Annotated in this window: 58 protein-coding genes (2 of these 58 cut by a window edge); 22 read left to right on the top strand and 36 right to left on the bottom strand. The window is 60.1% G+C overall.

All coding sequences use genetic code 11. The features are described 5' to 3' along the window. The 6 genes from ACIOWL_RS04355 to glsA all read right to left on the bottom strand — a co-directional run. A protein-coding gene (locus ACIOWL_RS04355) for a hypothetical protein (RefSeq protein ID WP_400382051.1) crosses the window boundary here: on the bottom strand, positions 1-542 show its 5' portion. Its footprint begins 34 nt before the window's first position; the window shows 542 of its 576 coding nt (coding positions 1-542); its start codon is at positions 540-542; its stop codon lies off the left edge, out of view. Continuing rightward, the gene (locus ACIOWL_RS04350) at positions 539-1,183 is read right to left on the bottom strand and encodes a hypothetical protein (RefSeq protein WP_400382050.1); all 645 of its coding nucleotides are present in this window, start codon (positions 1,181-1,183) and stop codon (positions 539-541) included. Before ACIOWL_RS04350 ends, ACIOWL_RS04355 begins: the two co-directional genes overlap by 4 nt. After that, the gene (locus ACIOWL_RS04345) at positions 1,180-1,749 is read right to left on the bottom strand and encodes a signal peptidase I (protein WP_400382048.1); all 570 of its coding nucleotides are present in this window, start codon (positions 1,747-1,749) and stop codon (positions 1,180-1,182) included. Before ACIOWL_RS04345 ends, ACIOWL_RS04350 begins: the two co-directional genes overlap by 4 nt. Then, a complete protein-coding gene (locus ACIOWL_RS04340; protein WP_400382046.1) occupies positions 1,746-2,336 on the bottom strand; it encodes a hypothetical protein in 591 nt (196 codons plus the stop codon). Before ACIOWL_RS04340 ends, ACIOWL_RS04345 begins: the two co-directional genes overlap by 4 nt. 28 nt (positions 2,337-2,364) lie before the next feature. After that, positions 2,365-2,913: an alternate-type signal peptide domain-containing protein gene (locus ACIOWL_RS04335; protein WP_400382044.1), complete on the bottom strand. Its 549-nt coding sequence runs from the start codon at positions 2,911-2,913 to the stop codon at positions 2,365-2,367. Between the two features lie 327 nt (positions 2,914-3,240). Further along, positions 3,241-4,266, bottom strand: a complete 1,026-nt coding sequence (gene glsA, locus ACIOWL_RS04330) for a glutaminase A (protein ID WP_400382043.1) — start codon at positions 4,264-4,266, stop codon at positions 3,241-3,243. A 244-nt stretch (positions 4,267-4,510) separates the two neighbouring features. Here glsA and ACIOWL_RS04325 point away from each other — a divergent pair, with 244 nt between their 5' ends. Then, positions 4,511-4,933, top strand: a complete 423-nt coding sequence (locus tag ACIOWL_RS04325; RefSeq protein WP_400382041.1) for an acyl-CoA thioesterase — start codon at positions 4,511-4,513, stop codon at positions 4,931-4,933. Between the two features lie 209 nt (positions 4,934-5,142). Here the strand turns inward: ACIOWL_RS04325 and ACIOWL_RS04320 are convergent, their stop codons facing one another. Next, positions 5,143-5,430: a hypothetical protein gene (locus ACIOWL_RS04320; RefSeq protein WP_400382039.1), complete on the bottom strand. Its 288-nt coding sequence runs from the start codon at positions 5,428-5,430 to the stop codon at positions 5,143-5,145. Positions 5,431-5,713: 283 nt separating this feature from the next. On the opposite strand from ACIOWL_RS04320, the gene ACIOWL_RS04315 reads away from it, so the two are divergent. After that, positions 5,714-6,139, top strand: coding sequence for a VOC family protein (locus ACIOWL_RS04315; protein ID WP_400382037.1), 426 nt, complete (start codon positions 5,714-5,716; stop codon positions 6,137-6,139). A gap of 21 nt (positions 6,140-6,160) precedes the next feature. On the opposite strand, the gene ACIOWL_RS04310 is transcribed toward ACIOWL_RS04315, so the two are convergent. After that, positions 6,161-6,982 carry an SGNH/GDSL hydrolase family protein gene (locus ACIOWL_RS04310; RefSeq protein WP_400382035.1) on the bottom strand — a complete coding sequence of 274 codons (822 nt, stop codon included), beginning with the start codon at positions 6,980-6,982 and terminating at the stop codon, positions 6,161-6,163. An 83-nt stretch (positions 6,983-7,065) separates the two neighbouring features. Next, the gene (locus tag ACIOWL_RS04305) at positions 7,066-8,604 is read right to left on the bottom strand and encodes a hypothetical protein (protein ID WP_400382033.1); all 1,539 of its coding nucleotides are present in this window, start codon (positions 8,602-8,604) and stop codon (positions 7,066-7,068) included. 224 nt (positions 8,605-8,828) lie between these two features. Here ACIOWL_RS04305 and ACIOWL_RS04300 point away from each other — a divergent pair, with 224 nt between their 5' ends. From ACIOWL_RS04300 to ACIOWL_RS04290, 3 genes are read left to right on the top strand one after another with little or no spacing between them, the layout of a single operon-like run. Continuing rightward, positions 8,829-10,106: a sensor histidine kinase gene (locus tag ACIOWL_RS04300; protein ID WP_400382031.1), complete on the top strand. Its 1,278-nt coding sequence runs from the start codon at positions 8,829-8,831 to the stop codon at positions 10,104-10,106. Then, a complete protein-coding gene (locus ACIOWL_RS04295; protein ID WP_400382030.1) occupies positions 10,094-10,783 on the top strand; it encodes a LuxR C-terminal-related transcriptional regulator in 690 nt (229 codons plus the stop codon). Before ACIOWL_RS04300 ends, ACIOWL_RS04295 begins: the two co-directional genes overlap by 13 nt. After that, positions 10,780-11,637, top strand: a complete 858-nt coding sequence (locus tag ACIOWL_RS04290; RefSeq protein ID WP_400382029.1) for a hypothetical protein — start codon at positions 10,780-10,782, stop codon at positions 11,635-11,637. Before ACIOWL_RS04295 ends, ACIOWL_RS04290 begins: the two co-directional genes overlap by 4 nt. A gap of 88 nt (positions 11,638-11,725) precedes the next feature. Here ACIOWL_RS04290 and ACIOWL_RS04285 read toward each other — a convergent pair whose 3' ends face one another. The 4 genes from ACIOWL_RS04285 to ACIOWL_RS04270 all read right to left on the bottom strand — a co-directional run bounded on the left by ACIOWL_RS04285 (position 11,726) and on the right by ACIOWL_RS04270 (position 16,328). After that, complete coding sequence (locus ACIOWL_RS04285) at positions 11,726-12,556, bottom strand: PspA/IM30 family protein (protein ID WP_400382028.1); 831 nt, start codon at positions 12,554-12,556, stop codon at positions 11,726-11,728. Between the two features lie 205 nt (positions 12,557-12,761). Then, entirely contained in the window at positions 12,762-14,249 is a 1,488-nt protein-coding gene (locus ACIOWL_RS04280; protein WP_400382026.1) for an MFS transporter, read from the bottom strand. A 193-nt stretch (positions 14,250-14,442) separates the two neighbouring features. Next, positions 14,443-15,267 (bottom strand): IclR family transcriptional regulator, encoded by an 825-nt coding sequence (locus ACIOWL_RS04275; RefSeq protein WP_400382024.1) that lies wholly within the window; start codon positions 15,265-15,267, stop codon positions 14,443-14,445. After that, the gene (locus ACIOWL_RS04270) at positions 15,267-16,328 is read right to left on the bottom strand and encodes a D-2-hydroxyacid dehydrogenase (RefSeq protein ID WP_400382022.1); all 1,062 of its coding nucleotides are present in this window, start codon (positions 16,326-16,328) and stop codon (positions 15,267-15,269) included. The genes ACIOWL_RS04275 and ACIOWL_RS04270 overlap by 1 nt, the downstream gene beginning before the upstream one ends. 125 nt (positions 16,329-16,453) lie before the next feature. Here ACIOWL_RS04270 and ACIOWL_RS04265 point away from each other — a divergent pair, with 125 nt between their 5' ends. From ACIOWL_RS04265 to ACIOWL_RS04255, 3 genes are all read left to right on the top strand, one after another. Beyond that, complete coding sequence (locus ACIOWL_RS04265) at positions 16,454-17,176, top strand: NAD(P)-dependent oxidoreductase (RefSeq protein ID WP_400382020.1); 723 nt, start codon at positions 16,454-16,456, stop codon at positions 17,174-17,176. Beyond that, on the top strand, positions 17,131-17,394 hold the full coding sequence (locus tag ACIOWL_RS04260) for a hypothetical protein (protein ID WP_400382018.1): 264 nt from the start codon (positions 17,131-17,133) through the stop codon (positions 17,392-17,394). Before ACIOWL_RS04265 ends, ACIOWL_RS04260 begins: the two co-directional genes overlap by 46 nt. A 119-nt stretch (positions 17,395-17,513) precedes the next feature. Then, the gene (locus ACIOWL_RS04255) at positions 17,514-18,131 is read left to right on the top strand and encodes a GNAT family N-acetyltransferase (RefSeq protein ID WP_400382016.1); all 618 of its coding nucleotides are present in this window, start codon (positions 17,514-17,516) and stop codon (positions 18,129-18,131) included. Here ACIOWL_RS04255 and ACIOWL_RS04250 read toward each other — a convergent pair. After that, positions 18,128-18,847 carry an AAA family ATPase gene (locus ACIOWL_RS04250; protein ID WP_400382014.1) on the bottom strand — a complete coding sequence of 240 codons (720 nt, stop codon included), beginning with the start codon at positions 18,845-18,847 and terminating at the stop codon, positions 18,128-18,130. The genes ACIOWL_RS04255 and ACIOWL_RS04250 overlap by 4 nt on opposite strands. A 121-nt stretch (positions 18,848-18,968) precedes the next feature. Continuing rightward, positions 18,969-20,864 (bottom strand): FAD-dependent monooxygenase, encoded by a 1,896-nt coding sequence (locus tag ACIOWL_RS04245; protein WP_400382012.1) that lies wholly within the window; start codon positions 20,862-20,864, stop codon positions 18,969-18,971. A 188-nt stretch (positions 20,865-21,052) separates the two neighbouring features. On the opposite strand from ACIOWL_RS04245, the gene ACIOWL_RS04240 reads away from it, so the two are divergent. Further along, positions 21,053-21,730, top strand: coding sequence for an IclR family transcriptional regulator (locus ACIOWL_RS04240; RefSeq protein WP_400382010.1), 678 nt, complete (start codon positions 21,053-21,055; stop codon positions 21,728-21,730). 79 nt (positions 21,731-21,809) lie between these two features. On the opposite strand, the gene ACIOWL_RS04235 is transcribed toward ACIOWL_RS04240, so the two are convergent. Next, positions 21,810-21,974 carry a hypothetical protein gene (locus tag ACIOWL_RS04235; RefSeq protein ID WP_400382009.1) on the bottom strand — a complete coding sequence of 55 codons (165 nt, stop codon included), beginning with the start codon at positions 21,972-21,974 and terminating at the stop codon, positions 21,810-21,812. A 236-nt stretch (positions 21,975-22,210) separates the two neighbouring features. On the opposite strand from ACIOWL_RS04235, the gene ACIOWL_RS04230 reads away from it, so the two are divergent. Beyond that, a complete protein-coding gene (locus ACIOWL_RS04230; protein WP_400382007.1) occupies positions 22,211-22,981 on the top strand; it encodes a DUF2786 domain-containing protein in 771 nt (256 codons plus the stop codon). Here the strand turns inward: ACIOWL_RS04230 and ACIOWL_RS04225 are convergent. Both ACIOWL_RS04225 and ACIOWL_RS04220 read right to left on the bottom strand, forming a co-directional pair. Next, entirely contained in the window at positions 22,978-24,225 is a 1,248-nt protein-coding gene (locus ACIOWL_RS04225; RefSeq protein WP_400382006.1) for a CynX/NimT family MFS transporter, read from the bottom strand. The two genes, ACIOWL_RS04230 and ACIOWL_RS04225, sit on opposite strands and share 4 nt — an antisense overlap. Before the next feature lie 85 nt (positions 24,226-24,310). Further along, positions 24,311-24,769: a GatB/YqeY domain-containing protein gene (locus ACIOWL_RS04220; protein WP_400382004.1), complete on the bottom strand. Its 459-nt coding sequence runs from the start codon at positions 24,767-24,769 to the stop codon at positions 24,311-24,313. A 103-nt stretch (positions 24,770-24,872) separates the two neighbouring features. Between ACIOWL_RS04220 and ACIOWL_RS04215 the strand changes: the two genes are divergently transcribed. After that, on the top strand, positions 24,873-26,228 hold the full coding sequence (locus tag ACIOWL_RS04215; protein ID WP_400382002.1) for a DUF4232 domain-containing protein: 1,356 nt from the start codon (positions 24,873-24,875) through the stop codon (positions 26,226-26,228). Between the two features lie 34 nt (positions 26,229-26,262). Here ACIOWL_RS04215 and ACIOWL_RS04210 read toward each other — a convergent pair whose 3' ends face one another. Further along, positions 26,263-27,537, bottom strand: a complete 1,275-nt coding sequence (locus ACIOWL_RS04210; protein WP_400382000.1) for a carbamoyl-phosphate synthase — start codon at positions 27,535-27,537, stop codon at positions 26,263-26,265. A 16-nt stretch (positions 27,538-27,553) separates the two neighbouring features. Further along, positions 27,554-28,696 carry a lipid II:glycine glycyltransferase FemX gene (locus tag ACIOWL_RS04205; protein WP_400381998.1) on the bottom strand — a complete coding sequence of 381 codons (1,143 nt, stop codon included), beginning with the start codon at positions 28,694-28,696 and terminating at the stop codon, positions 27,554-27,556. Between the two features lie 96 nt (positions 28,697-28,792). Here ACIOWL_RS04205 and ACIOWL_RS04200 point away from each other — a divergent pair, with 96 nt between their 5' ends. The 3 genes from ACIOWL_RS04200 to ACIOWL_RS04190 are packed head-to-tail and all read left to right on the top strand — an operon-like array spanning position 28,793 to position 31,839. After that, positions 28,793-29,122 carry a metal-sensitive transcriptional regulator gene (locus ACIOWL_RS04200; protein ID WP_400381996.1) on the top strand — a complete coding sequence of 110 codons (330 nt, stop codon included), beginning with the start codon at positions 28,793-28,795 and terminating at the stop codon, positions 29,120-29,122. Positions 29,123-29,182: 60 nt separating this feature from the next. Next, positions 29,183-29,503: a heavy-metal-associated domain-containing protein gene (locus ACIOWL_RS04195; protein ID WP_400381994.1), complete on the top strand. Its 321-nt coding sequence runs from the start codon at positions 29,183-29,185 to the stop codon at positions 29,501-29,503. A gap of 38 nt (positions 29,504-29,541) precedes the next feature. Further along, complete coding sequence (locus ACIOWL_RS04190; protein ID WP_400381992.1) at positions 29,542-31,839, top strand: heavy metal translocating P-type ATPase; 2,298 nt, start codon at positions 29,542-29,544, stop codon at positions 31,837-31,839. Positions 31,840-31,974: 135 nt separating this feature from the next. On the opposite strand, the gene ACIOWL_RS04185 is transcribed toward ACIOWL_RS04190, so the two are convergent. After that, the gene (locus ACIOWL_RS04185) at positions 31,975-32,163 is read right to left on the bottom strand and encodes a hypothetical protein (protein WP_400381990.1); all 189 of its coding nucleotides are present in this window, start codon (positions 32,161-32,163) and stop codon (positions 31,975-31,977) included. 61 nt (positions 32,164-32,224) lie between these two features. Between ACIOWL_RS04185 and ACIOWL_RS04180 the strand changes: the two genes are divergently transcribed. The 3 genes from ACIOWL_RS04180 (at position 32,225) to ACIOWL_RS04170 (ending at position 35,787) form a co-directional block, all read left to right on the top strand. Further along, positions 32,225-33,181, top strand: a complete 957-nt coding sequence (locus tag ACIOWL_RS04180; protein WP_400381988.1) for an AAA family ATPase — start codon at positions 32,225-32,227, stop codon at positions 33,179-33,181. Continuing rightward, entirely contained in the window at positions 33,178-34,617 is a 1,440-nt protein-coding gene (locus tag ACIOWL_RS04175) for a hypothetical protein (RefSeq protein ID WP_400381987.1), read from the top strand. Before ACIOWL_RS04180 ends, ACIOWL_RS04175 begins: the two co-directional genes overlap by 4 nt. A gap of 72 nt (positions 34,618-34,689) precedes the next feature. Next, the gene (locus ACIOWL_RS04170; RefSeq protein WP_400382396.1) at positions 34,690-35,787 is read left to right on the top strand and encodes a S8 family serine peptidase; all 1,098 of its coding nucleotides are present in this window, start codon (positions 34,690-34,692) and stop codon (positions 35,785-35,787) included. Between the two features lie 274 nt (positions 35,788-36,061). Here the strand turns inward: ACIOWL_RS04170 and ACIOWL_RS04165 are convergent, their stop codons facing one another. The 3 genes from ACIOWL_RS04165 to ACIOWL_RS04155 form a co-directional block, all read right to left on the bottom strand. Then, complete coding sequence (locus tag ACIOWL_RS04165; protein WP_400381985.1) at positions 36,062-37,165, bottom strand: NAD(P)-dependent alcohol dehydrogenase; 1,104 nt, start codon at positions 37,163-37,165, stop codon at positions 36,062-36,064. 491 nt (positions 37,166-37,656) lie between these two features. After that, positions 37,657-39,183, bottom strand: coding sequence for a GMC family oxidoreductase (locus ACIOWL_RS04160; RefSeq protein ID WP_400381983.1), 1,527 nt, complete (start codon positions 39,181-39,183; stop codon positions 37,657-37,659). Between the two features lie 185 nt (positions 39,184-39,368). Continuing rightward, complete coding sequence (locus tag ACIOWL_RS04155; RefSeq protein ID WP_400381981.1) at positions 39,369-40,340, bottom strand: EamA family transporter; 972 nt, start codon at positions 40,338-40,340, stop codon at positions 39,369-39,371. Positions 40,341-40,468: 128 nt separating this feature from the next. On the opposite strand from ACIOWL_RS04155, the gene ACIOWL_RS04150 reads away from it, so the two are divergent. Beyond that, a complete protein-coding gene (locus ACIOWL_RS04150; protein ID WP_400381979.1) occupies positions 40,469-41,014 on the top strand; it encodes a CGNR zinc finger domain-containing protein in 546 nt (181 codons plus the stop codon). A gap of 102 nt (positions 41,015-41,116) precedes the next feature. After that, entirely contained in the window at positions 41,117-41,425 is a 309-nt protein-coding gene (locus tag ACIOWL_RS04145; RefSeq protein WP_400381977.1) for a hypothetical protein, read from the top strand. 16 nt (positions 41,426-41,441) lie between these two features. Here ACIOWL_RS04145 and rraA read toward each other — a convergent pair whose 3' ends face one another. The 8 genes from rraA to ACIOWL_RS04105 all read right to left on the bottom strand — a co-directional run bounded on the left by rraA (position 41,442) and on the right by ACIOWL_RS04105 (position 47,578). Further along, the gene (gene rraA / locus ACIOWL_RS04140; RefSeq protein ID WP_400381975.1) at positions 41,442-41,918 is read right to left on the bottom strand and encodes a ribonuclease E activity regulator RraA; all 477 of its coding nucleotides are present in this window, start codon (positions 41,916-41,918) and stop codon (positions 41,442-41,444) included. Positions 41,919-42,078: 160 nt separating this feature from the next. Continuing rightward, positions 42,079-42,624 carry a hypothetical protein gene (locus ACIOWL_RS04135; RefSeq protein WP_400381973.1) on the bottom strand — a complete coding sequence of 182 codons (546 nt, stop codon included), beginning with the start codon at positions 42,622-42,624 and terminating at the stop codon, positions 42,079-42,081. A 383-nt stretch (positions 42,625-43,007) separates the two neighbouring features. Next, the gene (locus ACIOWL_RS04130; protein WP_400381972.1) at positions 43,008-43,274 is read right to left on the bottom strand and encodes a Txe/YoeB family addiction module toxin; all 267 of its coding nucleotides are present in this window, start codon (positions 43,272-43,274) and stop codon (positions 43,008-43,010) included. Then, positions 43,271-43,519 (bottom strand): type II toxin-antitoxin system Phd/YefM family antitoxin, encoded by a 249-nt coding sequence (locus tag ACIOWL_RS04125; RefSeq protein ID WP_400381970.1) that lies wholly within the window; start codon positions 43,517-43,519, stop codon positions 43,271-43,273. The genes ACIOWL_RS04130 and ACIOWL_RS04125 overlap by 4 nt, the downstream gene beginning before the upstream one ends. A 386-nt stretch (positions 43,520-43,905) precedes the next feature. Beyond that, a complete protein-coding gene (locus ACIOWL_RS04120) occupies positions 43,906-44,202 on the bottom strand; it encodes a hypothetical protein (RefSeq protein ID WP_400381968.1) in 297 nt (98 codons plus the stop codon). Positions 44,203-44,240: 38 nt separating this feature from the next. Further along, entirely contained in the window at positions 44,241-44,855 is a 615-nt protein-coding gene (locus ACIOWL_RS04115) for a DUF308 domain-containing protein (protein ID WP_400381966.1), read from the bottom strand. 127 nt (positions 44,856-44,982) lie between these two features. Further along, entirely contained in the window at positions 44,983-46,212 is a 1,230-nt protein-coding gene (locus tag ACIOWL_RS04110) for an alpha-hydroxy acid oxidase (RefSeq protein WP_400381964.1), read from the bottom strand. 52 nt (positions 46,213-46,264) lie between these two features. Then, positions 46,265-47,578 (bottom strand): MFS transporter, encoded by a 1,314-nt coding sequence (locus ACIOWL_RS04105; RefSeq protein ID WP_400381962.1) that lies wholly within the window; start codon positions 47,576-47,578, stop codon positions 46,265-46,267. A 147-nt stretch (positions 47,579-47,725) separates the two neighbouring features. On the opposite strand from ACIOWL_RS04105, the gene ACIOWL_RS04100 reads away from it, so the two are divergent. After that, positions 47,726-48,367 carry a GntR family transcriptional regulator gene (locus ACIOWL_RS04100; protein WP_400381960.1) on the top strand — a complete coding sequence of 214 codons (642 nt, stop codon included), beginning with the start codon at positions 47,726-47,728 and terminating at the stop codon, positions 48,365-48,367. Between the two features lie 7 nt (positions 48,368-48,374). Here the strand turns inward: ACIOWL_RS04100 and ACIOWL_RS04095 are convergent, their stop codons facing one another. From ACIOWL_RS04095 to ACIOWL_RS04085, 3 genes are all read right to left on the bottom strand, one after another. Beyond that, positions 48,375-49,715: an MATE family efflux transporter gene (locus ACIOWL_RS04095; protein ID WP_400381958.1), complete on the bottom strand. Its 1,341-nt coding sequence runs from the start codon at positions 49,713-49,715 to the stop codon at positions 48,375-48,377. A gap of 182 nt (positions 49,716-49,897) precedes the next feature. Further along, the gene (locus ACIOWL_RS04090; RefSeq protein WP_400381957.1) at positions 49,898-51,043 is read right to left on the bottom strand and encodes an MFS transporter; all 1,146 of its coding nucleotides are present in this window, start codon (positions 51,041-51,043) and stop codon (positions 49,898-49,900) included. Positions 51,044-51,091: 48 nt separating this feature from the next. Next, positions 51,092-51,862 (bottom strand): lysostaphin resistance A-like protein, encoded by a 771-nt coding sequence (locus ACIOWL_RS04085; RefSeq protein ID WP_400381955.1) that lies wholly within the window; start codon positions 51,860-51,862, stop codon positions 51,092-51,094. 329 nt (positions 51,863-52,191) lie between these two features. On the opposite strand from ACIOWL_RS04085, the gene ACIOWL_RS04080 reads away from it, so the two are divergent. Both ACIOWL_RS04080 and ACIOWL_RS04075 read left to right on the top strand, forming a co-directional pair. Continuing rightward, positions 52,192-52,431 carry a hypothetical protein gene (locus ACIOWL_RS04080; RefSeq protein ID WP_400381953.1) on the top strand — a complete coding sequence of 80 codons (240 nt, stop codon included), beginning with the start codon at positions 52,192-52,194 and terminating at the stop codon, positions 52,429-52,431. Positions 52,432-53,100: 669 nt separating this feature from the next. Then, complete coding sequence (locus ACIOWL_RS04075) at positions 53,101-54,786, top strand: alpha/beta fold hydrolase (RefSeq protein ID WP_400381951.1); 1,686 nt, start codon at positions 53,101-53,103, stop codon at positions 54,784-54,786. 112 nt (positions 54,787-54,898) lie between these two features. On the opposite strand, the gene aqpZ is transcribed toward ACIOWL_RS04075, so the two are convergent. Beyond that, on the bottom strand, positions 54,899-55,130 hold the end of the coding sequence (aqpZ, locus tag ACIOWL_RS04070; protein WP_400381949.1) for an aquaporin Z. 533 nt of this gene lie beyond the right edge of the window; 232 of the gene's 765 nt are visible here — the last part of the coding sequence; the start codon falls outside the window, past its right edge — the gene reads right to left on this strand; its stop codon occupies positions 54,899-54,901.

Here is a 55,130-nt window from a genome sequence, read left to right as displayed (position 1 = left end):
AGTTTGGTGGTGGTTCCCTGAAGGTTGTTCGCCGCGGCAGCCGGCAACGAGTACTGCACACACAATGATTCCGAGGCATCAGCCACGAGTGTCGGGCGGGTGACCTCGGCACCGAAAGCCGCCCCAGCCGCCTTGGTCACCAGCGTCGTTCCACCAGCGCAGGTGACATTCGGAGCCGTACCGCTGAGCGTGGCACCGGTTTTCACCACGACGTTCATGGCCTTGCCCAATTCGGCACCCCCGCTTTCGGTGATGGTGCCCTTGATCGAAAACGGCATGGGCACCGTACTGGTGTTTTTGACAACCACCACCGCGGCCGCGCTGACCCCCGGGTACCAACGTACGGACGACACCGGCACGGTATAGCTTGGCGTCGTTGCGGAGGACGCCGCCGCGCCAACTCCCAAGGAGATCTGCGCCGCGGTGATATTCGAGGTCGCGGTGGCAGTTCCGCTCCAGGCAGCCAGCGTAGAAACCGCTCCCAAGCCCACCACGATCCCCAGCGACAAGATGGCTTTAACCTGTATTGATCTCCGACTCATGAGGGTTCTCCTTGCTGTGTCTGGGAGGCAGGACGTGATTTTTTGGAGCGCAGAAAGAGTATGGTTCCAACACCGAGCACTCCCCCGGCCAAGGCAAAGATCCAGCCGTCGAATCCGGTGTTTCCCAGTTCGTGGGGTGGCGCAGAGGGGTCGGCATCCGGGTCCTGCGGTGGCGCCGGCGGCGTCCCTGGCGGTGTCACGTCGCCCGTCTGAACCGCCCGGACTTCTACCGCGAGATCCCGTGTCTGGTTCTGCGAAGAGTTGCCCGCTGATTCCGGGAGCCGTACACGCAGTTGGAATGTTGATGCTTGATGCGGCTCCAACTGAGCTGACGCCTGCCCCATAACCTCGAACTGAAGCTCGGTGGACGTGTCGGAAAGCCGTGGTGTGACGCTCACCGTGATGTCATGGTCACGGTCATTTCGGATGGACAGCTCATCGGTCAGCTGGTCCCCGGGAACCAACTGGAGATGTGACTCGAATAGCGGTTGGGGTTCTGCCGAGAACTCTTCGCCGCCCACACTGAAGCTGATTCCGGATGGCTGCTCCTGGGCGGCAAAGGCACCGGGCATTCCCCACGTCAAAAATCCCATGGCAAACATGCCAAGGAACAGCACTCGCGCCGGCACCCGGGCACTCATTGGGCACCCTTGCGCCGTCGATCACGCCAAGCTCCGGCAAACATCGCCAGGGAATAAGCCAACAGGCCACCCACCGCCAGCCACGTCAACCAGGTCCTCTGGGTGGAGCTGACGGCTGAATTCAGGTATCCGAGCCAAGGCATTGAATACCAGAGTTTGCCGCGGATCTGCTCGGCAACAATTGGCTCATCGTTGGAGTTGTTGGCATCCCCGCGCAGGATGAACTCTTGCCCACCGGACAAGGACGAGCTGATTGAGACAACACGATGGGTCACGACCCCGGGCTTGCCGGATTCATACTGATAGGTCAGCACGTCACCCACCGAGATCTGCTCGGGGTGCACGGGTTTCGTGACAATCAATTCACCCGGTGGATAATTCGGACGCATGGAACCGGTCAGCACAGTATACGCGGTGCCACCACCCAGCCGCGGAATCAGTACCATCACGGCCAACAGGCAGAGCACTACAAACAGAGCCAACCAGGAAACAATCTGGCTCACCCACCACCAGGGAGTAGTTTTTTGGCTTTCACGGCGAAGCTGCGCCCGGGTTAATGTTGTCATTTCTGCTGCCCCGTAAAACTCAAGGTCACAGCCATGCTTCCGCCGGCGGCATTTTGTGTGGCCCCGGCCGGCAAACCGAGCCTGACACATAAGACGTCAGTGGACGTTGCGGACCCGGTGGAGGCAAGTTCGCGTGGGCTGGGAAACGTTGCATTTGAGTTCAAGGCCCCCGAGTACAACAACTGACCGTTGAGCGCCTGGGTGCCTTGACAGTTGACGGCAGGAATTCCAGCGTAAATGCTCACGGTCACCGCCGCAGCGAGGGCTTTGTCCTTGGCTTGAGAGGACTCGGTGCCGGTGGCGATTCCTGCCAGGCCGTAGGCCAACGGAGCGGTTCCTGCATTGGAGATGGTCAGCGGAGCCTGGATAAAGGTTCCGGGGAGCAGGGTCTGCGTCTGCAGCTCCTGAAAAACATAGTCGGAATGTGCGCTGAGCCCGTTCCCCACCTTGAGACTCAGTGTTCCGGTTTTCAGCGAACCGGCGTTGACTTCCCCTTCGGCGCGCCAAGCAGCGACCGTAGCCTGGGCACTGAGTCCCAACACAAGCACTACGGCCGCTGCCAGAGCGAACTTTAGGGGTTTTGACATACCTGCTCGTGATTCAGCCAACCGCCAGTTAACGTACCTGGTCCAGGGTCAATGTCAGCGCGTTGAGATTAATCGCCTGATCCATGGTGTCCACCGGGGTCGAGTTCGTGGTCCCCTCAGGGAAGGTCACGGTGATGGTCACCGGCACCTGGTAGGTTCCTTCGTCCGCAAAAGAAATGACGTTATCGGCCTTGGTGAGTCCCGCGGCATCGGCGTCGATGTCCAGACCCAGCTCAATCTCGTCCTGCAATAACGGTGGCAGTGCGTTGAGGGAGCCCACGGTCAGTGCACCCTGAATGTTCTTGCCCTCGGCATCGATCTGTACGGTTTGGGTGTAGGCCACAACGTCACCCGGGACAATCTGCTCGGCAGCCGGGTCAAACGGCACCCCGGCTCCACCGTCGCTGATATCGGTCCAGACTCCGTCATCGGACACGGTGAGGTTCAGGTGCCCGGTGTCGACAGTTCCTGCATCGACGGTTCTTGTCTGCTGCCACAGGGCGACGGTTCCAGCGCCGGTGACCAGCAAGATACCTGCCGCGGCTGCAGCGATGGTTGCCTTGGTTGTCTTCTTCATGGTTCAAATCCTTACGAGTTCCGAGCGCTTCCGGCGCACTTAACTTCGAGTCAATCCGGATTTCCAGGCAGGCACAACACCTACACAAGCTGCCCACAACGAACGCAGGAAAACTACCATTTCAGCTTCGCCATTCGGCCAAAATCACAAACTCGACCAAGCCATAAAATCAGCACCTGACTAGCTATTACACTTTTGCTTGAAACCAGGAGCTGAAATCGACGAGCCCCCTTAGCCAGCTGTCGAATACAAGGCAGGCAACCGGCCATGAAGATTTAGCTGATCAGCTAAGTGAATTAGCTGAATTCCACGATGTTTCCCAGCTGGCTAGCGGCCGGAGCCAGGGGCCGAGGCGAACAGGTTCAGTCCCAACGCACGCGACAAATGGCCTATTGCCAATTGGCCGCGTACCGAGTTTCCGGCCATATCCAGTCTTGGAGAAAACGCGCCGATGGCCCCCTTGCCCGGCGCCACCGCAACGATCCCTCCTGAGACTCCCGACTTTGCCGGAATCCCAATCTCAAATAGCCAATCACCTGATCGTTCATACAGTCCATTGGTCGCCAGCGTTGCCAGGGTGTCGCGGCAGACGTCCGCGCTGACTACCTGCGTGCCGGTGACCGGATTGATGCCGCCGTCTGCCAAGGTGGCTCCCATCACCGCAAGATCGTGAGCGGTCACGTTCAGCGAACACTGTTTGGTATAAACATCCACCGCCTCGTTAGGGTCCCCGTTCAGACGCCCATAACTCTTCAGCAGCCGGCCCAGAGCCTTGTTGCGTTCGTTGGCCGCTGATTCCGACTCGTACACTTCATCATCCAAAGCCAACGATCGGCCGGCAAAAGCGGACAGTCCCTCGCGGACGTTTTCCCACTTTTTGGCCGAGCTTTTTCCGGCAATCATTTCGGTGGTGGCGATGGCCCCGGCGTTGACCATCGGATTCATCGGATGCCCGTTGTTCAGTTCAACTGCCATGACGGAGTTGAAAGGCATACCGGTGTTGTTGACACCGATCTTTTCATGGACGGCTTCATGGCCATGTTCCTGCAGCACCAAGGCATAAACAAACATTTTGGAGATGGACTGGATGGAAAACTGGTGCTGGCAGTCGCCCACGGCGTGCACGGTACCGCCGACATGGGACATGGCAATGGCGAAGGTGTCCGGGTCTGCTTGGCCGAGGACCGGAATGTAGTGCGCGAGCAATCCTTCATCAACGTCGAGGTAGCGTTCATGGGCCTCCGACAGGAGTTCGTCGATACGTTGATGAGCTAGGGTGCCGGTGGACACCTGCTGGATGACGTCATCAAAATCGGTCGGAATGTTTTCATTCCGCTCCGCCGTGTATGTCATGGTCTCCTTGCAATCACGTTGATAAACACTGGACTGTGGTTTTGATCTGAGACTACCAACAGCCCAGCAGGTTGGCACTAGCCTGGCAGGGCCTGCATTGCGGTATCGGGCGTGTCGCCGGTGCTCTCCTACCGGAGCCGGGACGCTGGTCGCAATTGCTCACCGGAAGCACCCACATGTGTTTTCACCTACATTGTGCAGCAACTTACAGCGCATGGCCCCGATCTGACCTAGCATTTTGAGTATGGCTAAGGGTATTACTTTTCATACACGCAAATGGGTTCGCCCCGAAGATTTGAACGCAAACGGCACGCTGTTCGGCGGAAGCCTACTGCGCTGGATCGATGAAGAAGCGGCGATCTACTCGATCATCCAGCTCGGCAACAAGCATGTGGTCACCAAGTTCATGTCTGAAATCAACTTCATCGCTTCCGCCCGCGAAGGCGATCTGATTGAGATGGGCCTGACCGCGATCGATTTTGGACGTACGTCGATCTCCTTGCGGGCAGAGGTGCGCAACATCTTCACCCAGGAATCGATCCTGACCATCGAAAAGCTGGTGTTCGTCAACATGGGTGAAGACGGCAAACCCGCGCCCCATGGCTACGATCAGATCACTTACACCCGAGATCGTATCCCGCTGGAGATCACCAAGGCTCTCATCTAAGTTTCTAAAAAATACCCACAGCCACCGCGAGGTTGCTGTTTAACGAATCCGCCGTAGCACTAGCGCTGAAATTGCGCAGGTGCTGCGGCGTTTTCGTTTCGGTAGCCACCTGCGGGTCCTGGATCAATCCCCGGATTCTCCGGCGTCCGGTGCGTGAGATTTGCCAGCTGGAGCGCAGTGCGGTTCATCCAGATCTCGTGGCAGCTGCCTTAGAACCAAGTCGCTACGTCAATGGTGTAGTCATTTCCAATGGCATCGGTAAGCCTATCTTTTAGGACGAACGCTGCCGCTTGCTGCCGCTCAGCTTGATCTTTCGACGTCCAGCCAGCTACCGGATCGAAATTTTCAAGAAACACCCGATTCCAACCACGAAGTTCTTCCACGAGGTCGTTAGAAATCATTGGAAGGTCATCTCCTTCAATAAAGCTGTCCGAACCTGGAATTGAGATAGGTATGATGTCAGAGTACTGAGGCGTTATAACTAGTCTTTGCTTCATATCAGCTCTCCATGATGGGCAGTTAATTCGATAAGTACACCACGTCGTCGTTTCGGTTGCCACCTGCGGGACCTGGATCAATCCCCGGATTTTGCGGTGTCCGAGTTTTGCCAGATGGAGCGTCGTGCGGTTCATGCAGAGTGCTGTGCGATGCCTGCATGCCTGGCACGGTGTTTGCCCGTAACCGGAAATTTCCTCCAAAACGTTGCGTCAAGGGCCAAGGTGCGGAAGAGTACTGTGACGGAATCGTGTTTAACCCATCCAATAACGAAGAGGGCACTTTATGAGCCGGATGATTTTCGTCAACCTTCCAACCTCTGATCTGGCGCGGGCCGACAAGTTTTATGAAGCCTTGGGATTCACCAAGAACGATACGTTCTCAGATGAAAATGCGACCTCATGGATCATTGCCGAGAACATTTTGGTGATGGTGCTGCAAGAAGAGTTCTACTCAAGCTTCCTAGTCGGTGAAGACAAACCAGCGTTGGGGCCGGGACACCGAGAATGCCTCAATGCGTTGTCAGCCGACACCCGTGAAGCTGTTGACGAGTTTGTCGCCAATGCCCAGACCGGTGGCGGTGCGATCTACCGCCCCGCCGATGAGCCGTTCCCCGGCATGTATCAGGCCGCGGTCCAGGATCCAGACGGCCACGTGTGGGAAATCGCCTGGATGAGCCCCGAAGCCATGGAGAATCCAGGAACCGAGTAACCCTAGGTTCCTTGAGTATTCCTACTTCAACAGTTCCGTGGCCGCCCGTTGGCGCCTGCGGAACTGTTTTTTCATGCCTTGGGCCGGATAGATCGGTGTTTCCCAGCGTGGCTGCAGGCTGTCTCCCAAGGTGATCCCCCGCAGCCGGCGCCCAAACATCGGAAGCACCCATTGGCGCATCCATTCGATATCCCGGCGGAGTAGTTCCACCGTTCCCATTCGTTCGGTTTCTTCCAGCGGTTCAAATCTCAGCTGGTGCTTTGCTCCGAGGATTTCCAGGATTCGAATAGCCATATATCGGTGGCCGGCCCGATTCATGTGCAGCTTGTCGATATCCCACATGCGCGGGTCTCGATAGATGTCCCAGGCCCAGTAATCGATCAGGGTCACCGTATTCGGATATTTGAACGCCAGGTCCCGGACCCTGTCATTAAACTTCCAATTACGGTGCTTGAACCGGACGAGCGCGGGGTGAACCGGGATGTCAAAGCCGGTGAACAACAAGACTTGCGCCCCTGATCTGGCCAAACGATCTACCGCCAGCTCATAGCGGTCTAGGAAACGATCCATATCCTGACGCAGTTCCAGAATGTCGTTGCCTCCTGCATAAAAACTGATGAGGTCAGGATTCAGCGCGAGCGCGGTGTCGATCTGCTCGTCCATGATCCGCCCCAACCGCCGGCTGCGGATCGCGAGGTTTGCGTAGCGCCAGGTGGGATCCGCTTTGGAAAGCTGTTTGGCCACACGATCTGCCCAGCCACGGACCCCATTGGGCAATCGCGGATCCCAGTCCCCAACACCTTCGGTGAATGAATCTCCCAACGCAACAAAAAGCCGGCCCATGACAGGCAACACTAACGCGCGTGATTAACCAACACCCCAGCATTGGGGGAACACCGAGTGAACCCGGATGGACCACCCTCTGATTATTCGGTGGGGATCCGTTGATAGAGCTCTTCAAGGATCGCTTCGTGTAGCGCCTTGAGTTCATCGGTACTCAGGCTCGAAGGATCCACCAGCGCGTCCCCGTTGCCTTCTGGCAGCTCGCCGGTCTCGGCGTCGTTGGAGCAGCGCAATTTGTTCCCGGTGGCGGTGAGCAGGCAGGAGGAACCATCGGCGTTAAGCTGAACTCGGTAGTTCACGTTCTGTTTCTGGCCGATGCTCGCATGCCAGATACCTTCACCGCCGGGGACGATCTCCATGACCGTCATACCGGTGGCCCAGTCACTGAGCGAGGAGTAGTCGGCCTTGATCCGATCCGCCGTTGCCGCGTTGGACTGCCGCGGGGTAGCCAGTTGGTGCAGTGCCACCGAAGCGTCCTGCCCGGCCGTCACATGGGAGCTATCAAGCACCGCAACGTTGTCGATGGTGCGTGAGGATGCACGGGAGGTGAACGGCGAGAAAAAGCCGAATTGTTCGGTGCCGTAGCTGAGGCTGAAGTTCGAATGGCTGCCCAGATTGGTATCGTCCTCATCTTTGGGTTCATCCGAGATGCCGGTGGACTTCAAGATCCGGGTGGTCCACCAGTTTCCGTTCAGTGTTTCCAGCGACTTGTTGACTCGGCGCGATTGCGAAATGGACACCGCTGGCCCAGGAAGGTCGCCGGAGTTCACCTCCTGGCGGTACTCAAGGTCTCCGGTGCTCCCGTTGTAAAGCACCACACCAGCAGGGACGTCATGGGGTGCGAACCAGTTCACCAGTTTGGTCACCGGCACCACGATCATCGGAACCCCCTGCGAACAGTAGCCCCAGGTGTCAACGTCCTTGGCGATCAGGCCGGTATCAATCGAAGCAATGGCCCGCTTGAGGCTGTTGCCCAAAAATCCGTTGATACGTTTGTTCGCTTCCGGGGAGAAATCGCAGCGCTCGCCCTTGGCCTGGCCGGTGAGTTCAAGGCGCTGGACCAAAACCGTTTCATAGCCCGGACGCAGCCAACCCCGACGTTCGACCAGCGTGGAGTACTGGTTTTCACCGGCAAGGTATGTGGTTGCACCGATGTCTCCAACAGTGCCCGAACTATTTGACGATGCTTGGCGTTCAGCGACCAGATAGGGTGCACGTAACCCGGTCTGCGGAAGTTCCTCCTGTTCTGCGCTGACGATCTTCACGGTGTCCCGCAGGTGCGCCTGGGCATTCCAGTTGGCGACGAAGGACATGGGCAGAGCGGCAAGCGCCACCACCACACCAATGGTTGCCACAAGCCGTTTTTTGACTGCCAAACCGGTCAAGAGCGTGATCACACCCAGCACCGCCAGCGCCAGCGCGAACCCGCCACCCATAATGATTCCGGTGAACACCCGGGCGCGCGTCAGCGGATCCAACAGTGGCAAGGCGAGCAGCGCCGCGACTATGGCTAACCCAATTGCGGTGGCAGCTGGGGACACCTTGATGGGTTCCTTGCGGTGATCGCCCTTTGCGTCTTTTGCGTCTTTTTCGTCTTTTTCGTCTTTTTCGTCTTTCGGCATATTTTCATACTACTAGTCATCATCGTAATTTGACGGACAATAATGCATTTGATGTGTCTACCGACCAACGGTGTGCTGAGGAGAAAACGCGTGGTGGGCGTCTACCGTCGTGGGGATCGTTGCTGCCCGTTGCAACCGGGTGAGGAAAAACTTCGGGTTTTCCCTAATGATGTTCTCCGGTTCCCTCGGTGTTGTGTCAGCGAACACCCAAATAGCATTGAATTATGACTTCAACACTGCAGACCCCATCGGGCGCGCTGCCTGCCCGTCCCCCATTGCGATTCGGGTTCACCCTTTTGCATCTGGCAGCACTGGGAACCGTCGGGGCGGTGGTTCTTCCCCTCATCATCGCCTGGTTCGCCGCAGGCATCGGGCTCAGCTTCCTGCTTGGATTCGGGCTGCTGATGCTTGTCGGATTGCTCTACCTCATTTTCGGATTGGCTCGTTGTGAAATCCTCCGAGTCTCCGAGCTCTACAACCTCCAGATTGCACCGTTGGCTTGGCGCCCACGCCAACAACCCGGGTTCGGCCCGTATATCCGGTCGCTGGGACGGAACTTGGCCAACGGACGGATGTGGGCGGCCTTCGGAAGCCTGGCAATTTCCTGCTTCGCCGGCGCAATCATGCTCAGCGGGTTGGAATGGATGGTCCGGTTGTCCATCACCGCGTTCGCCCCATTAACCCAGGCTGAACGTGTGGCCGGCCCCTATGGGATGCAGATCCCCGCCGATCAAGCACCCTGGATGCTGCTTCTCGCCCTGCTCGGTGCGGCTTTGGCCGTCTCCATGGTCTTTTTGCATCGGGCGGTGACGGTGGGAATCATCGGCTCCACGGCCCGTGAAACCGAACTGACCGAACGGGTGCGCACCACCACGGTGCAACGTGAAGGTGCCATGCGCGCCGCCGAACTGGAACGAACCCGCATTGAACGAGACCTTCACGACGGGGTCCAACCCCGCCTGGTTTCCGTGGCCATGACCCTCGGGTTGGCTCACCAGCAGATCGACAGCGACCCGGAGCAAGCCAAGGCCCTGGTGGCCGAGGCACATGCCTCCACCAAGTCGGCCATTACCGAACTGCGCCAGCTGACCCGCGGGATCTACGCCTCGGTGCTGGATGACCGCGGATTGGATGCCGCGTTGTCCGCCATTGCCGGCCGCTCCCACATCCCGGTGCAGCTGGACGTTCAGCTCGCCGGGCGTTATGCACGGCATGCCGAAGCCGCCGTATATTTCGCCATTGCCGAGGCGCTGACCAACGCGGCCAAGCATTCGCGGGCTTCAACCTGCCGGGTCACGGTGCGTGCTCGCACCGGCGACCAATCGCAGGCAACACTGTGGGCACGGATTGAAGACAACGGCACCGGCGGGGCGCGGATCGTTCCCGGCGGCGGACTGGATGGCATTTCCAATCGGGTGCTTGCGGCCGGAGGAAGCATCACCCTGGATAGCCCGCAGGGCGGTCCCACCGCACTGGAGGTGAATGTCCCATGCGCGTTCTAATCTGCGAAGATTCGGTCCTGCTGCGCGAAGGCCTGGTGCGATTGCTAGCCCATTCAGGCCACCACGTGGTGGCGGATCTACCCGATACCAGCGAGCTGCTCGATTTCCTCGAACAGGCCCCGGCCGAGGCTTTTCCAGAGATTTGCATCTTGGACGTCAGGCTGCCTCCGACCTACACCGACGAGGGCATCCGCGCCGCGCTGGCCGTGCGGTCACGCTACCCGAAACTCCCCCTGCTGGTGCTCTCGCAGTATGTGGAGGAGCGTTACGCCTCGGAATTGATCGCCACGCAATCCGGTGCCCTGGGTTATCTGCTCAAGGACCGGGTGGCCGATGTTTCGGAGTTCATCGCCTCGCTGGAACAGATTGCCTCCGGGGGCACCGTACTGGATCAGGAAGTGGTGGCACAGCTGTTGACTCGACGAAACCACGATTCAAAAATGCAGCAGCTCACCGACCGCGAACGCACGGTGCTCGCCGCGGTGGCCGAAGGAAAATCCAATCAGGCGATCGCCGCCCTCTTGTTCCTCTCCGAGGCAAGCGTAGAAAAATACATCACCTCCATCTTCCAGAAGCTCGGCCTGGAAGCCGACGGAATGGGTAACCGGCGTGTGCTGGCCACCCTCGCCCACATCGAAACACTGGGCACCAACCGCACAGACAGGACAAACCCATGAGTACCCAGACGATCAACCCGCATCCCCCACAGGATCCGGCCCCGCGAGGTGCGGGAAAAGCACTGAATATTGTCCTTGCCGTGATCGGCGCGCTGGCCCTGCTCACCATGGCCATCGGGGCAACCCGCAGCGCCATGTCGACGCTGAACAGCAGCCACGTTATCCAGCAAGCCGACGCCCACGGGGTGAGCACATTGGATGTCCAGGCAAACACCGGAAGTTTTGAACTGAAATTTGCCGATGTCTCCGAGGCCAGCCTTGAGGTACGCAGCACCGCGGGCGAACAATGGTCCCTGGAGCGCGAGGGAAGCACCCTCACGATCCGCCCGCCGGCAGGCTGGAACAACTTCTGCTTTTTCGGCTGCTCAGCGACCGACAATGAAATCACGCTGACCTTGCCCGAAGAACTGAACAACGGAACCGTTGACGCGAAGTTTGAGCTGGGAGCTGGAATGTTCCAGGCCGACGGAAACTTCAAAACCCTCGGACTCGACGTCAGCGCCGGTGAACTAGAGGTAGTGGGGTCGGCTGACACGGTGGATGCCAAACTCGGCGCAGGGCGAGCCAACCTGGTGCTTGATGATGTGGATGCCGCCACCTTGGATGTGTCTGCCGGGCGTATGGATGCTCAATTTCAGGGCCAGGCCCCGCGTTCGGTGGATGCCCGGGTGAGCGCCGGGGTGATGGAACTGATCCTGCCGGATACCAGTTACAACGTCTCAACCGATTCGTCGGCGGGCTCCATAGAGAACAAGCTCAACACCTCCGCCAGTTCTGAATTCAAGGTCAGTGTTGATGTCTCGGCAGGTTCTGCGGTCCTGAGGCCCGGGTCCGAAGCCAGCAACGGTAAATAATCTTTCAACACCAAAAAGGTGAGGTCCCGGACCGCATTTGCGGTTCGGGACCTCACCTTTTTGGTGTGTTTTGCACTAAAACTGACCGCTACGCTTGGTTCTTTTTCATGGCAGCCAGGCGCGCTTCGATTTCAGAAAGTTCAGGAGCACCGGCTTCCAACGCGGCCGCGCCGTCTGCCTCTTCGAGGATCTCAGCGGCCGGTGCCGAGGCGGCCTTCAAGGCTGCCAAACGGGCGTCGACCTCGGTAGCCGCCCCGAGATCTTCAAGCTGCGCAAACTGCGAATCCAGCGAGGAGGCGGCCAGTTCGGCGGCGCCGCGGACCTTGGCTTCATCCTGACGGATCTTCTGCTCAAAGCGGCTGATTTCACTGCTTGGATCATTGATGTCCAGCGCCTTGATGGTGTCCATCATCTGGTTCTGGGTTTTGGCGTTGCGGGCACGGGCAACCAGCTCGTCACGTTTGGAGACCAGTTCTTGGCGTTTGGTCTGCATGGTGTTCAGACCCGACTTGAGCTTGTCCACCACCTCACGCTGGGTGCCCACCGTGGTGGACAGCGCGCCGGCAGTTTTCTCCGCGGCCATCTGGCGCTGAATTGCCACGGTGGCCAGCTGGTTGAACTTCTGCTGGTTGGCAGAGTCACCAGCCGCGGCAAATTCCTCAGCCTTGTTGGAGGCGGCCAGCGCCTTGGAACCCCACTCGTTGGCCTCATTCTGCGCCTTGGTGAGGTCTTCCTCGGCCATCCGCAGGTTGCCGATGGTTTGCGCCACCGCCTGCTCCGCCTCGGCAATGTTGTTCGTGTAGTCGCGGACGGTCTGGTCCAGCATCTTCTTGGGGTCTTCCAGCGCATCGATTGCCGCATTGGCATTCGCTTTACCGATACCGAAAATTCGAGCCCAAATTGATTGTTTCTTGGCCACGTGCCATCCCTTCGTCTACCCCTTCAACTCTAGAGGAAGCATGCACAGTTCCCGAATCTGCGTTGAGCTTTGATACTCGAGCATGAATCGTTGCCATAGGTGCTCGTCCGAGGAAGACTCAAACAGTTTGCGGGCACCGGGGCCGCACCGGCGACCACGAAGGTCAACCGACTGCGCCCCGGTGCCCCACCCACGAATGCCGCGGTTAGTGCCGTACCGCTTGCTCCGCGCGGGCGGCTTCAGCGTCAACGGTGAACGAGGTGCGCGCGGCTACCGTTGATGCCCCGGTTCCTTGGCTGCCAGCCAGCCACACGTCGTCTCCCGCTTCGACGGAGGAAATCTTGACCGCGTCATCGGTTCGTGTCAGGTCGCGGCGCAGGGTCTCGGGAACCAGGAAGGTGCTGGCCAGGGTGATGGCCGCCAGTACTGCCATATACAGGCCCAGTACCAGCCAGTTCGCGTCGGTAATGGCGATGAGGTAGGCACCCAGCACCCCGGCCAAACCACCGGCAAGTACTGCGGAGATTTCACGGGCCATGGCCACCCCGAGGTAGCGGTGACGGCTGCCGAAAAGTTCTGGAAGCATGGCGCACTGCGGGCCGAGCATGGTGGCTACCGCGATGCCGATTCCCACCGCTATGACAGCGATTGCCAAGGCGTGGCTTTGAAGGGGCAACGCCCACCAGGCGGGGATCGAGTACACCAGCAGGAACAACGCCCCGGCGCGGTACACCTTCCGGCGCCCGAAACGATCAGATAACGCCCCGGCCAACGGAACGGAGAACACCCCGATCAGCGACCCGATGGTCACACCCCAGGTCAATAGCCCCTTGTCTGCGTCCGGCCCGACGACGGCCACAAAAAAGGTCAACGCCAAACCTTGGAACATGTACGAGCCGCCGTTTTCACCCATTCGCAGCCCAATACCCACCAGCACGCCGGGGAAACCGTTGCGGAACAGTTCACGCACCGGATGCTCGGAAACCTGATCGTGTTTTTCCATCTCGACAAACGTCGGAGTTTCTTCCAGCTTGGCGCGAATGACCACCGCCAGGATGATCAGTGCGAAGGAAGCCAAAAATGGAATACGCCAGCCCCAGGTCATCAGGGCCTCTTCGGGCAGGGTTGTCAGGATCGAGAAGACCACCGCGGCCAGCAGCGTGCCTGCCTGAATGCCGATAAACGGCAACGCGGAGAAGAACCCGCGACGTTTGGTTGGCGCGTATTCGGCCATCAGCACGGTTGCCCCGGCCTGTTCGGCACCGGCGCCGAAGCCCTGGAGCAGTCGCAGGACCACCAACAAGATGGGCGCCCAGATTCCCGCCATTTCGTAGGTGGGCAGCACACCAATCAGGGTGGAGGCGCCGCCCATCAGCAGGATCGTCACGATCAGCACAAATTTTCGCCCCAGCCGGTCACCGAGCATTCCGAAGAACAGTCCGCCGAAGGGGCGGGCGACAAAACCTACACCAAAAGTTGCAAAGGCGGCCACGGTGGCCATGGCAGGATCTCCCTGCGGGAAAAACAGCACATTAAAGATCAGCGCGGTAGCCAATCCATACAGTGCAAAATCAAAATACTCCAAGGCGCTGCCGATGCTCGCCGCGAGGGTGGCGCGCTGCAGGTTCTTGGCATAGTTCGGATCCGCTGAGGGCCCGTCTGCCCCATTGGGGGCGGCTGAGGTGGTGGTCATGGAAGTCTCCTTCGACAAGTGAACGGCATCACTCTTCCTGTGCATCGAAGATACCAACATATCGAACGCCGTACAACCCATTGAACGATGTTTTTTGAATTGCCTTCTCCGACTCCGGTTCGCCAGGGCCTTAAACAGCTGATCCCGCCATCCGGAGATGACGGGATCAGCTTGGGTCTGGAATGCAGGCCGGTTATTTTCGAGCGGCTTGGGCCCCCCAGGGGTTTTCAAGGCGCGCGGCGACCTCGCGCAACGCCGTCCCAATGGCGGCGATACGGACGGGGTCTGCCAGATCGGCCGGGATAGCAGCCCCCATGGCCAGCGGAGGGTCCCCCGGCGCCCACGGCGGAAGCGGAACCGCCACCCCCAGCACACCCAGGGTCGAATGGCCCTCATCGATGGTGTATCCACGCTCGCGCGCCGCATCGAGGCGCTCGCGCAGCACCTCGAAACTCAGTTCCATTCCGTCGATCCGGCTGCGCTGCGGAAGCACCCCGGCAAGCACCCGTTCAAGTTCGGGCTCACTGAGCGGCAGCAACAGCGCGTTGCCGGCGGCACTGAAAATAGCAGGCAAGCGAGAGCCCAGCGGGGTGCCGATCCGATACGGTGCCCTGCCCTCATGGCGGGCGAGATACAGCGCATCGGAGCCGTCAAGCATCGCGATCTGGACCAGCTCACCACTCAGGGTCGGCGAAGAGGAGATCAGCCCAAAAAATTCGCGCACCTGATTGAACTGAATGGAAAACGCCCCACCCAGTTCCGCGGTCCGCCGACCTAAGCCAAATCCCTCACTGGTACGGCGAATCATTTCCCCGTCCTCCAGTGCCTGGCAGAGGTTGGCGCACGAGGATTTGGCAATCCCCAAGGTTCGCGCCAGTTCGCTCAGCGGAATGGCCCGCCCCTCAGCCTCGGCCAGCAAGCCCAGAATGGCCAGCGCACGGGTCACCGCGGGGGCTGGATCTCGCACGGGTTTATCCTCGGCGGCGCCGCCGTCTTCACCCTTGTTTTCGCTTGTCATCAGTAAAACTCTACGGTATCCACCCTGTTGCGCAAGGGAACGCCATCTAGCAACGCGGTCGCATTGCGCGCGAAAAGCCGGGCAATCCGCCGGGTCTCCTGGTCACTGAGCGCAGCCGTGTGAGGGCTGATGAGCACATTGGGGTGATCCCACAATTCACTGCCGGACGCCAGGGGTTCCTGGGCGACAACATCCAGAGCGGCAAAACCAATCCGTCCGTCCTCCAGGGCGGGCAAGAGGGCGGATTCATCCACCACGGTCCCCCGGCCGACATTAACCAAAATGGTGTCGGGGCGTACCGCTTCGAAAACCTGAGCCCCCAGCAAACCTTCCGTGCCGGCGGTACCGGGCAGGGTCGCCACAATTGCATCAACCTGTCCGGCGGCTTCGGCCAGTGCGGACGGGTGGATCAGCCGGTCGACATGTTGCACCGCCTGGCCACTGCGCGAGGTCCCCCACACCGTGGAACCGCAGGCTTTAAAGCGTTCAGCCACCGCGGCGCCGATTCCTCCCAGGCCCACCACCAGGATCGTCATTTCATCCAGGTGCCGCATCCGCCAACGCTGGTTGGGCCAGTACTTGCGGGCTTGATCGGCTTCGAGTTTGCGCAGGTTTTTCGCTCCGGCCAGCACCCCGAACAGCGCGAATTCAGCCAGCGTCGACCCATGCACCCCCGCGCTGGTGGTGAACGCTACCCGGTCAAGTTCAGCTGCGCTAAGCCCCGCGGCCTTGACCTGGGAACCTCCGCCGGCCGCAGTGGTGTGCACCCACCGCAAGGAATCGTTGGTTCGCACCGTGTGGTTCAGCAACGCCGGGTTAACATCGGGGATTCCAAAGAGCGCATCAACCGAGCCGAGCATCCGGGTGAATTGCTCATCCTGCGCCGGGGTGCGCGTGAAGTTCGGGTCCCCGTCCCAGTCACCGTGCCAACGGTAGGGCCGGGTGAGTTCCGGTTCATAAAGGAATTCAAGCCTCGGCTCGAGTTCACGCATCAGTTCCAGGTCCGACTCGGGCAGGCTCACCGCAACACCTACGCGCAGAGCTTGTGTGTTTACAGACATCTTTCCCACGTCCTTTCGTTTCTTGACAGCATACCGAATAGGACAGCATGTTGAACAGAGTTCGTTATATTGGACGCAGTATCTTTGTGGGGTGTTAGCCCCAACTTCACCAAAGGAGTCATCAGATGAATCATCACGAATCCGGTGCAACACCCCGTGTGGGCATGATCGGCCTAGGCAAGATGGGCCGCCCCATGGCTAGGCGATTGGCCGTGGGCGGCCAACACGTTGTCCTCACCTCAACCCGAGGCAAACAGCAGGTGCTCACGGACCTGGCTGCCGATAGTTCGCTGTCCACCGGCAGTTTTGAATGGGCGGATTCAGCGGCTGAACTGGCAGCGACATGTCATGAGATCGTCCTCATGCTTCCGGACCTGCCGCAGATCATCAACTATCTCGAAGCCCCGGACGGTCTACTCACCGGGCTTGAACGGCGCCCGGCCAACAGCCCACCATTGCTCCTGATCATCGGAGCGACATGTTCGGCGGTCGGGGTAAAAAACCTTGCCACCGAACTTGAAGGCCGTTTCGGCGGGCGCGTGGTGCTGGTTGACGCCCCGGTCTCCGGCGGTGAAGACGGTGCGATCCAAGGATCCTTATCAATCATGCTCGGCGGGGATCATGACGCCTGCGTTCGCGCACGCGCTGTGCTTGCTCCATGCGGCACCCCGGTGCGGTTGGGGGAACTCGGCGCCGGGCAGGTCGCCAAGGCCTGCAATCAGCTGGTGGTCGGTGCCACAATGTTCGCCCTGGGTGAGGCCTCGGTGCTGGCCGAACGCTCGGGGCTGGATCTTGCGGCCATGTGGAGAAACTGCTCAGCGGAGGTTACGCATCCTCGCGGCTGTTAGACACCCGCCGCGAGAGGCTGGTCTCCGGCGATGACTCGCCGTCCGGGGCCATCAAGTACCTGCTTAAGGACCTTCAGGGGGTCCAGGAAATAGCCGAGGAAACCACTACTCGGGTGGCGCTTCTGCCCACCCTGCTCGATGCGGTCGCCGAGGTCATCGACGCCGGGTTGGGTGAGCGGGATCTTGCCGTGACCAAACGTTTTATCGCTGGGCGCTAGGCTCCAGTGATACTTTGCTCCAATGCACCGATCCAGCCCAGCTGCGATTCGGAAAGGGTGACCGGCCCGAGGTACCGCTGCACGGTACAGTATGGAGCAATCGAACAGGGGCGGAAACCATGAATGGCTCAACGATTGAGGTGAAACGCGGCGACGAGCTGGGCGAAGATTTTCGACGGCGAATCACCGAAGTCTATGTTCGCGCTTTCGCCGAAGACTTCAGGAGTTTTTCACGCGACACCGGCAAACTGTCCGATGCCTTTGAACATATGCTGCTGCTTGAGCGGTTCTACGTGGCGCTGGTGGATGGCGAACCTGCGGGGCTGGCCTCCCTGACCGAAGCAGACCAGATGATTTTCGCCCCGCAACGCCAGCACTTGTTCAAGCACCTCGGTCCGATCCGCGGGCGGATCGCGGCCTGGGTGATCCGCACGTGGTTTATGCGCCCCTCACCGGCCGCGTCACAGGGGTGCGCCGAAATTGGTTTTGTCGCGACCGAACCGGCCTTCCAAGGCCGGGGTGTAGGCACCGCGTTGCTCAGCGCGTTGCTGCAGCTTCCCGAATACAACGAATACACCCTGGAAGACATCAAAGATACCAACACCTCGGCATTGGCACTCTATGCCAAATTCGGATTCACGGTGTATTCGCGTCGAAAAATCCGTTTCTCCCAACGTGCCGGATTTTCCGAGCTTGTCTCAATGAAGCTGGTGCAGGATCACCCCACGGCCACCTAGTTTTCGAAGTGCCTCAGGAAACGCCCCGGCGCCTGGAGGAATAGGCGCCAGTTGCGCACCATTTCCAAATCGTCATAGTCTGCGTTGCGCAGTCCCCATGGTCCTACCTCATAGATGCGGGCCTGCGGCAATGAAGCCAGGATCGGTGAGTGGGTGGACAGCACCACCTGGGAACCTGCATGCAACAGATCCGAAATGTGTGAGAGCAACATCAGGCAACCGTTAAAGGACAGGGCTGATTCGGCCTCGTCGAACACCCACAATCCGTTGATCAGCGAACGGTTGGTGAAGAACTCGATAAAAGACTCGCCATGGCTTTGAAAGTTATGCCGCCCGCGGGATTTGATCTCATTGAGGTAGGCGAAGTGCCCGTGCATGGTTTCGGCGCGCAAAAACACCCCGCCCCGCCCGGCTCCAGCCCCACGTTCAAGTTGCAGGTGCGCACCGAGGGACGATTCGGTGGCCTGGGTTTGATGCATTGCATCAATCGTTCCGCCTTCGGCGTTCAGTCCGTAGGCTGCCGCCAGCCCCTCTACCAGCGTGGACTTTCCTGCACCGTTCTCCCCCACAAAGATCGTGAGCTGGGACAGCTCCAATCCTTCATCCAAAACCTGGCGGACCGCCGGAATTTCTGCGGCCCAATCGGTGCGCGGCATCGGCAGCAAGGAATGTTCGGTGATGCGGCGGACCGGAAGGGCGCTAAACGGCTGGCTCATATCACCAGAGGCTACCAGCTGGTTCGGACAACCCAGCGTCCACCCCGCGAAAGCCGCGGCGTACCTCCTGCAGACCAGTCTCCCGCACCCCGAGCGGCGGGGTGCGGGAAACCCAAAGGAACTAGTTGACCGGCAACATGTGCTGGGCGAAGAACTGCGCCAGCTGATCATGCGCGGTCAGCGGGAAGATGCCGGCGACGTACTGATCCGGGCGGACCACCACGATCGCCCCGTCGCGGCTGACCTCGCGCTCGCGGAAGATGTCGCGGCCGTGGCCCGCGGCGAACACCTGATTGATGTCATGCAGGGCGAAGGGCACCTTCAACGGCTGGAACGCCTTGGGCACGTCGTAAAGCTCCACCTCGGTGTAGTCCTGCTGGTAGATCGCCTTGAGGTCGAACACCGCGTCTTCATCCCCGTTCGCCGGGGTATACAGGTTGCGTGGAGACGACTCGTCCTGGGCCCACCAGGCGGCGAAGTCCGCCATGGCGGTGCCCTCCAGCGCCGGGGCCGCTTGGTCTGCGAAGGCATACACCCGCCAGCGGCCGTCGGCCTCATGCAGGTGGCCCAGGTGGCGCCAGCGGTTGTCGGCGCGGCGGATGACCTCCGCGGATTTGAAGCGTTTGCCCACCGGGAACCCTGAGGCCAGTTCCTGGTGCTCCAGGCCGGTGGTGATGGCGGACTGGGTGTACTGGGTCATGAAACCGGCCGGGAACTCCATGGTTTTCACATAGTATTTCTCCAGCTCGTCCGGGTCTTCCCAGTCTTCCACGGACTTGGCCATCAGCGTGGACCATTCCTTGTCGAAGTCGATCAGGTTCTGGGCGATCACCTTGCGCTCTTCGGCATAGGAGTTCAGCAGTTCTTCCGGCGCGCGGCCTTCGAGCACCGCTGCCAGCTTCCAGCCCAGGTTGAAGCCGTCCTGGATCGACACGTTCATTCCTTGGCCGGCCTTGGCCGAGTGGGTATGGCAGGCGTCTCCCATGATGAATGCGTGGGGGTTGCGCGAACCGCGTTCGGCGTCGGAGACATCGTCAAAACCGTCGGTGATGCGGTGAGCGACCTCGTACACCGAGAACCACGCGACGTTTTTGACGTCCATGGTGTAGGGGTGGATGATGCGGTTTGCCGTGGCCACGATGTCTTCCACCGGGGTGTTGCGGATAGCCCCGGCATCTTGCGCGGTCAGTTCGCCCAGGTCCACGTAGAAGCGGACCAGGTAGCCGCCCTCGCGGGGGATCAGCAGGATGTTGCCGGCCTCATGGGACTGGATGGAGCACTTGACCTGGATGTCGGGGAAGTCGGTGTTCACCATGACATCCATGACTCCCCAGGCGTGCATGGAGGCATCGCCGTGCAGTTTATGGCCCAGCGAACGGCGCACCGAGCTGCGCGCTCCGTCGCCACCCACCAGGTATTTGGCCTTGACGGTGCGTTCCTCGCCGGAACGCGGACCGGCGCAGTACTTGATGCGCGCGCTGACCGGGTACTCGGCCTCCGGATCGATCTGGCAGTCCAGGTATTCAATCCCGTAGTCGGGGACGATTTTGCCCGGCGCGCGTTCGGCGTCGCGCAGGAAATAGTCCAGGATGCGTGACTGGTTCACGTAGATGTGCGGGAATTCGCTCATGCCCGTGGAGTCATCCGCGGCACGCGAATGGCGTTTGATGTTGGCCGGGTTTTCCGGGTCCGGGGTCCAGAAGCACATTTCAACGTTCCGGTAGGCCTCTTCAACTACTTCAGTGGCGAAGCCGAAGGCTTGGAAGGTTTCCACCGAGCGAGCCTGGATGCCGTCGGCCTGGCCGACTTCCAGCCGGCCCGGGCGCAGTTCGATGGCGCGGGCATTGATGCTCGGGAAACGCGAGAGCTGGGCGGTGACCACCGAAGCGGCCGGGCCCGTGCCGACGATCAGCACGTCCATCTCATCAGGAAGATCACTCGATCGATTGAGCCCATACCCCTGGGCTGGTTTGACGCGTGGATCTGAAGAGACATAGCCCCTGTGGTGAATCTGCATTATTCGGCTCCCTTGCGGTGTCACACAAACATCATTGTCTCTATATTTGCGACACGGTTGTAACTATAGATACAAGACTAGCTTTCACGTACGCTATCTTCAAGACGTACATCACATAACGTGTCGACGTACGTCACTCTGAACCCCTGAATCGCGCGGTTTCAGCCACACAATGAAAAGATTGTTTAATGACCAATTCACCCAAGGGCAGTGTTGAAGGCGGATCCCAGACCCTGGGCCGCGGACTCGAAGCCTTGACGCTGATCGGCGAATCCAGCCGCCCGCTCAGTGTTCCCGATCTTGCTTCCGCGCTGGGTATCCACCGTTCCATGGCCTACCGGTTGGTGAAAACCTTTGAACAGTATGGTTTCGTCGAGCGGTTGCCCTCAGGCGATCTTGAGCTCGGCGCTCGACTTGGCGCGCTGGCCCGCAATGTCGCCAAAACGTTGCAGTCAGCGGCCGCCCCGCATCTGGCCACGGTCTCGGACCAGCTGCAGATGACCGCGTTGCTGGTCGTTTTCGACGGAGAAGCAGCCGTCACCCTGAGCACCGCTGAGCCTAGGCTCGCCGACGCCACCGTCGCGCAACGCCCAGGCACCCGCCACCCGATCGACAACGGCGCCCCGGGCCGAGTCATCCGCTCGCAGCTGCACCCCGAGCAATACCCGGCCAAAAACTACGAGTTCAGCCACGACGAAGTGATCCCCGGGCTCACATCCATCGCAGTCCCGGTGCGGCTGCCGCAGGGTAAACCGGCGGCCATCGCCGTCATCTATCCCCCGCGAGATCTTGATGAACAGCAGATCGCCTCGGTGCTCAACGCCGCGGCGGCACAGATTTCTTCCACCCTTGGGCTGCGGGTCTAAACCCGACCCTCGAACACCACAAGAGCCAGAAAAGCTGTGAACAGTTTTCTGGCTCCTGGTGTTGTGAATATGTGCGGCCCTACGCGGTGCAGGCCTCATTAGAGCACCCAGCGTCACGAGGTTTGTATCCGTCACCACCCTCAACTTTTTCCCAGACCACGTGGCGGTGCTGTCCGCAACGCTGGCAGGCCGGGGCGAGGTAGGTGGCGCGTTCTTCCATGGTGTATGTCCGAAAATCTCCCATTACAACCTCTCGAAGTTCGTTCAGGGTCCCTGAACTACCTTCAGAGAACCTGTTGGGTGACTTCACTCTACGCGCGCTTTCGCCAACCGGCTAGGGTCTGCAACTTGTCCCTGGCAGCTGATAAAAATTGGTTATCCACATCCTTCTCAACGAGATTTCACGGTCCGTGTCACACTGACCTTTAAGAGCCTTCGAAGCCTCTCCCAAACAATCCCATCGCCGTCGAGGAAATCATCATGAAAAATTCGGAACACAAACTTCAGCGCCTGAAGGAACGTATCTCGCTGCTGCTGAACAAGGCCGAGAACACGACCTATCCGCATGAAGCCCAGGCGTTTCAGGAACATGCCGAACGACTGATGGTGCGTTACGGCATCGGCCGGGCAGAACTTGATGCGCAGGGCGCCCAACAGGGGAAAAAGACCGAAGCGATCATCGAAGAACGTTTTGAAATGCGCGGAGTGTATCGGTTGGGGCAACGTGACGGGCTGTCTCATGTCGGGCGCGCGTTCCGCACCGTCACCATCCTCCAGACGAACCTCTCGAATTCGTGCCGGCTCTACATCATCGGGCACGAATCCGATGTGGCCACCGTCAAAACCCTGTTCACCTCACTGGTGATCCAGGCAAGCATCGCCATGACCCACTGGTGGGATTCGGAAGGCAAGTTCCAGCCTTGGCTGGTCAGCGATTCAGAGAAGCAAATCGAGCGCCGAGAATTCCAACGCAGTTTTTATTCGCAGGTCGCAGCCCGCATTGACGGCCTTTACCGAGAAGAAAGTACCCACAGCGGCACTGGAACCGAACTGGTCCTGGTTGACCGCAAGCACCAGGTCGACGAATTCGTCAGCGTCCAGTACCCGTTTCTTCGCGCCTCGCGGAACCGGGCCGCCCGCGGAAGCATGGGTGCGGTGCTCGCCGGGCAGGCTGCCGGTAGGCATGCGGATCTAGGTTTCGGCAAACACCTGGACGGCACCGAATCCAACCCGGGAGCCATCGCTAGTTAACGGATCTGGATGCGTTGCTGATCTTCAATATATCGCGGACGGCCAGCCATGATTCCGGTGAAGGTCTGGAAGATAATCAATGCCCCGATCAGCCAGATGGGTGCGGTCCATGACCCGGTCACTTCATGAAGCGCACCCACGGCAAACGGGCCGGGAAACGCGATGAGGTAACCCACCGACTGTCCGAACGCCGAAAGTTTCGCCACCCCGGCGGCGCTGTGGGCCTTCAAGCCGATCATGGTCAATGCCAGGGGGAAGTTCGAGCCGCAGATCCCCAATAGGATCACCCACAAATAGGCTCCTTGCAGTGGAATGGTCAGCATGCCCACCACCGCAATCAACCCGGCAATACCGTTGATCACCACCAAGGGTCCCTGATGGGTGAACCGTCCGGCCAGCGCCGGCATTACAAAGGACAGCGGCACCCCCACACCCAAAAGAATTGCCAGCAGGGCACCGGCCTGCGCCGGTTCCATTCCCAGGTCGGTAAAGATCTTCGGCGCCCACCCCATAAAAATGTAGGCCACGGAGGATTGGGCCGCGAAAAACAGGGCAATCCACCAGGCGGTTGGATTTTTGTACATGGGGCCAATGGGTGCGGCGGCCGAACGCTGGGCAATCGTTTCGGAATTCTTCTGCGCGATCTGCGCGCGAAGACCAAAATACACAACCAGCCAGACAATCAGGGCAAGCAGCGCAGGCAGGGCCCAAACCGCGAGGCCCACACGCCACTGCCCACCCAGCAGGTCATTAACCGGCACCGCCACCCCGGCCACCGCCGAGGCGCCCAGAGCCACCGCCGTGGTGTAGGCGCCGGTGACGATCCCGACCTTGTCCGGGAACCAGCGTTTAACCAACACCGGCATCAAAATGTTGCCCACCGCAATTCCGGCCAGCGCCAGCGCGGTGCACAGCAGGAAGGTCCAGGTTTCGGGCGCCACCGAACGCACAAGAATTCCCACCAGGATGGCGCCCATGGCGGCAATCACTACCAGTTCGGGCCCGCGTTTTCCGGCCAGCCGCGGCGCCAAGGGACCGAGCAGGGCAAAACACAAGGGCGGAATCCCGGTGATCATGCCGGCAATAAAGCCGTTCATCTGCAAACCTTCAATGGCCGGATCCAGCAGGGCTCCGAGGGAGGTGACAGCTGGACGCAAGTTGATCGAGGCCAAGATGATTGCAAGAACTAGAAGCACACCGAAACCCTTGGGCAACGCTGGCTGACGCGGGGGAAAATCAGACATAGTGTTCACAGACTATCGGGGGATTTACCCAGCACCTATCTGGATTTCCTCCCGCGCACTGCACCGTGACAAGGTGGTGGCAGTATTAGGCCAGTTTTGCGCGCACCATCTGGGAGACCGCCTTGCCGTCAAAACGACCGGCGATTTCTTCCCCGACCAGCTTCATAGCCTGGCCCATGACTTTCATGTTCAGCTCGGTCTGTGTGGCCAGCTGCTCCATGACCCGGTCGACAATCTCTTGGGCTTGGGCCTGGTCAAGCATCTTGGGCAGGTAGGTGGAGATGAACGCGGCCTCGGCGAGTTCACGCTGCGCCAATTCGGTGCGCCCGTCCTTGGCCGCGAGTTCCGCGGTTTCCTCACGGTTGGCGACTTCCTTGCGCAGCAGGTTCTCCACATCCTGATCGGTCAGCTCGGCACGGTTTTTCCCGGACTTCTCCCGGGTGCCGATAGTGCTGATGATGTTGCGCAGCGTGGTCTTCTCCATCTCATTGCCCGCCTTCAGGTGGGTAATGCTGTCCTCATGCAAACGGTTTTTTAGACTCACCGGGTTTCTCCTTCACTAACACTTCTGGGCATTCACCTTCGACTCTACTCGCTTGCGGCTTGGCGGCCCCGGGCCACGGCTTGCCTCTGGTAGCTTGAGCCTTATGAAACGCAGACCGCTGATCGCCACGCTGGCGGCCTTTGCCGTCGTAGCGGCTGCAATCCTGCTGCTGTGGCATCCATGGGATCGGTGCGACGCCCCGGAACCGATATGCCTAGCACAGGATGAAATCCAGGAACTGGATAACGTCGTGGCTGCCGAGGTGGATTACGACGCAGCCTCACAGGAATCCAGCATCACCGATCCGCTCCAGGTCATATGGGAAGTCCGCCTGCGCGAAACGCTGAGTCCGCGACAGGCGGCCACCACGGCGGAAGCTGTTTCCGACCGCGCCCTGGCCGCGGTCGTTGACCACGTCGAGCTGGAACACTCGGTAACCCTTCTCGCCGGGCAACCGCAGGGAGCACAGGATTCCGGGATACAGATCTACCCGCTGCGCCTGTGGCTGGGAGAGCATCCGGGAGCCGAAACGGATCAGGCTTTCAGCTTGTGGCAGCAGGGAGCGGCGCGAGTGGACAATGCCGGGGCGGTTGCCCCGAACGCCGACGTGCTGCTGGACTTGGCTCAGTTCGCCCAGGAACAGGGTTATGAACCGACGCTGGAACTCGCCGACGGGAGCATCCGCTACACCCCCAACGGAGAATTCTCGCTGGAGCAGGTGCGGATCGCCGTCGAGGCCCGCGACCAGCCGAACGTTGATACCGCCATTTTCGGCTCCGGGATCTTGTCCGTGCACTCGAACTCCCCTGAGAGCACCACACCGAATACAGAAATCAAGCGCTGGCTTGATGAACATGCACCGCTGAGTGAGCCAACGGCCTATTCCCTCTCCGGCCCGGGGTACGAATCGATCCGGGAGGGGTGGATCGGTAAAAAACTTCCCGAGCACCTCATTGCCAAACCGCCGGTGTTGCCCGAGGGTGTCACGGCTTGGCCGGATAATCCGCGGGCCCCAACGTGCACCCAGGAGAACCTCCAGCTCTCGTTGAGCGAGCCCGACGCGGCGCTTGGTTCACGGTATCTCTCGCTCTACGCCCGCAACATGTCCCAGAATTCCTGTGCCCTGCAGGGTTACCCGCAGATTGTTTTCCTCAATGCCGCCGGTGAACCCCAGATTAGTGCGGTGACCGTGCCGGAAACCTCTGTGAGCGCCGAAAGAACCGTAATTCCCGCCGGGGAATACGCCATCTCGACCCTGACATGGAAAGCCATGTCCACCAGCCAGGAGCCGGATGAAACCACCGCGCTGAGTGCGGCGGCACTGCCGGGCCTGGAACCGGCCACCCTATCCCCGATCTCCCAAGGCATTGCAACACCCCTGGATATCCTCGACGGTGCCCAGGTCCGCCTCAGCCCCTGGCTCCAGGCAGCCGAAGGCCGGGCAAAACCCGGAACCTGAGATCGGCACCAACAGCCGCTCGCGCAGCCCGACCCTACACGCTGCGGGGTGGGAACTTTTTGTATTTCACGTAATGGTTAACCGCGTTCAGCACCAGGTAAATCCTGCGTCGCGGGTGCTTCTCCGGCGCAAATTTCAGCGGGTTGGATACCTTGCCGGAGGTGAGCAGCGCGGCGGCCTTGCGCCCGGTATCGCTATCAAGAAAACGACGCAGCAGGTGGTGCGGCAGCACGGTGAACAGGTGCTCGTTGCTCAACTGCAACACCCCGGCCGCGGTTTCCACCACGGCCGTTGTTTCCACACTGGCCGTATCGAACTGCGGGCCGAGGAATTCGGTGACATAAAAACGAGCAGGGTTCACCCCGGCCGCGGTCAGGTAAAAGTGATTCCGTCCCAGCCTCGGGTTGATCTCAAAAAATTTGATCTGCCCGTCGCGGTGGTCGTATTTGGCATCGATCATCGCGATACCTTGCCAGCCGAGTTCTTCAAGCATCCGTGCGCCGTCGGCGGCCATCTGGTCGTTTTGGCCGGTGACAATGGCGGCCGAGTTGCCCAGCACCAGCGGTGCATGCTCTTCGATCACCACCTCGCCGTAACCGGCAAAAATGACCTTGCCTTCCTGGGTGGCGAAGTAGGTGCACAGGCGCATCGCATCATCACCCCCGGGAACGTATTCCTGCAGGATGTACCCCGAGGTGTAGCCGCTGGCATCGATTTTGGCGACAAGTTCAGTTAGCTGCGCGAAGTTTTCCAGGGTGTGGATTTTTTGTTTTCCCTCGAACTTCGCGGCAATCCATTCCCCGGAACTGGAGGGTTTGCCAATCAGCGGGAAGGTGAGGTGTGAGGCCATGGCCTCCAGATCATTACCCGGCCGGTACACGGCGGTGCCCGGGTGGGCGATCCCCATGCGCTCGGCGAGCGCGTAGAAGTTTTCCTTCAGCGCCGCGGCTTCAACCACCGCCAAGTCCGGGTACGGGATCACAAAAAATTCTTCAAGTTGTGCCCGGTGTTTGGCGATCAGCATGATGTGGAAATCGAGCGACCCGAAAAGCATCAGCGGGCGCTGGGCCTCGGCGGTGAGCTCTGCGGCCAGTTCTCGCAGCGCGGCCACCACGCGCGATTCATCGGCCATGGAGCCGATGGGGCGCAGCTCGATCGCCACCGAGTGTTCAATGACCCCGTTGCCGGCGGCCGGCAACACCACGGAGCGGACGTTGTAGGCCTCGTAGAATTCGCGCGCCAAGGTATAGGTGCCGATATCTCCGCCGAGGATCACCGGGACGAAAGGCTGGGATGCGTCGATTGCCATGGGTATTGCCGGTTCCCTACTTCTTGCGCCAGTTCATGTACTTTTCAAAGGCCCACGCCAGGGGCTTGTTCAGCGCCAGGTCCCATTCGCCGTTGGTCTGCACGATGTCGCACCCGGTGTTGGTTTTGAATTTTGTCAGCCCCGCCAGGTGATGGTTTGTATCCAGCGTGGCACTGACTCCGCCCTGGTCGAGGTAGCGGCACCCGGCCTGGATGGAGTCGGTGATCATGTGGTGCATGATGGCCTTGGGTGCGAAGAGCTTGCGCTGTTCGGAGGACGAGGCGCCGTAGAGGTACCAGGCCAGGTTGGAGGAGCGGATGACGATGGACGCGGCCAGATCCACCCCTTCGTTGCTGGCGATGTACAGGATGCAGGAACCCGGCACCGCCTCGTTGAGCACGGAGTGCATCTTCTCGAAATAGCTCAGCGGGCGGCCGGTGAATTCCTGGCGGTCCGCCGTGTGGTTATACAGGGCGTGGAATCGTGCCATGTCCTTGAGTTCGCCGACCTCAACCTGCAGGGTGCTTTTCAGTGCCTTGCGGGTTTCGTTGCGGGTGGTGGCGGAGTAGGAGGCCATCACCTGTTCGGTATCCAGCTGTTGGCCGGTCGCATCCTGCAGCGCCACGCGGGCGACGAATTCCGGCTGCCCGGCGGCGAAGTCCAAACCGACATCCTCCTTGGTGAAACCCAAGGACTTGAGAGCATCGTTCAGTGCTAACGCGTTCGCGGATTGCGAGTGCACTTCCAGGTCGGCAAGTTGCGCAAAACCCTCTTTGCCGAGGTTCTTGCGGACCGCTGAAGCAGCCCAGGTGCGCACTTCCCTGCCCGGGCCCATCTTCAGTTGGAAGGCCCCTCGGTTTTTCAGGTAGGAGGCCAGCGGCGTCAGGACCGAGTCCGCCGGGTAGGACTCGAAGTTGATGACCGGGCCGTCGGGAATGTAGGCCAGGGTCTTTTTGATCACCGGTGCACTGCGGTGCAGCACCAGTGCGGCGCCGACCAGGGTGTCGTTCTCGAACCAGCCCAGTGATTCGCCGCGCCAGCCGCCCTTGACCCGAGCCCATTCGGGACGCTGCAGGAAGCTGACGTCTTGGGCTGTTGCAAGAAAGGCGGAGTGTTCGGTGCTGGAAATCGGACGCACATGAAGTTCGTAGTGGCTCACGGATGAAATCCTACCGTGACCAAGCTGGGAATTCGGTGACCAACCATACCCCCAGAGGGTATTTGACTTAATACCCTATGGGGGTATTATCGAAGTATGAACACAACGCCAGCACCCGCCGCGGGCCCGCAGCACCACGGTTATCACGCAGACAAAGACGCCCTGGCTCGCCGCATGAAGCGCATCGAAGGCCAGGTCCGCGGTGTGGCGAAGATGATTGACGACGACAAATACTGCATCGATATCCTTACCCAGGTTTCCGCGATCAACGCCGCGTTGCACAAGGTCAGTGTGCAGTTGGTTGAGGATCACATTGGCCACTGCGTCGTGGACGCGGCCAAAACCTCCATCGAGACCGGCGATGAAAGCCACGTGAATAACAAGGTCGCAGAAGCCGCGGCCGCCATCGCCCGCCTGGTGCGGTAGTTCCCAAGGTTTTTCGCCGGCGACTGCCGGCGCCCTGAAAAATTGAAAGAGAGCAAAATCATGAGCCATAACTGCAATTGCGGATGTTCCTCAAACTCCAGCGAGAACGGCAAGGACCTGCTGCAGATCATCACCCGCCCGGACAACGCGGTGGCTACCACCCGCACCGAGATCCGCATTTCGGGTATGACCTGTGGCCATTGTGTCGCATCGGTCACCGAGGAGCTCAAGGAAATCAGCGGCGTGAATGATGTTGAAATCATCCTGGATGCCACCGGCATCTCAACGGCCACGGTCAGCTCCTCAACCGCATTGAGTGAAGAGACTATCAAAAACGCCATCGACGAGGCCGGATACACCGTCGAGGCAATCAACGCCTAACTGCCCCTGAGCGGGCAGGAAAGTGCAGGGTAATCCCCATGACTTCCGAAACCGGGCTCACCGAGCCCGCCAACCACCGCACCGTCGACCTTGAGATCCAGGGAATGACCTGCGCCTCGTGCGTCAACCGCGTGGAACGCAAACTGGGCAAACTGCCCGGTGTCAGCGCCGTGGTGAACCTCCCCCTGGAAAGCGCCAAGGTCCAGGTTCCGCAGGACATCACGGTCGAGCAGCTGCTGGACACCGTGAAGGCCGCCGGTTATTCGGCTAGCGTCTTGCCGCCAGCGCATCCAGTGCGGCATTCTTCCGGCCACCAGCCGGGAAACCCCGAGCCAGCCGAGCGCCCAGGGCATTCAACCGATTCCCCCGGTGAGCATCAGCACCTGGTCCCCAATCACCTGCGCCGTCGCCTGATCATCTCGGCAATCTTCACGATTCCGCTGTTTGCGATCTCCATGGTTCCCGCCGCCCAGTTTCCGCACTGGGGATGGGTTGCCTTCGCTCTAGCCACCCCGGTGGTGCTGTACGGTGCCTGGCCGTTCCACAAGGCGGCCGCGATCAATGCACGGCATCTGGCTTCCACCATGGACACCCTGGTGTCCCTCGGGGTGCTGGCCGCCTACCTCTTCTCCGCCGTGCAGCTGATCCTGGACCCCCTGATGACCGCCCACGTGGGCATGTCCATGAGCGAGCACGCCCTGTACTTCGAGACCGCCGGCGTGGTGGCAACCCTGCTCCTGCTGGGACGGTACCTGGAGCACCGGGCCAAGTCCTCGGCCAGCGACGCGCTGAAGTCCCTGCTGAACCTGGGCGCCAAGGAAGCGGTGGTGCTGCGAGCCGGGCAGGAAGTGAAAATCCCGGCCGAGCAGGTACGCGTGGGAGATGAGCTGGTCATCCGCCCGGGCGAGAAAATCGCCACCGACGGCGTGGTGCTTGAGGGAACCAGCGCCATCGACACCTCGCTGATCACCGGCGAATCCGTTCCGCAGCAGGTCGGACCCGGCGCCGAGGTCACCGGGGCCACGCTGAACACCTCCGGGCGGTTGCTCATTCGCGCCACCCGGGTTGGGGCGGACACCACCTTGGCCCAGATGGGCCGCCTGGTTTCCGAGGCGCAGTCCGGCAAGGCGCCGATTGCGCGGCTGGCCGACCGTATTTCCGCGGTCTTCGTGCCGATCGTCCTGGGGATCGCGGTGCTCACCTTCCTTGCTTGGTGGCTGCTCACCGGGGATAGCTACGCGGCATTCACCGCGTCGGTCGCGGTGCTGGTGATCGCCTGCCCGTGCGCCCTGGGACTGGCAACACCCATCGGGCTGCTGGTCGGCACCGGCCGCGGAGCCCAGCTGGGGATCTTGATCCGCGGTCCGCAGGTGCTTGAAGACACCCGCAAGCTGGACACCATCGTGCTGGATAAAACCGGGACCGTCACCACCGGGGTGATGGCCTATGCGGGCACCCGCACCGTCGACGGCGCCGATCCTCAGGCCGCCTTGGCCCTGGCCGGCGCCGTGGAGCATCACTCCGAGCACCCGATTGCCCGAGCCATCGCCAGCGCCGCGGCCGAGCTTGGCCCATTGGCCGAGGTATCCGGCTTCGCCTCGGAACCCGGCGGCGGCGTCAAGGGTATTGTCAATGGCCAGCGTGTGGTTCTCGGGCGGGCCAGCTGGCTGCGCGCCGAAGGCACCGTGCTGGATGAGGACGCCCTGCAGATGCTCACCGAGGCGGAGCAGGCCGGCGCTACCGCCATCCTGCTCGCGGTGGATCAGCAATTCCGGGCGGTCATCTGTGTGGCGGATCGCGTCAAGGAGCGCAGCGCCCAGGCCATCTCCGAGCTGCAGGCCCGCGGACTGCGCGTGGTGCTGTTGACCGGGGATAACTCATCGGTTGCCGCGCAGGTCGCCGCCCAGGTGGGAATCGCCGACCAAGACGTTTTCGCCGGGGTGTTCCCCGCGGACAAGGCCCGCACCATTGGACAGCTGCAGAACCAGGGCCATGTGGTGGCGATGGTCGGCGACGGGGTGAACGACGCCCCGGCACTGGCCCAGGCGGATCTGGGTATCGCCATGGGCTCGGGAACCGATGTGGCCATCGAGGCCGCGGACATCACCCTGATGGGCAACAACCTGCACCAGGTCTCCCAGGCCATCGAGCTCTCGGAGAAAACCCTGGGCACCATCAAGACAAACCTGTTCTGGGCCTTCGCCTACAACACCGCGGGTATTCCCATTGCGGCCCTTGGGTTGCTGAATCCAATGATTGCCGGCGCCGCCATGGCCGCCAGCTCGGTGCTGGTGGTGCTGAATTCCCTGCGGCTGCGTGGTTTCGGCGCCAAGTAGCCACGCACCATCACCAAGGACCACGCCATCACCCCGGCGTGGTCCTTGGGCGTCCGCCCTTGCGCTACTTGTGCCGCAGGGCTTCGACAGGATCTTTTCGCGCGGCTCCGGCAGTGACGATGAGCGAGCCGCTGTTCATGTCGCGGCGCTGTAACGCTGCCGGGCGGCTTCACCGCTCGTGCCGATCGCCTCGCCTACTTCACGCCAGGACAGGTTTTGCTCGCGCGCAGCGCGCACTGCTTCGGCAAGTTCCTTCTTGGCGGTGTCGCGTCGCCATACTGCGAGCTTGACCGTCATCCAGATGTCGGGGCGCAGCGATATCATGCAGTGTGGCGACGGGTAGACTGTTAGCACATGGTATTTCGACGCTGAGGGAGGAACATCAATGGCTCGCGCAGACCTCCTTCTCGATCTAGTTCAGGCAGAGCGGCACGGTGATCGCGACAAGTTTCGCACGCTGGTTGAGGCCGTTATTGCCGAAGAGCGAGCTAATCAACATCATCTTCTTGCAGATCGCCTCTCTGAACTCATTACGACAACAGGCCAAGGCTTTGCTAGGGATGAGCGCGCTGGTGTTGTCCGCGATCTTGTAGAAGAGATCGTTCCTCGGCGTCGACTCACGGATCTTGAGTTGGCTCATGCGCCCCAGCGGGTTATTAATGAGCTTGTCGAAGAGCAGCAACGGGCAGAATTGCTCCGCAGTTACGGTATTGAACCCCGCAACCGTTTGCTGCTTTCTGGACCGCCGGGGAATGGGAAGACCAGCGTCGCCGAGGCAATCGCTTCCGAGTTGATGCTTCCATTTTATGTTGTTCGGTATGAGGGTGTGATGTCGAGCTTTCTGGGCGAGACCGCAGCCCGTCTTGATAGCGCGTTCGAGTTCGTGCGCACACGGCGTTGTGTTTTGTTTTTCGATGAACTCGACACCATCGCCAAGGAGCGCGCTGACGAGCATGAAACTGGTGAGATTAAACGTGTGGTCTCAACGCTCCTCCTGCAGATCGACCGTCTCCCAGCTCACGTCGTGCTCGTTGGGGCAACAAACCACAGTGAGCTTCTCGATAGAGCCGCCTGGCGCAGGTTCCAAGTCCGAGCGGAACTCGAGTCGCCGAGCCGTTCGCAGGCAACACGTTATCTTGAACGACTCGCTGCACGTTTTGGCGGCGACCTCGGGTATGCACCGCGAACCCTTGCGGACAAACTCGCGGGTGCGAGTTTTGCCGAACTCGAGGAGTTTGCCCTTGATGTTCGCCGACGGGCAGTTCTTGATCTGCCTGACGCGGATATACGCAGGATCGTGAAAGAACGATTGGAGCACTGGCGTAGTCAGGCGTCAGAATGACAGGCGAAGCGCGGCCATTTCTGGCGCTCGGCTCCCCTCAAGTCGGTGCACGATTCAAACAGTCCCCGACGATGCCGCCCTCGGTTCAGGGGCCCGGAGCCGGCCGTCAAGGCGAACGCCTCGCACGGAAATTCCGTGAGCTTGTAGATGCATTCGATGCTCGCCGGGCTCAACTCTCCGCCGAATCCGTGGACGAGATCGACCCGGAGCTTGTGCTGGTGTTCGACTTAGCAGGAACGATTACAGATTTCCGCAATGCCGTCAGCAAGATCGCAGGTTTGGAGTTCCTCGCAGAACTGCTCGACGAGGATACAGACCCTGATGACAACTTCCACATGGCAAGCAAAGTAGCTGGCCGCACCGACGACAAAGTCGGGCGATCCTTGCAACTGGTCATGTCGAACGCGAAAGCGGCAGGCCAGCTCGTCACGCTCTTCAATGACTGGGTCACGAACCCGAAGATGGCTTTCCAACACGGGCTCACGAAATTCCGTACCGCTTTCGAGCAATTGCGCGCGATTCGCCGCTGGGGGCCAGCAGACAGAATTCGCGAAACCGGGTTGATTGAGACATGGAAGGAGCGGATCGAGGTTGCTGGTCCGTATTACAGCCCGGTACGCGTCGAGGTCGAGCTCTGGTATCGACGCGAAGCACGCGATCGCCAGCGAGCGGAGACTCACCTGACTTCACTGATCACTCAGTCTGGCGGAAGCGTCAAAAGCCGTTCAGTGATCGCTGGGATCTCATACCATGCTCTGCTTGTCGAACTCCCCGTGACGCAGGTCTCCGCGGTCCTGGAGAAAGGTGCGGGGTCCATCAGCATCCTGACTGCGGATGAAGTCATGTTCGTCGGCCCTATCAACCCGATGAGCGTGACAGCTACCGCAGAGGACCTGCCCTCGTCTAAAAACGCACTTCCGGTAGGACAAACCTTGGGGCTTCCCCGTATCGCATTGCTAGACGGACTTCCATTCGTGAATCACAATGTCCTTCAAGGACGACTTGTCGTTGACGATCCGGAGGGTCTGGGCAGCGATTACGCAGTTTCTTCTCGTCATCATGGGACCGCAATGGCTTCGCTGATCATCCATGGCGACCTTTCTTCTCCTGCACAGCCGCTGAATCGGCGGCTCTACGTGCGGCCAATCTTGCGACCTCACCCGTTCAATCCCCACAGCGAACATGTGTTGGATGAGACCCTGTTCCCAGACCTCCTTCACAGAGCAATCCTGCGAATCGTGGAAGGAGAACACGGCCAACCGCCCGCTGCACCCAGCGTGCGAATCATCAAGCTCTCGATCGGCGCTGAGTCACGGGCCCTCGTCCGAAAAATGAGTCCGCTCGGTCGTCTGCTCGACTGGTTGGCACTGACGAAGAACCTCTTGTTCATCGTCAGCGCCGGAAACCACAGCAGCCCCCTCTTGATCCCCGCTTAAGAGGCACATTCATCCAGTGATGCCCGGGCCGCCGCGTTCAAAGCTGCACGGGCGACGAGTCGATACCGGGGGATTCTTCCTCCAGGAGACGCGCTCAACGCGATAACCGTCGGAGCGATCCATGCCGATGAAGCCGGAGTGATCTCACTTCCGGACGGCGTGTGGGACCTGAATGACGAAAACATGCCAGCGCACTACAGCGCCGTTGGACCAGGCGTCGGGCGTTCGATCAAACCCGATATCTACCATGCAGGCGGGCGTGTTTTTTATTCACGCCCCGTTCTCCAACCGGGCGCAAGCGAAGTCGAACTCCGACCTCTTCGCACTCCCGCACTTGCTCCTGGCAGCAAAGTCGCAGCACCAGCCAGAGGTGGCTCTTTGGATGCGGTTGCCTTCACCCATGGCACCAGCAATGCCACAGCGCTGGTTACTCGCGAAGCCAGCCGGCTCTTTGATGTGCTCGAAGCCGGAGCTGATCTGGGCGACCCCGCGTTCCCAGACCCCCTGTACCATCCAGTTCTCGTGAAAGCACTCTTAGTTCATTCGAGCGCGTGGGGTGATAAAGCCACGCATCTGAGAGAGCTTCTCGGAATGAATGGCCAGCAGGCACGGCGTGAGCTCAGCGCATTGCTGGGGTATGGCTCCATCGACACCACGCGTCTGGGTCATGCCGCCACCAACCGCGCGGTGCTGATCGCAGGTGGATCCATCGAGCGCGAGCAACGGCACACTTATCGCATCCCCCTGCCCCAATCGCTCAGCTCGAAACCCGAGTGGCATCGTATCACTGTCACGCTCGCATACATGGCTCCTACCTCGGGGCAACTCAACAGGTACCGAGAAACGAAGCTCTTCTTTCGGGCACCGGACGAGAGGATCACGGCCGGTTCACGCTTGGAAGCCGAGTATCGAAACGCTCGACGAGGAAGTTGCCAACATGAGATCTTCGAAGGCGACAAGTCAATGATCTTCGGGGCAGACGGAACTCTTCCAATCGACGTCGAATGCATGAAAGACGGTTCCGTCCTAAAGAAAGGCAATACCGTCAAATACGGCCTTGTGGTCTCCGTCGAGACCAGAGTAGAAACATCGACTACCATCCATGACGAAGTCCGAGCTCGCCTCAAGACGCAGATCCAGACACAAGCTCGCCCACGTATTCAGAACTGAGATACGGGCTCTGTCCATGCTTCATGTGTACCACGACCAAAACAAGTGGATCGTTGCCGCAGATCTGATCAATGAGCCTTCAAGACAGCGCGCTCCAGCTCGCGCCAACATGCCTTTTCCAACAGAGATCAACCAAGCACTCCAACGCTTTCCCAATCTCACCGAATGGCACAGGATAAACGCTTGGCCCCACCCGATACGGTGGAACCAAGCGTTGTCAACCGCCGGCTCAGGCTAGCGGCCCTGCCCGAAGGCAATAGCGTGCAGCAGCCGGTTACGGCATCACCAGAACGGCCTTCACGGTTTTACCCGAGGCGGTGTCTGCAATTGCCGTCTCGATCTGGTCGAACGGGTAGGTGCGCACCAACTGGTCGAAGGGGAACTGCCCGGCCTGGTGCAGCGCCACCAACTGCGGAATGAAGGTCTGCGGGATGGCGTCGCCTTCAATCGCGCCGACCACGGTTTTGCCGGCGGCGGAGATGAGCCCCAAATCCAGGGTGGAGCCCGGACGCGGGACGCCGACCAGGGCGATTTTCGCGCCGAAGGCGGTTGCTTGGAACAGCGAGGCGATCACCGGAGCTACACCGGTGGTGTCCAGGGCGTAATCCACGCCGCCGCCGGTGATTTCCATGATCCGCGCCACCGGATCCTCGTTTTTGGAGTTGATGGTGTGCGTGGCGCCCAGTTTGGCCGCGAATTCGAGTCGCTCATCGATGATGTCCACGGCAATGATGGTGGTGGCTCCGGCGACCTTGGCACCCATGATGCCGGACAGGCCCACGGCCCCGGTTCCGGTGACCACAATGGAGGATCCTGCCGGGACTGCCAGCGAATTCAGCACGGTTCCGGCACCGGTCTGGATGCCGCAGCCCAGCGGGCCGGAGATCTCCAGCGGGGCGCCGGCGGGAAGCTTCACAACATTCTTGGCCGCGGCAATGGCGTGGGTGGCGAACGAGGACTGTCCGAAGAAGTTGCCGGAGACCGCATTGCCCTCGGCGTCGGACAGGGTGGTGGTTCCGTTCTCGCGCACCCCGCCGAAGTTCAGCGCCATGAAGTTCACGCAGTACGCTTCACGGCCGGCCAGGCAGTTGCGGCAGTGGCCGCAGGCGGCGAAGGACAAGGCCACGGCGTCTCCCGCGGCGAAGCCGGAGACAGCCGCACCAACTTGCTCAATGACGCCTGCACCTTCGTGACCCAGCACAAACGGGAAGGCTCCGGGGATATCGCCATGCTGCACCGCGAGGTCGGTGTGGCACAGGCCCACGGATGTAATCTTCACCAGCACTTCATCAGGCTGGATGTCATCAAGCACCAAGTCTTCGAAGGAGAACGGCTGGTCCACACCGCGAAGCACCGCTGCCCGAATATTTGTTGTCATGCTGTTATTACCTCCGTAAATAGTTGATCCGTCAGTCATCCTACTCCTACTTCCGGAGCCGCAAAACGCCCTCGAAGTCCACATCAAGGCATGAAGTGTTGTTTTGTGGCGGACACCCTCACCCTATGCGACTTGCATCACATTCCTCTAGGTGTGCATACTATGATGGCGGTCACCACAATGTTCTCGACGCGCGGCAGCAAGGCCCCGTCCAAACGCAGGGGTGAATGCCTGCGGAGCGAACTTCACCCAGTAGTCGGCGTTGAAGTGGCAGCTCCGTGGCACGCGACCAGTTCGGGCAGGAACATCGGGCGGGAGCCGCTCGCGCGGACTAGACCCCGATGTTCCCCCAACGGTGGCAGACTTGGCGTTGAGCCAAGGCGGGCACCGCGTACGGGCGCCCAAAAAATCAAGAGCCCCAAGCCGCCATCCTTTTCAGATGACGCCCCGAGGCCCTTGCAGTTTCCGCGCAGCAGCTGCCGGAGATCCCGTTAGCTCACCGCCAGGTCCTCAATGAGGAACCCGGCACCCAGTTCGCCAATCAGCACAGAGGGGGCATTGGTGTTGCCCGTGGTGATCCGAGGCATGATCGACGCGTCGATGATCCGCAAACCATCCAGCCCATTGAACTTCAGCCGCGGGTCAACCACCGCCTGGTCGTCATTACCCATCCGGCAGGTGCCCACCTGGTGATGGTAGGTCACCACGTTGTTGCGGATGTAGTCTTCCAGCTGCTCGTCGTTTTGAACGTCCGCTCCCGGATACACTTCAACGGCGCCCCAGTCCCCCGCCAACGCGGACTGCGACATGATATCTCGGCATTGTTTGATGGAGAACAAAAACGCGTCCATGTCCCGGCGGTCATCCAGCGCGTTCAGGTCGATGCGCACCGGATCATCCAGACTCGGCCCGGACAGCGTGATCTCGCCACGGCTGTGCGGCGTGACGATGCCCGAATGCAGGGTGAACGCGGTCCCGTCGATCGGTTCCATGCCCGGCGAGTACATCGGTACGGCGAAAAAGATCGGCTGGGTGTCGGGAACCTCAAGATCCGGCTGCGACTTGGCAAACAGGTGGGTCTGCGACACCGAGACCCCGGCGCGCGGTGCCGGAATGTCCTTGACGGTGGTCTGGCCGATCACCGGAGCTAGGAGGTGGTCGTGCAGGTTTTTGCCCACCTGCGGAACATCAACCAGCGGAACCACTCCCACGGCTTCCAATTCCGAGGCCGGGCCAATTCCCGAACGCAGCAGGATCTGCGGAGAACCCAGCGCACCGGCACTGAGCACCACCTCATCGGCACGCAGTTCATGCATCTGGCCGCCACTGCGGTAGCGCACCCCCACTACCGCTCCTCCGTCGAGAATCAGCGAGTGCACCTCGGCGCCGGTGATGATCTGCAACGATTCGCGCACCGGCTTCAGGTAGGCCTTCCAGGTGTTGATGCGTTCACCGTCGACGATATTGACCTGCTCCTGTGAGACGCCGTCCTGCGATTCTCCGTTGTAGTCGGGATTGTGCTCAACGCCGGACTGCACCGCGGCGTCGATGATCGACTGGTGAAGCTCATCCAAGGGGTAGTTGTTAACCACCGGGAGGGGACCTTGGTCTCCATGAAGCTCGCTGGCGCCCTCGGAATAGTTTTCAATGTTCTTGTAGACCGGCAGCACGTTTTCCCAGGCCCAGTCCGGGCTGCTCACCGCGGCCCAGCCGTCGAAGTCCTGCGGGGCGCAACGCACCCAGATGGTGGCGTTCAGCGCGTGCGAGCCACCCATCACCTTGCCGCGCGGCAGGTGCATCGGCTTGTTCGCCGCTCCGCTCATGGGGGTCGTGTAGTAGTCCCAGTCATCCGGGCTGTGCCACAGTTCGCCCAGGCGCGATAGGTCGTGGATCGCCGGGTTGGTATCTTCATTCCCGGCTTCGAACAGGGTCACGCTGGCTCCGGCATCCACAAGGCGACGCGCAACAACAGACCCGGCCGATCCCGCACCCACCACAATGACAGTTTTGTTTTCCATGCTTCCCCTTCATCCGGTGCAGGCCAGAGTTGATATCAACTCAAAATGTAGCCCATGTCACACTCGTTGACTCTAGTCTGCTATGGATTCGAAGGCTTGGGGTTGGCACTGCGTGCATGCTGGTTGGCATTCAGCGCAACTCGCCGGGCTGCGTCCGGGATTATCAGGCCCGGGCAATGGCTTGGTTAGCGGCGGGCGGCGCGCAGTTCGTCAACACGCACCAGGATCACTCCGCCGACTATCAGCAGCCCGCCGAGCAACTGGATGGTGCCGGGCAGTTCCGACAGCAGCAGCCAGGCCCATAGCACCGCGAAAAGCACCTCGGTTAATGAAATGAAGCTGGCGACCTTCGAGCCCAAGGCTCGGGCCGCCATCACGCCGGTGGTGTAGGAGAAGACGGTGGCGATCAGGATCAGGCCGCCAAGCGCCAGCCACCACGGGGTGTCGAAACCGGCCAGGGATCCGCTGCCGGCAGTGAACTGCATGGGAAGGATACCCAGCACACCCACCAGCATCATCGATACCGCGCCAATGGCCATCCCGCCGGCCGAGAGCATGATCGGCGGAAGCGCCCCATCGGCCCGCGCACTGATAAAAAAGTACACGGTCAGGCCTATGGCCGCACCCAGTCCCCACAACACACCGACCGGATCGATATCAGAGGTCCCGGTCAGATCCAGCACCGCCACCAGGCCGCCCAGTGCCAGCAGCGCGCCGGCAATGGTCGCCACCGACGGCCGTTTTTTGTGGCGAATCCAGAGCACCAGCACAATCAGCACCGGCGCCAGGTATTCAAGGAGCAGGGCAACCCCCACATCCAAGCGCTGCACCGCTAGGAAGTAGCACAGCTGGCAGGCGCCCACCCCGAAGAGGCCGAAAAGCAGAATAGAAACCCAGTTGGTCCGCAACAGCCCCCAACGCCCTCGCATGGCCAGGGCGGCGGGAATCGCCAGCACGAGTGCGGCGCCGGCCATGCGCGCGGTAACGGCCGCCACCGGTGACCATCCGGCCTCGAAAAGCCCCCGGGCAAAGGTGCCCGATAACCCGAAGGCCGCCGAGGAGGCCAGCGCAATCCAGATGCCGCGCGCGGAACTGGGGACGTGCGGCGCTGCGGTGCGCAGGGCAGGGGAATCCAGCGGATCCGGGGTGTGCGACATAACGTGAGGGTACCTTCAAAGAACAACCGCCGGATCTACGGTGACCCGGCGGAAATGAAACATCTGATCCAGACGATACGGTTAGGCTTGAAGCACAGTCAATCCGCTAGCTTGTTCAGGACTGAATTATGACTTTTGCGCCAGATATCGAAGCCTCGTTAAAGGTGGTTGTGAACCTCTTGAACACCGAGGTTCAGATTGTCGACATGCTCTCCAGCGTGGCGGATCTGGACGAGTTCTTGGACTCGCAGCATTTCGCCGGGGACCGGGCGCACAACCAGGCCGAGCTTCGTTCGATCCGCCAGCTGCGCGCTCAGCTCAAAAACATCTGGAGTGCCTCGGAAGAGGATGCGGTGTTCCGTGTGAACCAGATTCTGCGCACCGCCAATGCCCAGCCGCAGCTGATCAAATCGGAGAAGCTCGGATACCACCTGCACGCGACCACCATGAGCAGCCCGCTGTACGACCGTTTCGCGGTGGATGCCGCCATGGCCCTGGCAGAGGTGATCCGTTCCGGCGGGCTGGAGCGTTTGCGGATCTGCGCCTCCACCGACTGCAACAACGCCCTGCTGGACTTGTCGCGCAACCGCTCAAAGCTGTATTGCGACGCGGGTAATTGCGCCAACCGGGAGCATGTGCGCGCCTACCGTGCCCGCAAGGCCGCCAGCAACTGAGAATTCTGGAATTCAGCCCTTTGGCTATTCGCCTTTGACGATGTCGGACCCTAAGATGAAGACATATCTGGCACTGAACGTGTCACGTCGAAAGGACAAGCCATGACCGACGAAGCACATGCATCCTCCGACTACGAGGCACGCTTGGAAGCCGTGAAAACCGGCCCCCTGCGCGCTGCCGGACGGTGGGTTGTCGCCCTGGCCTCCGCGACGCTCGGCGATGCCGAATTCGAGGCCAACGAACCACAGGTTGTGGTGCACTCTCGCGAGGATGATTCGGTGCTGCTGAGCCTTCGCACCTCAAGCTTGGAAGAAGCCGAACGGTTGATTGTCCAGATCCGCGAAGATCTGGAGTCAATGACCGCCGCAGAGTTCAAGGACGAGTGGCTTCCGGCCAACGACGCCCGCTAGGTGCATCCGTCCCGGTTCAGTGCTCGATGAGTATTCCGTCGATATCGGCATACACCATGGCTCCGGGGCGGATCTTCACCTCGCCAATGCTGATGACCTCGTCAACGGTGCCGTGAGACCGTTTCACCGTTTTGCGCGGGTTGCTTCCCAACGCCTTGATACCCAGTTCCAGCCCTGCCAGTTCGGCCCGATCGCGCACCGCCCCGTGAATGATCACACCGGCCCAATTGTTCGTTTCGGCGCTTTTCGCGATCATGTCACCCAACAGCGCGTAGCGCAGCGAGCCTCCGCCGTCCACCACCAGGACTTCCCCGTTACCCGGAAAACTCAGGGTTTCCTTGATCAAGCCATTGTCTTCGTGGCATTTGATGGTTCGGGCCGGTCCGTAAAATGAAAGGCGTCCGCCAAAATCTTGGAACTGGATCGACACGGACGGCAACTGCTCCCCGTGTTCGTCATACAGGTCCGCGGTGCTGATTGGATCTTGTTGCATGGGTTCTCCCGGAGAAAAATGCTCGGTAGCTGACACCACACAGCCTAGCGGGAGTTTGACCCGCACCGGGTGTCGCCTCGTGTATTACTTCAGGTTCAGTTCACTTTGGCAATCAGCCTCGCTCAGTCTGCTAAGGCGCGAGTGGCGATGTCAGCAACGACTAGGCACCCCACGAATCACTCGTTCCCGGTGGCGCCTGAGTTTTTGTGGTCAGGCGTTTGAGGTCCTCGGGCACCAGCTTCGCGGCGGACCATGCCGCGGCGCCCAGTGCCATCGCCATGAGCACCAGACGCAGCAACAAATTCCCGTCGGGATCCGATTCCCAGAATTCGGGATATCCCACGGCCACCGCTCTTCCGGGATCCTGCGGATCCACTACGTAGTCCACCTCGTCACCGACCTGCGGATCATCGAGAGCATCGTAGCGGTCGAGGGGAAATTCTTCACCGCCCTTCGAAAGGACGTAGTTCGAGCAACCGCGATGGCAGCCGCTGATTTCCACGAGGCGCGCCGAAGCACTCGACTCGGTGGCCACCAGGTGTGCGTCGTATGCGAAGGATGTCTCAGCCTCCGACGAAATCCCTACCGCCAGCAGAGGCAACGCCAGGGCGAGTGCCACGGCCGCAGCCCTGCGGCGGGGCAGCGTGTCGCGCTTGGAGCGGCGCGGATCCCGGTTTCTTCCGGTTCTCCGGCGTCGTAGGCTCATACATCGATTCTATCGAAGGGGCGGCTCCGTACTTTTGGTGCGGGCATCGCCAAGGGTCCGCCCTGCGCCGCGCGAAGTCGAGAGAGCGGGAGCGCCCCTTGCTCAACCTGCTCAACTGCCAAACCTGAGACCGGCGTTCTGGGAAGCGGTGGCTACCGGTTGAACACCGCAAAGCGACAATATCCATCAATTCAAGAAGATGGAGAAGTTTGGTAGCGCCACGGGCAAGTCCCGGCCCCATAAGTTCTAGGTGAGAGTATCAACCCACCTCTGCCGTGAATTCTAATGATCTTGCGATACGACAGGCTGCGACTCTACTCAACGTTGGCTATCGGCGAGACTACTCCGTTCAGAGAGCGGGCCGAGACGGACAAGAATTCATGTCAGTAGTGATATTTTGCCTGAAGAATCGTCACCGCTCGGTCATCAGCAACGTACACAAGCCGGTTGACGTCATCAATGCGTCGTGACCAAGCTCCTGCCAATGCGTGCTTCAGCGGTTCGGGTTTTCCGATGCCTTCGAAGGGATTGTCTCGCAGTACGTCTTCGATGAGCAGGTTGATGCGTTTGAGCGTTTTCCGATCCTGGGTCTGCCAGTAAACGTAGTCTTCCCAACCACCAGCGGTCCAAGTCAGCAATCTTGCGCTCACGGTTCAATGAGCTCGTGCTCTGTAGTCTGGTCGTTGCGTGCAGCTTCAAGAGCCGCAAGCAGGCGTACCGCGTTCTTAGGCGAGCGCAACAAATGACTTGTCTCAACGAGGGAATCGTACTCGTCTTTGGACATGAGCACTGCGGACCCGCGCTTGGACATGATCTCAACTTCTGTGTGGTCAAGGTTTACTTGTTCAATGAGACCAAAGAGCTCGCGTCGTGCTTCACTGGCGGTGATTGCCATTTTTCCTCCTACTGGTACTTGATATGGTACCACTCCGACTATGTTTCCAGACGTCTTTGAGAATAAAACGACGAGCCCAGCATAGCTGGATGCATCCGGAACGATCCGGCCTTTCATTTTCTACCATACGCAAAATTCAGGTATGGAAACCAAAAACCTACCCGTGATTCGTTGCATCTTTGCTCATTGCCGTATTGGACTTATGGCACATGAGCTGGCGCCCCAATAGGGTGCCAAACATGGAGCTGCTGGTACTGCTCACGAAATTCCTTAAATAGTTCATTTCCCGCACGTTCTTGTGTGCAGTTCCGTCAAACGACAAAGCGCCGGGACTTCCGTAAACGGACAGTCCCAGCGCATCATGACGCTTGGCCAAGGTTTTATGATCAGTCTTTCGACTTCTTCTCCGGGTTGGCCGAGGAGCGGTTCACCCCGGTGCCCTTGCCCAGTTCCGGGTCATTCTCCTTGGAGGCCATGGTCAGCACGGAAATCACCAGCAGGCTGACCACAAAGGCAATGCCGAAACATGCCAGGCCGATATCCACACGGACCTCGTTTTCTGATCCACCGGTTGAGGTGATCATGCCGACGCCGCCTGCGACGATGGCCAGAATCAAAGAGAAGCTCAGTGGACCTTTAATGGATTGGCTCCACGGTTGCTTCTTCTTCGGGTTGTTTCCCACCGGGAACTCCGTTTCTACTTTTGCTCAGTTCGTAAAGACTAGTTGGCTGCGTCGGTGCCGGCGGCAGGGGTGCCTCCGGTTTCCTGGCCTTCGGCGTCCGCGGGAAGCTTCATCTCGTGTCGGTGGCCGAATCCAGCAATCAGGACAAACACGGCTAACACGATGGCTCCCCCGCCGATGAGACCGAACATCGCGTGGGCATCCATGTTCAGTCCCAGCAGCGCCGCGGCGGCGAGGATCACTCCGACCACACCGGTGACCAACTGGTTGCGGAATGGCGGGAACTGCGTACGCAGGGTGAAAAAGACGTAAAGTTCGGCCAGCCCGCTGGCTAAGAACGCGAAGGCCGCCAGGATGCCAATCCACAAGGTGGTGGTGGCGAAGATCGTGGCGATGCCAGCCATCAGCATCAGCCCGGCACCCAGCGCGTAGGGGCCGCGCGACTTGTCGGGGGCGCTGTCTACGCTGACGTATTGCCACATGAAGACGCCGGTTACCACCAAAAATGCCGCGGTGGAATAGGACAGAGCCTTCTCATCGGCGCCGACCCAAAAGATGGAGAGCAACGCATAAACTGTCGCGGTCAACCCGCGCAACAATACGGGGCGAAAAACATCTTGGGCTTGAGCTGGGGTGGTTTTTGGTGCTGGCACGCTTTCCATTCTACCGCCGATAGAACTATCCGCCACTTTGGCAGGGCTTAATCACACCGGCCTGCGGGCAGTCCCAATAGACAAGCCCGCAGGCCGATGGTGTGTGGCACCCAAATGAGCGTGCTGGTTAGTTCACCGCGGTGCGTCGGCGAATCAGCTCACCGGTTAAATCCTTGATGGTTGCCGCGCCCATCAATTGCATGTTGACCTCGATTTCCTTGGCCAGAAGATCGATTGCCCGAGATACTCCCTGTTCCCCGCCGGCCATCAGGCCATAGAGGTAGGCGCGTCCGATGAGCACAAAATCCGCTCCCGCACACAGGCTGGCCACGATGTCGGCGCCGGACATGATGCCGGAGTCCAAGATGATTTCCATCTCGTTCCCGACCTCCGCGCGGACTTCACCGAGAGCTTCGAAGGCGATGGGTGCACGGTCCAGTTGCCGGCCGCCGTGATTGGAAACCACCAGCCCGTCCGCCCCGGCGGCCTTGGCTTTGGCCGCGTCGTCGGCGGTGAGCACCCCCTTCACAAACAGTTTGCCCTTCCACAACTCGCGGATCCATTTCAAATCATCAAAGTCCAAGGATGAGTCGAACATCGAGTTGATGATGGTGGGCAAGTCCGCCGAAGTATCAGACAGGGATGCGAACTTCAGTGAATCGGTGGTCAGGAAGTTGAACCACCATTCGGGACGGTAGGAGGCATCCAGCACGGTTTTCAGGCTCAGCTCCGGCGGGATCTTCATCCCGTTGCGGGTATCACGCAAACGTTGGCCGGCCACCGGGGTATCCACGGTGACCAACAGGTTATCGAACCCGGCGGCGGCCGCACGTTCAACCAAGGCCTTGGACTTCTCCCGGTCCTTCCAGAGGTACAGCTGGAACCATTTGCGGCCCTCGGGCGCCGCCTGGGCGACTTCCTCAATAGAACGGGTCCCCATGGTGGACAGACTGAAGGGGATGCCGGCTTTCATGGCGGCTCGCGATCCGCCGATTTCGCCTTCGGAATGCATAAAACGGGTAAACCCGGTCGGGGCGATGCCGAAGGGCAGTGCCGAGTGCCCGCCGGCAATGGTGGTTGACAGATCCGACTGCGCGGTGCCGTGCAGAATCCGCGGCAGCAGCTCGACCGAATCAAAAACCCGGCGGGACCGATCTGCGGTGATTTCCCGCCCGGCCGCACCGTCCACATAGTCGAAAGCGGCAGTGGGGGTCCGTCGTTTGGCGATCTTGCGCAGATCCCAGAGGTCAGCGGCCGCGGCGAGGCGGGCCGCCCGGCGGTCGGTGGACGGAACCTTGAACCTCATCAGGCTGACCAGTTCACCCAGATCCGGCATTTGGCGCTTGAGGTTTCCCATGTTTTTTCCTTTGATATTCCGGTTGGTGGTGGCTGGGGAGGATGAATCGAGCCTAGTACAGCTGACGCCGGGCGGCTCGGGCCCCGAGGTAGATGGCAATAACCGACGACAAACAGCAGGCGACCAGGTAGGTTGCCGGCAGGGTGACCGAGCCGTGTCCCAATTCCAGGAGCGTGGCCGCGATCAGTGGCGAGAGCCCGGCAATCAATGCCCCGTTCAGCTCGCGAGCGATAGCGATCCCGGAGAAACGGACCTTCACCGGAAACAACTCGGTCAGAAATGCGCCCTGGGCACCGGAGGTGCAGGGAATGATCAGCGCGTACCCGGCGGCCACAGCCAAGAACCCCCAAACGAATTGATCGGTGGTGAGCATCCAGAAGATGGGAAAGGCCAGCAGGACACCGGAGATGTTGCCGGCGGCCAGAATCCTTGAGGCCCCATAGCGGTCGGCCAACCAGCCGCCGACCGGGGTCAGCAGAACCGAGACCAGGGAGCCGAGCGTGACCGCGAGCAATGCCGCGGAACGTTCCATCCCGGAAGAAACCATCAGGCTCAGGGAAAAGACCGCAATGATGTAGTTGACCGCGTTGTGCCCGGTAATGGCAAAAAATCCGAGGATAACTCGCGGGGTGTGGGATTCAAATACTTCGCGCACCGGGAGCTTGGCCTTGCGTGTTTGAGCGGTGGCCGCGGCCATGCTCTGGGCGTACTCCGGTGTTTCCTCCAGCTTGTTGCGGATGTAGATCGCCACTACAAACAACAGTGCAGAAATCAGGAACGGGATGCGCCAGGCCCAACCCAGCAGCACTTCTTCGCCGGGCACGGAGACCGCAAAAAAGCAGATGGTGGCCAAGGCAATACCCAACGGCGGGGTCGAGAGGACCAGGGAGGTGTAGAAGCCACGCTTTTTCGGTTCAGAATACTCGGCCACCAACGTCATCGCGCCGGTCAGCTCGGCACCGGCACCGAATCCCTGAATCAGCCGGAACAACACCAACAGCCCGACGGCCCAGGCACCCCAGGTTTGCGCGGTGGGCAAGAGGCCAATGCCGACGGTTGCAACACCCATCAGGATCACCGACAACAGCATGGCCGGGCGCCGGCCGTACCGGTCCCCCAGGTGGCCAATCACCACTCCACCCAACGGCCGGGCGATAAAACCCACGGCAAAGGTCGCGAAAGCTGCAATCGAGGCGGCCGAATCCCCTGCTCCGGAGAAGAACAACGGGCCAATCACCACGGAGGCGGCGGCTCCATAGAGGGCATAGTCATACCATTCGATGGCCGTGCCAAAGATGGAGGCCACCAGCGCCCGGCGGCGATTGCGCTGCGTCCTCACAGCGTCAACTGACTGAACTGCGGTCACCGAATGCTCTCTTTCGTCCAGATTTCAACTGTAAGATTCCTGAAATATATTTCAATCCAGACTAAGGTGTGAACGGGGCAAAAGTGAACTAGCTCCCGAACATTACACAAGTTCCGGTGTCGCAGAGCACCGAGAAAACGGGGGCTCATGGCCGGTTCTATCTCCGAGCAGCTGACCATTGCCCTGCGTGAACGGATCAACAACGGGGTCTTGGCTCCCGGATCCATGCTCATTGAACCGGCGCTCGCGCAGGAATTTAATGTGTCGAAAACACCGGTGCGGGAATCATTGCGCCAGCTGACCAGCGAGGGCCTGCTCCAGATCCTGCCGAAAAAGGGTTATCTGGTGCGCGCCATCTCGATGAACGACGTCTACGAAGTCCTGGAAATGCGACTGCTGCTCGAACCACATGTCTGCAGCCAAGTGGCCCGCCTGCACAGCGCCGATCTGATCACGACCCTCCAAGGGCATCTGGATGATCAACAACGCCAAGCTGTCAGCGATCCCATCGCGTCGATGCACGCGGCCCGGCTCTTCCATAGCGAGTTGAGCCATGCGTCGCGCAACTCGCGTTTGGTGGCGGCCCTGGATAGCTGTTTTTCGCAGACCGCCCGCGCCCACTATGTCCTGCCCGCAATGCAGCCCTACATGTCTCAGTCCGATGAACTAGCCGAACATCGCGCAATCCTCGAGGCACTGGCCCAGGCCGATGCCGACGGGGCGGCGCAGGCCATGCGTTCCCACCTGGCTTCGATCCGCTCCGCCATGCTGGGCCCGGTCCTGCCGTAAACGGTTTTCAGGCCCCCAACCGCATCCAGGCGGTGCCCCTTGATCGCACAAACAGCGTGACCCCGCGCGAGGCCATAAACCCCAGTGCAAATGAAACCCAGATCCAGATCAGTGCGCTGCTCGGGTCCTGCGCAAAGTGGTTCACCGCCCAGAGCATCGGTGCATACACCGCCAGGTTGATCACGCCGACCAGCCCCAGATAGCGGGCGTCCCCCGCGCCGATCAGCACTCCGTCCAGCACAAATACCAATCCGCACAAGGGCTGAGAGAGGGCCAGGATCCACAAACCCACGGTAGCCAATGACTGGATCTGCCGGTCGGTGGTGAAAATCATCGGGAACACCCATGAGGTAGCGATCAGGAACACCCCGGTGGCAAGCCCGAAGTAGATCCCCCACCGGCTCATGATTCCGGTCAGCCTGCGCACCTGCTGCGCATCCCCGCGGCCCAGTTCCTTGCCAATCATCGCCTGCGCGGCGATCGCCAACGCATCCAACGCGAAGGCAAGGAAGGAGAACACCGTGAACACCAGCTGGTGGGCCGCCAGCGTCTGCTCGCCCGCGCTGGTCGCTACCACCACTGTGAGCAGCAGGGCCGCGCGCATGGTCAGGTTTCGAAGCATCAGCCATGAGCCGACCTGGCCGGTAGAGATGAATCCGGCCCAGCTGGGCGCCAAGGACACCTTTTCCCGGCGGATTCGGGGCAGAATCATCCACAGATACACCAGGGCCATCATCCACTGGGCAATGGAAGTGCCCAGCGCCGCACCGGCCACAGACATTCCGGCACCGTAAACCAGGGCAAAGTTCAAGACGATGTTCAGGCCAAAGCCCACGGTGGCAACCACCAGCGGGGTTTTGGTGTCCTGCAAACCCCTCAGGATACCCGTGGCGGCAAACACCAGCAGCATCGCGGTCAGCCCCGGCAACGAATAGTGGATGTAGTCAACGGCAAAAGCCGCCGTCTGTCCTTCAGCGCCCATGGCGCGAACGATGCCGGTCGCACCCAAATACCCGGCGACCGTCAGCAGGACGCCGAGCGCTACGGCGAACCACATGCCGTCTCGACCCGCTGCCATCGCCCGGGCAGGTTGCCCGGCGCCAAGGGCCCGGGCCACCGCCGGAGTTGTGGCGTAAGCCAGAAAAATCATCAGGCCCACGGCAGTTTGCAGCACCGTGGTTCCCAGCGCGGCGCCAGCCAGCTCTGCGACACCAAGATGGCCGACGATGGCGGTGTCAGCGATCAGGAATAGCGGCTCGGCAATCAGCGCACCCAGGGCGGGGACTGCCAGAGCCAAGATTTGGCGGGAGATGCTGCGGTTGGATTCTGCGGGTAATGATGAACTCACCCACCCAACTCTACGAAGCCGCACCCCCAATGGCCATTCATCGGCTGCAAGCGGTCAGTTTTTCCATGGCTCCCCTGGCGCTGTGCGATCCCGCGAAGTCCCCGCGAGAGAGTTCAGGTCGGGCCAGTCGAAGGCTCAAAACTGATACATTCCAAATTCTGAATATATTTGGAATTACCTTGTCAAAGAACCTTTTTGGATCGCAGGAGGGAAGCCAGAAGGATCGCAATCAATTGCAGGGCGGCAACACAGAACACCACAACCGGCCAGCCGTATTTCATGAACGGAATACCGATCAACCAACCGAGCACCGAGGAACCGATGTAGTAAAACAGGTTGTACAGGCTCGCGGCCTGCGCTCGCGCGCCTGAGGCAAGCACCGGCACCCATCCGCTGGCCACTGCATGGGCCGCGAAAAACCCGGCGGTGAAAATCAGCAGCCCTGCGATAATTAGGATGAGGTTCCCGCTCAGGGTAATCATCAGGCCAGCAAAGCTGGTCAGGATACTCACCAGCAAGGTACGTTTCCGTCCGAGCCTGGTGACAATTCGGCCGCTCAGCACGGAGGTATAGGTCCCGGAAAGATACGCAAGGAAAACCAGTGCGGCCAAGGAGGTGGGAATCAGGAACGGCGGCGCTTCCAATCGGAACGCCAGGTAGTTGTACACGGCCACAAATCCGCCCATGAGCAGGAACCCTTGTGCATACAACAGCACCATTCGCCCGCGCAGCGCTTGGGCGAACTTCGCGCCGATAGTGCGCAGGTTCTGATCGTGGACCGGGGCAAAACCCTGAGCGGCCGGTGCCTTGTAAAGGAAAAACAGTGTCGCCAGGGCGGCCATCAGGCTCACTGCGGCGACACCCCACCTCCAGCCGGCCGGTTCGCCCGCAAAACCTGCCACCAAACGTCCTGCCAACCCGCCGAGTGTTGTGCCCGAGATGTAGGTGCCACTGGCCACCGCCACCGACTTCACGCTCACCTCGTCGACCAGGTAGGCCAGTGCACTGCCCGGCACCCCGGCCAAAGCCAGGCCTTCCAGGAAACGGATCCCGACGAGCCATTGAAAACTCGGGGCAACGGTACTGAGCAGTCCCAGTACCACCGAGGCGACCAAGGCGATGGCAATGACCTTGCGCCGGCCAATCCCGTCGGAGATGATCGCCCAGGGAGTGACCGCTAACGCCAGTCCCAATGTCGCGGCAGACACCGTCAAGGCCGCATCCGAGGATGAAATCTTGAAGTATTCGGCGACTACCGGCAGCAGCCCCTGCACCGCGTACAGCTGGGAAAAGGTCGCGACCCCTCCGGCGAACAAGGCCAGAAGCATTCCGCGATATGCCCGGCTTCCGGGCTCATGACCGCTGAAAGGCACCGCTTAGATCCCCTGCGGAAGCAGCGGATACACCAAATACACCATCAGCAGCGCGATGCCGTTGTTGATCACGTGGAGCATGTAAGAATACGCCATGGATTTCCCGGTAACGATATAGGCCACGGACATCATGACACCCAGCATGAGATAGGGAAGCACCTCGGTCCAGCTTCCAATGCCGGCGCCAACAAAGTGGATACCGGCAAACAGCAACACCGAAATCACCGCGCAAACCCAGACGTTGAGTTTGCGCGACAACTTGCCGATCAGCAGATGACGGAAAAGATACTCCTCCACAAACGGGCCAAAGAGGGCGGTCACCACCAGCATGACCGGCAGCGGCACCGCGGTGGACATCTCCTCCAATAACGCCTGGTTTTCACTGGTGGCAACCTGCCCAACGAATAGAGAGACGATCGCGGTGGAGATGATGGTGATGATCCATCCGCCAGGAAGCATCAGCCACTTGGCCCACGGGTAATACCGCATGGTTTTGAACGATTCGAAAAACTGCGGGCCGCACTGGATCATGGCCAACACAAAAAATGTCACGTAGATGATCAGGTTGATCCCGAAGAGCGCCTGCTGCTCGGTCTCAAAGGCCTGCATGTATCCGGGGATCAACCCGATCAGTCCGGCCCCTCCGGCCACAAAAAAGACCAGGTAGGCCAGCACCGTAAAGAAGTCTCCGCGGGTGAACCGTCCGGCCTCAAATACACGCTGTCTGCGTCGTGGAACAAATTGATAGTTCGGGTACTCAGGCAGCTGTTGCATGCTCCCTAGCCTAACCGCCCAGGCTGAGGATCAGCAGAGTTTGTGTTCCGAAGCGCACGTGACCTAGATTCCAACACCCGCAAAGCGGTAACGTCCCGGGCAAGTTTCCGGGGCCGTCTAGGACCTCAGGCATCGCTCATTGAACTCCGCTCACCTGCCTATGGACATTGAGCAATCGCGCGTCTCCAAACGGGTATGGATTTTCGAACACCAGCAACCGGGTTTTTGGCGCCGTTTAGCATAGATTTAGGTCATCAGCCTCTGACAAGAGGATACGCGAACTACACTTTCCTTCAAGCAGTGCATCACTTTCATTCTCAGGAGGCAACATGGCCGAGCAGAATCCCGCGAAAACAGGTGGGTCGTTCTTTACACCGAAACGAATTCTTGTGATCGTGCTGGTGCTCGTTTCGCTGGTTTTCATTTTTTCCAACTTGCAGCAGGCAACGCTTAACCTCCTCGGCGTGCATCTGACAATGCCAGGTTGGCTCTGGGTTCTGGCGCTGATCCTTGTTGGCTTCATTATTGGTTCCATGGCCCCGTGGCTTCGACCCAAGAAAAAGAAGTAACCGGCCGCAAGGCCATCGAAACCGGACCAACTCACCGGGTAGTGACGTAAGGTAACTTGGGAAACTACGTCAGGCAGGTGTTCGGACTAGAGCGTAATTCTCGCAGCGTGATCTGTTCGTTCACCAAACCGATGCCCGACGGTTTTTTACTATGTTTCGGCCCCACCAGACAGGTCCAAGACGAAATGTCGACTTGGGCCGACGCGATGCTTCCCGCACCTGCCATGGCGCCCTGGACACGTGGGCATAATGAACGACGTTTTGCGGTCGATTCGGGCGAATACACGCCGCAGTACTCGACGGCAAGGCCTCAGACGCCAATTTCAATCTCCTAGCGACACGAACAAACTTCCGCGCCAAGGAATTCATCCATGTTCCATTCCCACTTGTGCAAACTTTAACCGGTAGCATCAAATGCATCATCTGCTTTGAGCGGAGTATTTACTGGCATCGCTCAAGCAGAAAATCCCCGCATAGTAGGCTCAGACCAGCGCGCGGTTTTCATTTGCAGGTTCTCCAGCCTCACTGCACCTGGCGCAAATCTTTCGGCTACGAGCCTCATCGTTGCCACCTGATCGAGAGGACTCATTGATGGCGTCGGCCTGGTCAAATACACGACTATTTCGGACTGTCGCTGGGGTAGCACTGCTAACGGTTGGTGTGCTGCTTATGAGCGATTCGTATAACACCACAGCCCAAATGATTTGGCTTGTCAGTGCCGGGTTGATTGTCACCGGGTTGCTGAATTTCACTGAGTCCGGCGAAGTGGGTATCCGCCGTTTCCCCACATGGACCTCGGGTGCTGTGCTGGTAGCCGCTGGAGTGATCCTCCTTTTGTGGCGCGGGGCAACATTGCCGGCGTTGGCGCTGGCAGCTTCGATCGCGTTGGCGATTGGAGGACTGCTGCAGTTCGGTGAAGTTCTCACCGGGCACCATAAGCCTATTTTCCGTGGGATACTCACCGCACTGACCGGAATATTCGGCGCTGTGCTCACAATCTTTTGGCCAAAACTTTCGTTGTGGGTGCTGGGAATCGCTTTCGGTGCATGGCTGGTCATTCGCGGTGCCCGGTATCTGCTGACGGCACTGAGCAACGGCAATTTCTCGGCCCCTCGGTGGCTGCGGAAAACGGTGAGCCTGGGGATGGCAACCCTAGCCATCATTGGATTAGTTGCCGTATTGGGTTTGGGTGCGGTCACTGCCTGGCTGCATTCAACTGGCCAAAACACCGTGAACGATGCATTCTATTTGGCTCCGGCAAATGTACCTGAAGCTCCAGGGCAGCTTATTCGGGCTGAACCGTTGTCCAAGGGGATGCTCCCGGAAACCAACGCTTGGCGGATGCTCTACACCACCACAAACTCTGACGGTGGCCCGGCGGTTGCCTCCGGGATTCTGACCCTCCCGAAGAATGCCATGGGAGAACTTCCGGTGATTTCCTGGGCCAACGGAACCAAGGGAGTGGCGGCTCGGTGCGGACTGTCCCAAAGCGCCACACCATTTGATGATGGGCCAGCTAGCGCCCGCGCAGACATGCTTGCACACGGCTGGGCAGTTGTTGCCACCGACTATGTTGGGCTGGGCACCACCGGACCGCATCCTTACCTTGTCCCGGAAGCCGAGGCACACGCAGTGCTTGATGCCACCCGCGCAGCCAGGCAGCTGTCTCCCACGGTGAGCAAGGGAACCACGCTGAGCAATCAGACGGTGATTTGGGGACATTCGCAGGGAGGACATGCCGCCCTGGCGAGCGCGCAGGCAGCACCTGAATATGCGCCAGAGTTTGAGGTGCTTGGGGTAGCCGCAATGGCACCCGCTTCCGATCTCAAACAGCTGGCTGTTTCCGTTGCCGATTCGACCGCCGGAAAGGTCATCAGCAGCTACATGGCCACAAGTTGGGACGAGCTGTACCCGGAACTCGGTATCCGAGAAAACCTGCCGCATTCCATCAGAAAAGCTGTCGACCGGATTTCGAAGAACTGTTTTTACGGTACCGAGGTGCTCACATCGCTGGCCCAATCCAGCCAGCTGTTCGAGCCGGTTTTCACCGCAGCCGAGATGACCGGGGAGCTGGGAGCGAGGCTTGAGGACAATTCGGCCCCGTACCCGGCAGACGTCCCGGTGTTTATCGCCCAGGGCGCGGCCGATGTGCTGGTGCTGCCGCAGATGCAGCAGGGGTTCTTCGCGAATCTTTGTGCGGCCAACAGCAATGCAGCCTACAAGGAGTATGAAGGGCTGGACCATATGCCATTGGTCGGCGCCGACTCGGCGCTCAACGCGGACCTGGTGGCATTTTCCAATTCGGTATTTGGAGGAACCGCGCAGTTCCCATCCAACGGCGAGCGTTGTTCCTGAGAACAGTTCAAAAACAGCCATAGTTTCCTGCAACCAAAACCAAAGAGCCTTGGACCAATCTCATCGCGTGAATGGCCCAAGGCTCTTTGAGCGCTCACCGGGATCTACGAGCTTACTTGGTGTCGTAGCCTTCGCTGGTGGCAAGCTTCACTGCTGGTTCAAGCATTTTGTAGCTTGCACCGGCAATAGCTGCACCGATGATCGGAGCCACAATGAACAGCCATACCTGGCCCAGCGCCTCGCCACCGGCGAACCATGCGACACCCAGCGAACGGGCTGGGTTGACCGAGGTGTTGGTGATGGGGATGGAAACCAGGTGAATCAGCGTCAACGACAGGCCGATG

Origin of the sequence: Glutamicibacter sp. NPDC087344 (assembly GCF_044744225.1) — a bacterium.
In the GTDB taxonomy this organism is placed as follows: Bacteria; Actinomycetota; Actinomycetes; order Actinomycetales; family Micrococcaceae; genus Glutamicibacter.
Note: the sequence above shows the minus strand (reverse complement) of the source record. Positions and strands in the feature narration are given on the sequence as shown.

Excerpts from the sequence above, each read along its gene's own strand:
- ACIOWL_RS04255 (WP_400382016.1), top strand. The coding sequence starts at position 17,514 with ATGAATGGCTCAACGATTGAGGTGAAACGCGGCGACGAGCTGGGCGAA.
- ACIOWL_RS04315 (WP_400382037.1), top strand. The coding sequence starts at position 5,714 with ATGAGCCGGATGATTTTCGTCAACCTTCCAACCTCTGATCTGGCGCGG.
- ACIOWL_RS04350 (WP_400382050.1), bottom strand. The coding sequence starts at position 1,183 with ATGAGTGCCCGGGTGCCGGCGCGAGTGCTGTTCCTTGGCATGTTTGCC.
- ACIOWL_RS04240 (WP_400382010.1), top strand. The coding sequence starts at position 21,053 with ATGACCAATTCACCCAAGGGCAGTGTTGAAGGCGGATCCCAGACCCTG.
- ACIOWL_RS04135 (WP_400381973.1), bottom strand. The coding sequence starts at position 42,624 with ATGAGCCTACGACGCCGGAGAACCGGAAGAAACCGGGATCCGCGCCGC.
- ACIOWL_RS04300 (WP_400382031.1), top strand. The coding sequence starts at position 8,829 with ATGACTTCAACACTGCAGACCCCATCGGGCGCGCTGCCTGCCCGTCCC.
- ACIOWL_RS04305 (WP_400382033.1), bottom strand. The coding sequence starts at position 8,604 with ATGCCGAAAGACGAAAAAGACGAAAAAGACGAAAAAGACGCAAAAGAC.
- ACIOWL_RS04325 (WP_400382041.1), top strand. The coding sequence starts at position 4,511 with ATGGCTAAGGGTATTACTTTTCATACACGCAAATGGGTTCGCCCCGAA.
- ACIOWL_RS04080 (WP_400381953.1), top strand. The coding sequence starts at position 52,192 with ATGGCCGAGCAGAATCCCGCGAAAACAGGTGGGTCGTTCTTTACACCG.
- ACIOWL_RS04265 (WP_400382020.1), top strand. The coding sequence starts at position 16,454 with ATGAATCATCACGAATCCGGTGCAACACCCCGTGTGGGCATGATCGGC.
- ACIOWL_RS04180 (WP_400381988.1), top strand. The coding sequence starts at position 32,225 with ATGGCTCGCGCAGACCTCCTTCTCGATCTAGTTCAGGCAGAGCGGCAC.
- ACIOWL_RS04075 (WP_400381951.1), top strand. The coding sequence starts at position 53,101 with ATGAGCGATTCGTATAACACCACAGCCCAAATGATTTGGCTTGTCAGT.
- ACIOWL_RS04310 (WP_400382035.1), bottom strand. The coding sequence starts at position 6,982 with ATGGGCCGGCTTTTTGTTGCGTTGGGAGATTCATTCACCGAAGGTGTT.
- ACIOWL_RS04150 (WP_400381979.1), top strand. The coding sequence starts at position 40,469 with ATGACTTTTGCGCCAGATATCGAAGCCTCGTTAAAGGTGGTTGTGAAC.
- ACIOWL_RS04185 (WP_400381990.1), bottom strand. The coding sequence starts at position 32,163 with ATGATATCGCTGCGCCCCGACATCTGGATGACGGTCAAGCTCGCAGTA.
- ACIOWL_RS04100 (WP_400381960.1), top strand. The coding sequence starts at position 47,726 with ATGGCCGGTTCTATCTCCGAGCAGCTGACCATTGCCCTGCGTGAACGG.
- ACIOWL_RS04190 (WP_400381992.1), top strand. The coding sequence starts at position 29,542 with ATGACTTCCGAAACCGGGCTCACCGAGCCCGCCAACCACCGCACCGTC.
- ACIOWL_RS04340 (WP_400382046.1), bottom strand. The coding sequence starts at position 2,336 with ATGTCAAAACCCCTAAAGTTCGCTCTGGCAGCGGCCGTAGTGCTTGTG.
- ACIOWL_RS04245 (WP_400382012.1), bottom strand. The coding sequence starts at position 20,864 with ATGCAGATTCACCACAGGGGCTATGTCTCTTCAGATCCACGCGTCAAA.
- ACIOWL_RS04230 (WP_400382007.1), top strand. The coding sequence starts at position 22,211 with ATGAAAAATTCGGAACACAAACTTCAGCGCCTGAAGGAACGTATCTCG.
- ACIOWL_RS04165 (WP_400381985.1), bottom strand. The coding sequence starts at position 37,165 with ATGACAACAAATATTCGGGCAGCGGTGCTTCGCGGTGTGGACCAGCCG.
- ACIOWL_RS04275 (WP_400382024.1), bottom strand. The coding sequence starts at position 15,267 with ATGACAAGCGAAAACAAGGGTGAAGACGGCGGCGCCGCCGAGGATAAA.
- ACIOWL_RS04090 (WP_400381957.1), bottom strand. The coding sequence starts at position 51,043 with ATGCTTCTGGCCTTGTTCGCCGGAGGGGTCGCGACCTTTTCCCAGCTG.
- ACIOWL_RS04235 (WP_400382009.1), bottom strand. The coding sequence starts at position 21,974 with ATGGGAGATTTTCGGACATACACCATGGAAGAACGCGCCACCTACCTC.
- ACIOWL_RS04145 (WP_400381977.1), top strand. The coding sequence starts at position 41,117 with ATGACCGACGAAGCACATGCATCCTCCGACTACGAGGCACGCTTGGAA.
- ACIOWL_RS04335 (WP_400382044.1), bottom strand. The coding sequence starts at position 2,913 with ATGAAGAAGACAACCAAGGCAACCATCGCTGCAGCCGCGGCAGGTATC.
- ACIOWL_RS04290 (WP_400382029.1), top strand. The coding sequence starts at position 10,780 with ATGAGTACCCAGACGATCAACCCGCATCCCCCACAGGATCCGGCCCCG.
- ACIOWL_RS04195 (WP_400381994.1), top strand. The coding sequence starts at position 29,183 with ATGAGCCATAACTGCAATTGCGGATGTTCCTCAAACTCCAGCGAGAAC.
- ACIOWL_RS04345 (WP_400382048.1), bottom strand. The coding sequence starts at position 1,749 with ATGACAACATTAACCCGGGCGCAGCTTCGCCGTGAAAGCCAAAAAACT.
- ACIOWL_RS04125 (WP_400381970.1), bottom strand. The coding sequence starts at position 43,519 with ATGGCAATCACCGCCAGTGAAGCACGACGCGAGCTCTTTGGTCTCATT.
- ACIOWL_RS04155 (WP_400381981.1), bottom strand. The coding sequence starts at position 40,340 with ATGTCGCACACCCCGGATCCGCTGGATTCCCCTGCCCTGCGCACCGCA.
- ACIOWL_RS04200 (WP_400381996.1), top strand. The coding sequence starts at position 28,793 with ATGAACACAACGCCAGCACCCGCCGCGGGCCCGCAGCACCACGGTTAT.
- ACIOWL_RS04210 (WP_400382000.1), bottom strand. The coding sequence starts at position 27,537 with ATGGCAATCGACGCATCCCAGCCTTTCGTCCCGGTGATCCTCGGCGGA.
- ACIOWL_RS04085 (WP_400381955.1), bottom strand. The coding sequence starts at position 51,862 with ATGCAACAGCTGCCTGAGTACCCGAACTATCAATTTGTTCCACGACGC.
- ACIOWL_RS04280 (WP_400382026.1), bottom strand. The coding sequence starts at position 14,249 with ATGACCACCACCTCAGCCGCCCCCAATGGGGCAGACGGGCCCTCAGCG.
- ACIOWL_RS04175 (WP_400381987.1), top strand. The coding sequence starts at position 33,178 with ATGACAGGCGAAGCGCGGCCATTTCTGGCGCTCGGCTCCCCTCAAGTC.
- ACIOWL_RS04250 (WP_400382014.1), bottom strand. The coding sequence starts at position 18,847 with ATGAGCCAGCCGTTTAGCGCCCTTCCGGTCCGCCGCATCACCGAACAT.
- glsA (WP_400382043.1), bottom strand. The coding sequence starts at position 4,266 with ATGACATACACGGCGGAGCGGAATGAAAACATTCCGACCGATTTTGAT.
- ACIOWL_RS04215 (WP_400382002.1), top strand. The coding sequence starts at position 24,873 with ATGAAACGCAGACCGCTGATCGCCACGCTGGCGGCCTTTGCCGTCGTA.
- ACIOWL_RS04270 (WP_400382022.1), bottom strand. The coding sequence starts at position 16,328 with ATGTCTGTAAACACACAAGCTCTGCGCGTAGGTGTTGCGGTGAGCCTG.
- ACIOWL_RS04320 (WP_400382039.1), bottom strand. The coding sequence starts at position 5,430 with ATGAAGCAAAGACTAGTTATAACGCCTCAGTACTCTGACATCATACCT.
- ACIOWL_RS04110 (WP_400381964.1), bottom strand. The coding sequence starts at position 46,212 with ATGGGAAACCTCAAGCGCCAAATGCCGGATCTGGGTGAACTGGTCAGC.
- ACIOWL_RS04295 (WP_400382030.1), top strand. The coding sequence starts at position 10,094 with ATGCGCGTTCTAATCTGCGAAGATTCGGTCCTGCTGCGCGAAGGCCTG.
- ACIOWL_RS04225 (WP_400382006.1), bottom strand. The coding sequence starts at position 24,225 with ATGTCTGATTTTCCCCCGCGTCAGCCAGCGTTGCCCAAGGGTTTCGGT.
- rraA (WP_400381975.1), bottom strand. The coding sequence starts at position 41,918 with ATGCAACAAGATCCAATCAGCACCGCGGACCTGTATGACGAACACGGG.
- ACIOWL_RS04160 (WP_400381983.1), bottom strand. The coding sequence starts at position 39,183 with ATGGAAAACAAAACTGTCATTGTGGTGGGTGCGGGATCGGCCGGGTCT.